General features: G+C 36.6%; 61 protein-coding genes (1 of these 61 only partly in view). 44 read left to right on the top strand and 17 right to left on the bottom strand.

The genetic code is table 11. The annotated features are described in order from the left end of the window. On the top strand, positions 1-371 hold the 3' end of the coding sequence (gene hflX, locus MHH98_RS01485; RefSeq protein WP_076034764.1) for a GTPase HflX. It extends 898 nt beyond the left edge of the window; only the last 371 of its 1,269 coding nucleotides appear in the window; its start codon lies beyond the left edge, outside the window; the stop codon is at positions 369-371. Between the two features lie 41 nt (positions 372-412). On the opposite strand, the gene MHH98_RS01490 is transcribed toward hflX, so the two are convergent. Beyond that, entirely contained in the window at positions 413-2,131 is a 1,719-nt protein-coding gene (locus tag MHH98_RS01490; RefSeq protein ID WP_038186211.1) for an ABC transporter ATP-binding protein, read from the bottom strand. 228 nt (positions 2,132-2,359) lie between these two features. Between MHH98_RS01490 and MHH98_RS01495 the strand changes: the two genes are divergently transcribed. The 7 genes from MHH98_RS01495 to MHH98_RS01525 all read left to right on the top strand — a co-directional run bounded on the left by MHH98_RS01495 (position 2,360) and on the right by MHH98_RS01525 (position 8,958). Beyond that, positions 2,360-3,847, top strand: a complete 1,488-nt coding sequence (locus MHH98_RS01495; protein WP_038186208.1) for a peptide MFS transporter — start codon at positions 2,360-2,362, stop codon at positions 3,845-3,847. Positions 3,848-4,220: 373 nt separating this feature from the next. Further along, positions 4,221-5,171, top strand: coding sequence for an ABC transporter permease (locus MHH98_RS01500; protein ID WP_038186205.1), 951 nt, complete (start codon positions 4,221-4,223; stop codon positions 5,169-5,171). Then, positions 5,164-6,114, top strand: coding sequence for an iron chelate uptake ABC transporter family permease subunit (locus tag MHH98_RS01505; protein WP_038186201.1), 951 nt, complete (start codon positions 5,164-5,166; stop codon positions 6,112-6,114). The genes MHH98_RS01500 and MHH98_RS01505 overlap by 8 nt, the downstream gene beginning before the upstream one ends. Further along, on the top strand, positions 6,111-6,872 hold the full coding sequence (locus tag MHH98_RS01510) for an iron ABC transporter ATP-binding protein (protein WP_038186197.1): 762 nt from the start codon (positions 6,111-6,113) through the stop codon (positions 6,870-6,872). The genes MHH98_RS01505 and MHH98_RS01510 overlap by 4 nt, the downstream gene beginning before the upstream one ends. A gap of 19 nt (positions 6,873-6,891) precedes the next feature. Then, positions 6,892-7,869, top strand: a complete 978-nt coding sequence (locus MHH98_RS01515; RefSeq protein WP_038186195.1) for a siderophore ABC transporter substrate-binding protein — start codon at positions 6,892-6,894, stop codon at positions 7,867-7,869. A 1-nt stretch (position 7,870) separates the two neighbouring features. Beyond that, the gene (locus tag MHH98_RS01520; RefSeq protein WP_076034765.1) at positions 7,871-8,179 is read left to right on the top strand and encodes an antibiotic biosynthesis monooxygenase family protein; all 309 of its coding nucleotides are present in this window, start codon (positions 7,871-7,873) and stop codon (positions 8,177-8,179) included. Positions 8,180-8,328: 149 nt separating this feature from the next. After that, on the top strand, positions 8,329-8,958 hold the full coding sequence (locus tag MHH98_RS01525; RefSeq protein ID WP_038186189.1) for a phosphatase PAP2 family protein: 630 nt from the start codon (positions 8,329-8,331) through the stop codon (positions 8,956-8,958). Positions 8,959-9,181: 223 nt separating this feature from the next. On the opposite strand, the gene MHH98_RS01530 is transcribed toward MHH98_RS01525, so the two are convergent. Beyond that, complete coding sequence (locus MHH98_RS01530) at positions 9,182-10,375, bottom strand: MFS transporter (RefSeq protein WP_340712183.1); 1,194 nt, start codon at positions 10,373-10,375, stop codon at positions 9,182-9,184. A gap of 267 nt (positions 10,376-10,642) precedes the next feature. Here MHH98_RS01530 and zupT point away from each other — a divergent pair, with 267 nt between their 5' ends. Beyond that, positions 10,643-11,452 (top strand): zinc transporter ZupT, encoded by an 810-nt coding sequence (gene zupT, locus MHH98_RS01535; protein ID WP_038186596.1) that lies wholly within the window; start codon positions 10,643-10,645, stop codon positions 11,450-11,452. A 45-nt stretch (positions 11,453-11,497) separates the two neighbouring features. On the opposite strand, the gene MHH98_RS01540 is transcribed toward zupT, so the two are convergent. From MHH98_RS01540 to thrC, 4 genes are all read right to left on the bottom strand, one after another. After that, on the bottom strand, positions 11,498-12,133 hold the full coding sequence (locus tag MHH98_RS01540) for an NAD(P)-dependent oxidoreductase (protein WP_038186176.1): 636 nt from the start codon (positions 12,131-12,133) through the stop codon (positions 11,498-11,500). A 69-nt stretch (positions 12,134-12,202) separates the two neighbouring features. After that, positions 12,203-12,616 (bottom strand): Rrf2 family transcriptional regulator, encoded by a 414-nt coding sequence (locus MHH98_RS01545; RefSeq protein ID WP_038186173.1) that lies wholly within the window; start codon positions 12,614-12,616, stop codon positions 12,203-12,205. Positions 12,617-12,768: 152 nt separating this feature from the next. After that, a complete protein-coding gene (gene thrB, locus MHH98_RS01550; RefSeq protein ID WP_038186171.1) occupies positions 12,769-13,668 on the bottom strand; it encodes a homoserine kinase in 900 nt (299 codons plus the stop codon). Further along, positions 13,665-14,717, bottom strand: coding sequence for a threonine synthase (thrC, locus tag MHH98_RS01555; RefSeq protein ID WP_340712184.1), 1,053 nt, complete (start codon positions 14,715-14,717; stop codon positions 13,665-13,667). Before thrC ends, thrB begins: the two co-directional genes overlap by 4 nt. Before the next feature lie 211 nt (positions 14,718-14,928). Between thrC and MHH98_RS01560 the strand changes: the two genes are divergently transcribed. The 12 genes from MHH98_RS01560 to menC all read left to right on the top strand — a co-directional run bounded on the left by MHH98_RS01560 (position 14,929) and on the right by menC (position 27,841). After that, positions 14,929-16,146, top strand: a complete 1,218-nt coding sequence (locus tag MHH98_RS01560; RefSeq protein ID WP_038186167.1) for an MFS transporter — start codon at positions 14,929-14,931, stop codon at positions 16,144-16,146. Between the two features lie 384 nt (positions 16,147-16,530). Continuing rightward, complete coding sequence (locus MHH98_RS01570) at positions 16,531-16,872, top strand: DUF6054 family protein (protein ID WP_038186157.1); 342 nt, start codon at positions 16,531-16,533, stop codon at positions 16,870-16,872. A 22-nt stretch (positions 16,873-16,894) separates the two neighbouring features. After that, positions 16,895-17,434: an adenylate kinase gene (locus tag MHH98_RS01575; protein WP_038186142.1), complete on the top strand. Its 540-nt coding sequence runs from the start codon at positions 16,895-16,897 to the stop codon at positions 17,432-17,434. 134 nt (positions 17,435-17,568) lie between these two features. Next, complete coding sequence (locus MHH98_RS01580; RefSeq protein ID WP_038186139.1) at positions 17,569-18,306, top strand: gluconate 2-dehydrogenase subunit 3 family protein; 738 nt, start codon at positions 17,569-17,571, stop codon at positions 18,304-18,306. A 27-nt stretch (positions 18,307-18,333) separates the two neighbouring features. After that, positions 18,334-20,046, top strand: a complete 1,713-nt coding sequence (locus MHH98_RS01585; protein ID WP_038186135.1) for a GMC family oxidoreductase — start codon at positions 18,334-18,336, stop codon at positions 20,044-20,046. Between the two features lie 17 nt (positions 20,047-20,063). Beyond that, on the top strand, positions 20,064-20,258 hold the full coding sequence (gene tatA, locus MHH98_RS01590; RefSeq protein ID WP_038186132.1) for a twin-arginine translocase TatA/TatE family subunit: 195 nt from the start codon (positions 20,064-20,066) through the stop codon (positions 20,256-20,258). 15 nt (positions 20,259-20,273) lie between these two features. After that, entirely contained in the window at positions 20,274-21,155 is an 882-nt protein-coding gene (gene tatC, locus MHH98_RS01595; RefSeq protein WP_076034768.1) for a twin-arginine translocase subunit TatC, read from the top strand. A gap of 213 nt (positions 21,156-21,368) precedes the next feature. Beyond that, positions 21,369-22,166: an MIP/aquaporin family protein gene (locus MHH98_RS01600; RefSeq protein ID WP_038186126.1), complete on the top strand. Its 798-nt coding sequence runs from the start codon at positions 21,369-21,371 to the stop codon at positions 22,164-22,166. Between the two features lie 30 nt (positions 22,167-22,196). Beyond that, positions 22,197-23,690 (top strand): glycerol kinase GlpK, encoded by a 1,494-nt coding sequence (glpK, locus tag MHH98_RS01605; protein ID WP_038186123.1) that lies wholly within the window; start codon positions 22,197-22,199, stop codon positions 23,688-23,690. A 360-nt stretch (positions 23,691-24,050) separates the two neighbouring features. Then, positions 24,051-25,346: an acetyl-CoA hydrolase/transferase family protein gene (locus MHH98_RS01610; RefSeq protein WP_340712185.1), complete on the top strand. Its 1,296-nt coding sequence runs from the start codon at positions 24,051-24,053 to the stop codon at positions 25,344-25,346. A gap of 174 nt (positions 25,347-25,520) precedes the next feature. Then, positions 25,521-26,666, top strand: coding sequence for a M20 peptidase aminoacylase family protein (locus MHH98_RS01615; RefSeq protein WP_038186116.1), 1,146 nt, complete (start codon positions 25,521-25,523; stop codon positions 26,664-26,666). A 68-nt stretch (positions 26,667-26,734) separates the two neighbouring features. Next, positions 26,735-27,841, top strand: coding sequence for an o-succinylbenzoate synthase (gene menC / locus MHH98_RS01620; protein ID WP_340712186.1), 1,107 nt, complete (start codon positions 26,735-26,737; stop codon positions 27,839-27,841). A gap of 41 nt (positions 27,842-27,882) precedes the next feature. On the opposite strand, the gene MHH98_RS01625 is transcribed toward menC, so the two are convergent. Next, entirely contained in the window at positions 27,883-28,689 is an 807-nt protein-coding gene (locus MHH98_RS01625) for a GNAT family N-acetyltransferase (protein WP_340712187.1), read from the bottom strand. 314 nt (positions 28,690-29,003) lie between these two features. Here MHH98_RS01625 and MHH98_RS01630 point away from each other — a divergent pair, with 314 nt between their 5' ends. After that, complete coding sequence (locus MHH98_RS01630) at positions 29,004-29,930, top strand: manganese-dependent inorganic pyrophosphatase (protein WP_340712188.1); 927 nt, start codon at positions 29,004-29,006, stop codon at positions 29,928-29,930. A gap of 93 nt (positions 29,931-30,023) precedes the next feature. Here the strand turns inward: MHH98_RS01630 and MHH98_RS01635 are convergent, their stop codons facing one another. Continuing rightward, positions 30,024-31,403, bottom strand: a complete 1,380-nt coding sequence (locus MHH98_RS01635) for an FAD-dependent oxidoreductase (protein WP_038186108.1) — start codon at positions 31,401-31,403, stop codon at positions 30,024-30,026. 117 nt (positions 31,404-31,520) lie between these two features. On the opposite strand from MHH98_RS01635, the gene MHH98_RS01640 reads away from it, so the two are divergent. Continuing rightward, the gene (locus MHH98_RS01640; RefSeq protein ID WP_038186105.1) at positions 31,521-32,228 is read left to right on the top strand and encodes a DsbA family oxidoreductase; all 708 of its coding nucleotides are present in this window, start codon (positions 31,521-31,523) and stop codon (positions 32,226-32,228) included. Between the two features lie 128 nt (positions 32,229-32,356). After that, positions 32,357-32,998, top strand: coding sequence for an FMN-dependent NADH-azoreductase (locus MHH98_RS01645; RefSeq protein ID WP_038186102.1), 642 nt, complete (start codon positions 32,357-32,359; stop codon positions 32,996-32,998). A 64-nt stretch (positions 32,999-33,062) separates the two neighbouring features. On the opposite strand, the gene MHH98_RS01650 is transcribed toward MHH98_RS01645, so the two are convergent. The 3 genes from MHH98_RS01650 to MHH98_RS01660 form a co-directional block, all read right to left on the bottom strand. Beyond that, positions 33,063-33,254: a DUF2500 domain-containing protein gene (locus MHH98_RS01650; RefSeq protein WP_412104691.1), complete on the bottom strand. Its 192-nt coding sequence runs from the start codon at positions 33,252-33,254 to the stop codon at positions 33,063-33,065. 62 nt (positions 33,255-33,316) lie between these two features. Then, on the bottom strand, positions 33,317-33,841 hold the full coding sequence (locus MHH98_RS01655) for a YceI family protein (RefSeq protein ID WP_038186090.1): 525 nt from the start codon (positions 33,839-33,841) through the stop codon (positions 33,317-33,319). Between the two features lie 123 nt (positions 33,842-33,964). After that, complete coding sequence (locus tag MHH98_RS01660) at positions 33,965-34,822, bottom strand: VOC family protein (protein ID WP_340712189.1); 858 nt, start codon at positions 34,820-34,822, stop codon at positions 33,965-33,967. Positions 34,823-34,966: 144 nt separating this feature from the next. Here MHH98_RS01660 and MHH98_RS01665 point away from each other — a divergent pair, with 144 nt between their 5' ends. From MHH98_RS01665 to crcB, 6 genes are all read left to right on the top strand, one after another. Continuing rightward, positions 34,967-35,272, top strand: coding sequence for a winged helix-turn-helix transcriptional regulator (locus MHH98_RS01665; protein WP_038186087.1), 306 nt, complete (start codon positions 34,967-34,969; stop codon positions 35,270-35,272). A gap of 77 nt (positions 35,273-35,349) precedes the next feature. Next, positions 35,350-36,282 (top strand): UDP-N-acetylmuramate dehydrogenase, encoded by a 933-nt coding sequence (gene murB / locus MHH98_RS01670; RefSeq protein WP_210402643.1) that lies wholly within the window; start codon positions 35,350-35,352, stop codon positions 36,280-36,282. Positions 36,283-36,363: 81 nt separating this feature from the next. After that, entirely contained in the window at positions 36,364-37,116 is a 753-nt protein-coding gene (locus MHH98_RS01675; protein WP_340712190.1) for an exodeoxyribonuclease III, read from the top strand. Positions 37,117-37,231: 115 nt separating this feature from the next. Next, entirely contained in the window at positions 37,232-39,607 is a 2,376-nt protein-coding gene (locus MHH98_RS01680) for a penicillin acylase family protein (RefSeq protein WP_340712191.1), read from the top strand. Between the two features lie 17 nt (positions 39,608-39,624). After that, entirely contained in the window at positions 39,625-39,996 is a 372-nt protein-coding gene (locus tag MHH98_RS01685; RefSeq protein WP_038186067.1) for a fluoride efflux transporter FluC, read from the top strand. After that, entirely contained in the window at positions 39,993-40,343 is a 351-nt protein-coding gene (crcB, locus tag MHH98_RS01690; RefSeq protein WP_038186064.1) for a fluoride efflux transporter CrcB, read from the top strand. The genes MHH98_RS01685 and crcB overlap by 4 nt, the downstream gene beginning before the upstream one ends. Before the next feature lie 39 nt (positions 40,344-40,382). Here crcB and MHH98_RS01695 read toward each other — a convergent pair whose 3' ends face one another. Next, positions 40,383-41,363, bottom strand: coding sequence for a P1 family peptidase (locus MHH98_RS01695; RefSeq protein ID WP_076034774.1), 981 nt, complete (start codon positions 41,361-41,363; stop codon positions 40,383-40,385). Between the two features lie 164 nt (positions 41,364-41,527). Between MHH98_RS01695 and MHH98_RS01700 the strand changes: the two genes are divergently transcribed. Genes MHH98_RS01700 through MHH98_RS01710 form a run of 3 tightly spaced genes read left to right on the top strand, consistent with a single transcriptional unit; the run spans position 41,528 to position 45,127 of the window. Then, positions 41,528-41,893 (top strand): ArsR/SmtB family transcription factor, encoded by a 366-nt coding sequence (locus tag MHH98_RS01700; protein ID WP_038186058.1) that lies wholly within the window; start codon positions 41,528-41,530, stop codon positions 41,891-41,893. After that, a complete protein-coding gene (locus MHH98_RS01705) occupies positions 41,853-43,988 on the top strand; it encodes a heavy metal translocating P-type ATPase (protein ID WP_076034775.1) in 2,136 nt (711 codons plus the stop codon). The genes MHH98_RS01700 and MHH98_RS01705 overlap by 41 nt, the downstream gene beginning before the upstream one ends. Before the next feature lie 29 nt (positions 43,989-44,017). Continuing rightward, positions 44,018-45,127 (top strand): GNAT family N-acetyltransferase, encoded by a 1,110-nt coding sequence (locus tag MHH98_RS01710; protein WP_038186040.1) that lies wholly within the window; start codon positions 44,018-44,020, stop codon positions 45,125-45,127. Between the two features lie 41 nt (positions 45,128-45,168). On the opposite strand, the gene MHH98_RS01715 is transcribed toward MHH98_RS01710, so the two are convergent. Next, the gene (locus tag MHH98_RS01715; RefSeq protein WP_143691046.1) at positions 45,169-45,324 is read right to left on the bottom strand and encodes a lmo0937 family membrane protein; all 156 of its coding nucleotides are present in this window, start codon (positions 45,322-45,324) and stop codon (positions 45,169-45,171) included. 96 nt (positions 45,325-45,420) lie between these two features. Here MHH98_RS01715 and MHH98_RS01720 point away from each other — a divergent pair, with 96 nt between their 5' ends. The 7 genes from MHH98_RS01720 to MHH98_RS01750 all read left to right on the top strand — a co-directional run bounded on the left by MHH98_RS01720 (position 45,421) and on the right by MHH98_RS01750 (position 50,425). Then, positions 45,421-45,729 carry a late competence development ComFB family protein gene (locus tag MHH98_RS01720; RefSeq protein WP_235175745.1) on the top strand — a complete coding sequence of 103 codons (309 nt, stop codon included), beginning with the start codon at positions 45,421-45,423 and terminating at the stop codon, positions 45,727-45,729. A 106-nt stretch (positions 45,730-45,835) separates the two neighbouring features. After that, positions 45,836-46,255, top strand: a complete 420-nt coding sequence (mntR, locus tag MHH98_RS01725; protein WP_038186037.1) for a transcriptional regulator MntR — start codon at positions 45,836-45,838, stop codon at positions 46,253-46,255. A gap of 26 nt (positions 46,256-46,281) precedes the next feature. Then, on the top strand, positions 46,282-47,142 hold the full coding sequence (locus MHH98_RS01730) for a CvfB family protein (protein WP_038186034.1): 861 nt from the start codon (positions 46,282-46,284) through the stop codon (positions 47,140-47,142). Positions 47,143-47,418: 276 nt separating this feature from the next. Continuing rightward, complete coding sequence (locus MHH98_RS01735) at positions 47,419-48,351, top strand: DUF1002 domain-containing protein (protein WP_038186031.1); 933 nt, start codon at positions 47,419-47,421, stop codon at positions 48,349-48,351. 187 nt (positions 48,352-48,538) lie between these two features. Next, a complete protein-coding gene (locus MHH98_RS01740; protein WP_340712192.1) occupies positions 48,539-49,513 on the top strand; it encodes a ring-cleaving dioxygenase in 975 nt (324 codons plus the stop codon). A gap of 36 nt (positions 49,514-49,549) precedes the next feature. Beyond that, a complete protein-coding gene (locus tag MHH98_RS01745; RefSeq protein ID WP_038186025.1) occupies positions 49,550-49,831 on the top strand; it encodes a GNAT family N-acetyltransferase in 282 nt (93 codons plus the stop codon). A gap of 135 nt (positions 49,832-49,966) precedes the next feature. Then, positions 49,967-50,425 carry a DUF4064 domain-containing protein gene (locus tag MHH98_RS01750; protein WP_051448739.1) on the top strand — a complete coding sequence of 153 codons (459 nt, stop codon included), beginning with the start codon at positions 49,967-49,969 and terminating at the stop codon, positions 50,423-50,425. 41 nt (positions 50,426-50,466) lie between these two features. Here MHH98_RS01750 and MHH98_RS01755 read toward each other — a convergent pair whose 3' ends face one another. Together MHH98_RS01755 and MHH98_RS01760 are read right to left on the bottom strand one after the other, a co-directional pair. Further along, complete coding sequence (locus MHH98_RS01755) at positions 50,467-51,072, bottom strand: TetR/AcrR family transcriptional regulator (protein WP_038186022.1); 606 nt, start codon at positions 51,070-51,072, stop codon at positions 50,467-50,469. Continuing rightward, complete coding sequence (locus tag MHH98_RS01760) at positions 51,047-51,793, bottom strand: SDR family NAD(P)-dependent oxidoreductase (RefSeq protein ID WP_340712193.1); 747 nt, start codon at positions 51,791-51,793, stop codon at positions 51,047-51,049. Before MHH98_RS01760 ends, MHH98_RS01755 begins: the two co-directional genes overlap by 26 nt. A gap of 359 nt (positions 51,794-52,152) precedes the next feature. Here MHH98_RS01760 and MHH98_RS01765 point away from each other — a divergent pair, with 359 nt between their 5' ends. Both MHH98_RS01765 and MHH98_RS01770 read left to right on the top strand, forming a co-directional pair. Further along, positions 52,153-52,602, top strand: coding sequence for a GNAT family N-acetyltransferase (locus MHH98_RS01765; protein WP_038186006.1), 450 nt, complete (start codon positions 52,153-52,155; stop codon positions 52,600-52,602). Between the two features lie 99 nt (positions 52,603-52,701). Beyond that, positions 52,702-53,025: a hypothetical protein gene (locus MHH98_RS01770; RefSeq protein WP_340712194.1), complete on the top strand. Its 324-nt coding sequence runs from the start codon at positions 52,702-52,704 to the stop codon at positions 53,023-53,025. A 134-nt stretch (positions 53,026-53,159) separates the two neighbouring features. Here MHH98_RS01770 and MHH98_RS01775 read toward each other — a convergent pair whose 3' ends face one another. Continuing rightward, positions 53,160-54,680: an acetyl-CoA hydrolase/transferase family protein gene (locus MHH98_RS01775; RefSeq protein WP_038186003.1), complete on the bottom strand. Its 1,521-nt coding sequence runs from the start codon at positions 54,678-54,680 to the stop codon at positions 53,160-53,162. A gap of 227 nt (positions 54,681-54,907) precedes the next feature. Beyond that, positions 54,908-55,558, bottom strand: coding sequence for a LytTR family DNA-binding domain-containing protein (locus MHH98_RS01780; RefSeq protein ID WP_038186000.1), 651 nt, complete (start codon positions 55,556-55,558; stop codon positions 54,908-54,910). 424 nt (positions 55,559-55,982) lie between these two features. Here MHH98_RS01780 and MHH98_RS01785 point away from each other — a divergent pair, with 424 nt between their 5' ends. Together MHH98_RS01785 and yidC are read left to right on the top strand one after the other, a co-directional pair. Beyond that, a complete protein-coding gene (locus tag MHH98_RS01785; RefSeq protein WP_038185997.1) occupies positions 55,983-56,768 on the top strand; it encodes an AraC family transcriptional regulator in 786 nt (261 codons plus the stop codon). 92 nt (positions 56,769-56,860) lie between these two features. After that, positions 56,861-57,625 (top strand): membrane protein insertase YidC, encoded by a 765-nt coding sequence (gene yidC, locus MHH98_RS01790; RefSeq protein ID WP_038185994.1) that lies wholly within the window; start codon positions 56,861-56,863, stop codon positions 57,623-57,625. Positions 57,626-57,671 lie beyond the last annotated feature (46 nt).

Genomic DNA, 57,671 nt, shown 5'->3' on the forward strand with positions numbered 1-57,671 from the left:
ATCAGTATATGATGGAAGTAACGAATGATACATTACATGCTGTAGGGGTTGAAGATGTTCCAACAGTATACGTGTACAATAAGGCTGATCTTGCTAATGTGGAGTATCCTCGTGTAAGTGGAGATACGGTTTGGATGGCTGCAAAAGATGGTGTGGGATTGGATGAACTTTTACAGGTTGTTCGTCGCCACATTTTCTCTGATTATGTAACATGTCGCATATGTATACCATATGATCGAGGGGATATTGTCTCGTATTTGAATGAGTATAGTAATATTCAAGAAACAGCATATGAAGAAGAAGGTACTGTATTGAAAGTTGAAATGAAAGAAGCAGACGCAAATCGCTTTGCTGAATTTATCTTGAAATAAGAAAGAGTAGAGAGTCGTTGTGAAACTGACTCTCTACTCTTTTAGTTTTGATTAAATTGAATGTTGTGTAACTTTGTGAAAAGTCCGTTTGCTGCGACAAGTTCATCGTACTTACCATCTTCAGCAATCCCGTCTTCAGTGACGACGACTACTCGATCGGCATCTCGTATTGTTGCAAGACGGTGAGCGATGACGAGAGTCGTACGATTTTTTGCAAGTTCATTTAAAGCACGTTGAATAATTTTCTCTGTTTCTGTATCTAGTGCAGATGTTGCTTCATCTAAAATGAGAATTGGAGGATTTTTTAGGAACATACGTGCAATTGCTAATCGTTGTTTTTGACCACCAGATAGCTTTAATCCTCTTTCACCAATTTGTGTATCATAACCATCTTGAAGACCTTCGATAAATTCCTCTAAATGAGCCTTTTTTGCAGCTTCTTGAATTTCTTCAAATGAAGCCTCAAGTTTACCATAAGCAATATTATCGCGGACCGTTCCGGTAAATAAGAAGACGTCCTGTTGTACGATACCGATCTGTGAGCGTAAAGAGTGTAACGTCATATCACGTACATCAATGCCATCAATTGAAATCGAACCTTCAGTAACATCATAAAATCTTGGTATTAATGAACAAATCGTTGTTTTACCAGCACCTGAAGGACCAACGAATGCAATTGTCTGTCCTTCTTGAATCGATAAATTTATATTGGACAAAATCTCTTTATAAGACTCGTATCTGAAATGTACATTTTTAAATTGAATATTTCCTGACAATGCATGATCATCAATTGCATTCTTCCGATTTTGGATGTCAGGTTCTTGATCAATAAGCTCACGAAACCTCTTGAAACCGGCCATTCCTTTTGGATACAACTCTAAGAGAGCGCTAATTTTATCGACTGGTTTAATCAGTACATTTGAATAGAGCACGAAACTAACGAGTTCACCGTAAGTTAGCGATCCGTTAAAGCTCAACCATGCTCCAACAACCAATATGATTAGTGTAACAAGGCGGGTCATCATATAAATGCTGGAATGTGTACCAGCCATAATTTTATATGCGGCAAGCTTAGCAAGACGAAAACGACCGTTATTTACTTTGAAGCGATCCATTTCAAATTGTTCGTTTGTAAATGCTTGTACAACACGTACACCTGACACGCTATCTTCTACGCGAGCATTGACGTCTGCAATACTTCCATACATCGATTTCCAAGCTACATTCATTTTGACATTGCAATATGTTACTAACCAAACTAAAAAGGGTACCATTATTATAGCGATAATGGCTAGTTGTGGATTAATACTGAACATAATAGCAAAAGCACCGAAGAACGTCATAATGGCAATAAAAAGATCTTCTGGGCCGTGATGAGCGAGCTCACCAATATCAAATAAATCATTCGTCACCCGACTCATAATATGGCCTGTTTTCGTGTTATCAAAAAAGCGGAATGATTGTTTTTGAACATGATTAAATAGTTCTTGTCGCATATCTGTTTCAATATTAATGCCAAGTTTATGACCTAAATAGCTGACGATATATTGCAACAAGGTGCTAAAAAGATAAATGATTAATAGTAGTACACTCACTGTTACAATTGTGCCCCATTCGCCACTTGGTAAAAGTTTATCAATAAACCATTGTACGGCAATTGGGAAGGCAAGTTCTAAAATTGCAACGATGACAGCACTTGTAAAATCGATAATAAATAATCGCTTATGCGGTTTGTAATAGGAAAAAAACTGTTTTAGCATGTATTTGCTCCTCTGTAAATTCAATTATTTGTATTATAACGAAAAAGTTAGATAAATGTAATAAGTTATCCAACTTGCAATTGTTTAACAATTCAAAAAAATGTTAAAATAATCAATATTTTGCAAACTTCTATTCTTTGACATGCGTACAACTGTCTATTTATAATAGACTTACTGTTTTTTCTGAAAATAGATAGCCTATTTACTTATTGGAAAGAGGGAAATTAAATGATAACGAAAGAAGATATCGTTAAGTCGGTACCCCAAAAAGGTTTTGTTGGTCATCCTAAAGGATTATTAACCTTATTCTTTACTGAATTCTGGGAACGTTTTTCATACTATGGCATGCGAGCCATTTTACTTTACTTTATGTACTATAGTTTAAATGATGGTGGTCTAGGTTTAGATCGAACGACAGCCAACTCAATTTTCGCTATATACGGCTCACTTGTATATATGTCAGGGATTATTGGTGGTTGGATTGCTGACCGTGTATTAGGTACCAGAAGAACCGTGTTTTACGGTGGTGTCTTAATAATGCTAGGTCATATTTGTTTGGCATTCCCAGGTGGATTGACAATGCTACTAATTTCAATGGTATTCATTGTAATGGGTACAGGTTTATTAAAACCAAACGTTTCAAGCATTGTTGGTGACATCTATGCTGAAACCGATAACCGTAGAGATGCTGGATTCAGTATTTTTTATATGGGTATTAACTTAGGTTCATTCATTGCTCCATTAATAGTCGGAACAATTGGACAAAAGTACAGCTTCCATTTAGGTTTTGGTGTTGCTGCAATAGGAATGTTTGTTGGGTTAGTAATGTATGTAATTACAGCTAAGAAATATCTAGGTTTAGCAGGTAAACAAATTAATAATCCATTAACAAAAGATGAATTCTCAAAATTAGCAATAAAAACAATTATTGGCGTTGCAATTATTGCAGTACTTGCAGTGATTGCGTATATAAACGATCAATTAACGATTAACAATGTTATATTATTCATCTCTATTTTGGGAATTTTAATTCCTACTGCATTCTTTGTGGTGATGTATAGAAGTCCAAAAACTAACGCTGAAGAAAAATCTCGTGTATTGGCTTATATACCAATGTTCATTGCTGCTGTAATGTTTTGGGCGATCCAAGAGCAAGGGTCAAATATTCTAGGAACGTATGCTGACTCACGTACTGATTTAAACCTTGGTCCAATTAAATTGGAATCTTCTTGGTTCCAGTCATTAAATCCTTTGTTTATTATTACAATGGCACCTTTATTCGCTTGGATTTGGATGAAACTGGGGACGCGCCAACCCTCTACACCAGTTAAATTTTCATTAGCATTATTTTTCTCTGGATTCTCATTCATAGTCATGGTAATTCCCGCGTTTCTTTCTGGAGGTACAGCTTTAGTAAGTCCTTGGTGGCTAGTACTGAGCTTCTTCCTAGTAGTAATAGGAGAATTATTAATATCGCCAGTAGGGCTATCTGTTACAACGAAATTAGCACCTAAGGCATTTAGTGCACAAACCATGAGTTTATGGTTCCTAACGAGCGCAGCAGCCCAAGCGGTGAATGCACAGTTAGTAAAAATATTCGATAAGATTAGTGAAGTTGCATACTTCGGTACAATAGGTACAGTTTCTGTACTTCTTGGTATCGTGATGTTAATAATTTCACCAATGATTTCGAAAGCGATGCAAGGTATTCGTTAATAAACAATTTTAAAAGCGCTGAGATCATCCAAATCTCAGTGCTTTTTTATTTATAAGAAAAATAAGAAACTAATGCATAAAATCCTAGGGTATTATGTATTTACAACGAAATTAGTCCGAATAGATAAGAAGAAATAGAGTCTAATAGAATGAGATGTTTTGTAAGCGTTTTACTTTGAAATCGCTCTATACCGGTGTTTTAGGGTAATAAGCAACATTCTGAATTCATAAAACTGTCATTGTAGTGTGATAATCATTTTCATTTAGGGTTGACGGAAAAAGTCGTCATGTTATAATGGAAATTGTGAGTCAATGATAATCATTTTCAATAAGAAGATCATTTACTCATAAAATGAATACATCGGGGATTACAATGAAGAAACGATACCTTTTTATAGCACTTATCTTGTTATCATTAATATCGCTTTTTGTGGGAGTGAGCCGAATCTCTCCGACAGATTTGCTAGATTTTGAATCTGAAGAAACTCAAATTTTCTTAATTAGTCGTTTACCTAGACTAGTAGCCATCATTTTAGCTGGTATGGGAATGAGTATAGCAGGTTTGATCATGCAAAGTTTAAGTAGAAATAAATTTGTTTCGCCAACAACTGCAGGTACATTAGATGCCACTAAGCTAGGCATACTAGTATCGATGTTACTGTTTGCGAATGCATCTTTGATTGAAAAAATGGCGGTTTCATTTGTATTTGCGCTAGCCGGCACGCTTTTATTTATGCAAATTTTAAATCGTATTAAATTCAAGGATGCCATTTTTATTCCACTTGTTGGTTTAATGTTCGGTAATATTTTATCGTCTATCACGACGTTTTTCGCTTATAAAGCGGATGTCATTCAAAATATATCTTCGTGGTTACAAGGTGATTTCTCTATGATTATGAAGGGTCGTTATGAACTTCTATACATAAGTGTACCTATTTTAATCATCGCTTATTTATATGCGAACCGATTTACGGTTGCAGGTATGGGTGAAGATTTCTCGAAAAATCTTGGCCTTGCTTATAAAAGAATCGTTAACTTTGGTTTAATCCTCGTGGCACTCGTTACAACAACCGTTGTGCTAACGGTTGGGATGATACCTTTCCTTGGTTTAATCATTCCGAACATTGTATCGATCTTCAAGGGAGATCATTTACAAAAAACACTTCCGCATACCGCATTATTAGGTGCAATTTTCTTATTAGCCTGCGATATTCTAGGCAGGATATTGATTTATCCATATGAGATTTCAATTAGCTTAATGGTTGGGGTAATTGGTAGTGGCGTCTTCCTATACTTGTTATTTAGGGGGAAGGCGTATGCGTAACAGTACAAAAATGATCCTATTAGCAGCATTTGCTGCAGTATTCTGTGGATTATATTTATTTCAAGGTTTAAATGGAAGTTATGACTATGCATTGCCTCGCCGAGGTATTAAAGTGCTAGCAATGGCCATAACGGGTATTGCAATTGCGTATTCAACAGTTGTTTTCCAAACAATTACGCATAACCGTATTTTAACGCCAAGTATTATGGGACTAGATTCACTTTATCTGCTATTGCAAACAGTGATTATCTTCTTCTTAGGTTCCGGGCATATAGTAGTTCTTAATACAAAAGTAAACTTCGTTATTTCATTAGTCGTCATGATTGGATTCGCACTTCTACTATACAAATTTCTTTTCCGTACAGGAAAACAACCAATTTATTTCCTACTTCTTGTAGGTATTATTCTTGGGACTTTGTTAGGTAGCATCACGACATTCATGCAAGTATTAATTGATCCGAACGAATTTATGCGCGTGCAGGATAAAATGTTTGCCAGCTTCAATAACGTAAGTGGAGACTTAGTTTGGTTTGCATTAATTATCGTACTAGTGACGATGATATACGGGTGGCGAATGGTTCGCGACTTGGATGTATTATCCCTAGGGAGAGACAATGCCATCAACTTAGGTGTTCCTTATGATAAAGTCGTCAAACGCATGCTCGTTATTTCAGCGATTTTAATTGCGTCATCTACGGCGCTAGTTGGACCGATAACTTTCTTCGGTTTAATCGTTGCAAACCTGTCTTATCAATTCTTTAAAACGTACAAGCATACAGTGTTAATCACTGGTGCCGGTCTAATGAGTTTAGTGGCGCTAATTGGTGGGCAATGGATCGTTGAGCGTGTGTTCACATTCTCAACAACATTAAGTGTTATCGTCAACTTTGTCGGTGGTATCTACTTCATCTATCTATTATTAAGGGAGAGTCGATCTGCATGATCCAAGTGAAAGAAATATCTAAACTTTTCGGCAAGAAAGTTGTAGTTGATAAGGTAAGTGTCGATATTCAACGGGGCAAAATCACGTCATTTATCGGACCAAATGGTGCAGGTAAATCTACACTTCTGTCGATGGTAAGTCGTTTACTTGATGCAGACACTGGAGATGTATTACTAGACAGCTCAGATGTAAAGAAATTAAAATCAAATGATTTTGCTAAACGGGTATCAATTTTAAAACAATCAAACTATATGAATGTGCGTTTGACGATTCGTGAGCTTGTATCTTTTGGTCGTTTCCCATATTCTCGAGGTCGCTTAAACGAGGAAGATGTAAAAATGATCGACCAAGCGATAGAGTATATGAATTTAGAAGAAATCCAATATGATTTTTTGGACGAATTATCTGGTGGCCAACGCCAACGTGCTTTTATCGCAATGGTTATCGCACAAGATACCGAATATATATTACTTGATGAACCACTTAACAACTTAGATATGAAGCACTCCGTGCAGATTATGAAAATCCTAAGAAAACTTGTGGATGATTTAGGGAAAACAGTAGTTATTGTTTTGCATGATATTAACTTTGCTTCTGTTTACTCAGATCGAATTGTTGCTTTAAAAGATGGCCGTATTGTAAAAGACGGTCCAACCAATGACATTATCAACTCAGAGTCATTAAAAGAAATTTACGATATGGATATACCTATTCAAGAAATGAATAGTTGCCGTATTTGTGTCTATTTTAATTCATAACAAAAGGAGACTTTACCCAATGAAAAACTGGAAATTACTTACGATAGTTTTTGCAATGCTTTTAGTATTAGCAGCTTGTGGCTCTAAAGACGATAAAAAAGAAGAAACTTCAGGTTCAAAAGCAGAAGAAATTACGATTACAAATGACTTCGGTATTTCAAAAGATGACGGAACTTCTGATAACGTTAAAGATGAAGTGAAAGTTAAGAAAAACGCTGAAAAAGTTGTTGTATTTGATATGGGATTCTTAGATACTCTTGACACTTTAGGTGTTAAAGTTGCTGCATTACCACAAGACTCAGTTCCAAAGTATCTTGAAAAATATAAAAGCGCTGATTATAAAAACGTTGGTTCTTTAAAAGAGCCTGATTTTGAAGCGATTGCAGCATTAAAACCAGATGTTATCTTCATCTCTGGTCGTCAAGCTAGTCTTTATGAACAACTAAAAGAAATCGCTCCAACTGTATATGTAGGATTAGACACTACAAAATACATGGAATCATTCAAAGCTAACACAGAATTAGCTGGTAAAATCTTCGATAAAGAAGATCAAGTAAAAGAAGAACTAACAAAAGTTGATGATAAAATTGCTACAATTAACGAAAAAGCATCTGCTTTAGATAAAAAAGCATTAATCATTCTAGGTTCAGAAGGTAAAATCAGTGCTTACGGTCCAGCATCTCGTTTTGGTGTAATTCATGATGTATTTGGTTTTAAAGCAGCTGATGAAGGTATTGAAGCTTCAACTCACGGACAAAACGTATCGTTTGAATACATTCTTGAAAAAAATCCGGATATTATCTTTGTAGTTGACCGCGATGCAGTAGTAACTGAAGGTGCATCTGCTAAAGACTCAATCGAAAATGCTTTAGTGAAGAAAACAAATGCTTATAAAGACGGCAAAATGTTCTACTTAAACCCAGAAGTTTGGTACCTATCAGGTGGCGGATTACAATCAGTATCATTAATGGTTGATGAAGTAGAAAAGGCACTATAATATGTTTTATCAAGCGAAACGAATAATTGTACAGGAAGGCTTTTCTGGACAAGTTGTGGAACGTTTTAGTGGCGATACACCATTAGCGAAGCAACCTGGTTTCATTGATATGAAAGTACTTGTGAAGAAAGTTAGACGTGGAGACGAGGAAGTAATGATTCTTGTTCAATGGCAAAGTGAAGAGGATTGGAAAAATTGGGAGAAGAGTCCGGAGCACATCGCTGGTCATAAAGCGAAGATCGGCAAGCCTAAACCAGAGTATATAATCGAATCAAGCCAAAACGTCTATGAAGTAAAAGTAACAAAATAAAGTAGGCTCCCCTAGCTTATTATTACTGAAAATGCTCTAGCTTGATGCTAGAGCATTTTTTTATTGTTTTCGTTCATTTTGCTATTACATCGAGTAGAAAAGAGCTATAGTAGAATTAATGTTAATCGCAAGCGTGAGGAGGTATTAGTATGAAAAAGTTGTTTTATCCACTTGCGATAGTTACCACGATCGTTTATATCGTTCTCTTTTTAAATATAAAAAGTAATTGGGTATTCAATTTAGATCAGTGGGCATCAGGTTTGTTGAAGGGTAATAATTTTTTAGGTCTTTTCCATTATTTTGGTGAACCAGCTTTCGTTGTGGTCATTGCCATTATATTATTATTAGTGTTATGGATAAGGGATCACAATTACCGAGGAATGTTTTTTGCCCTTGTAACAATAGCAGCTGGTAATGTGCTTAATCAGTTATTGAAAGTGTGGGTGCAGAGACCACGTCCTGACATACCTGAGCAGCTAAAAAGTTTTAGTTTTCCATCAGGACATTCCATGACTGGGATTTTATATTTATTTACATTAGCCTATATAGCAAATGAATATCAATATTCTAAAAAGATAAAGATATTCACTTGGGTAGGAGCCGTTATGATGACGGTACTTATTGGTTTGTCCCGTATTGCTGAAAGCCGTCACTTCGCTTCAGACGTGTTAGCGGGCTGGTCGATGGGTTACACATGGTTTATCCTTGCTGTAATATGGTATGAACGAAGAAAACGAGTATTTAAAGAGTTAGCACAGGAAAAAATAGAAGAACAATAAAATACTTAGTATTACGTTATTTGAAATTAATCGGAGTAAAACAACCAGTCGTCGAGTAGGTATCGACAACTGGTTGTTTTATTTCGAAATCGGTTAAAAAATAGATGAAAGACCCTTTTTAAGGTTGGATCTATTAATCTAATAGGATAGTATCCACTCATACTAACAATAGAATAATCATTCAAATGAAGTTAGTTTTGTTAGTTACCTAACCACATATCCCCTATAGAGCTTGCTCATGCAGAGTTTTACGCAAGTAAAAAGCTAATATGAAAGAGGCAAGTAGAAAACTTATAATCATACCAATTACCCCATGCCAGCCATATACTGTCCAGAATATTCCCCCTACCGTTCCGCCAACACTTGAACCTACATAGTAAAAGAATAAGTACAGTGAGGATGCCTGTGCTTTATCATGTGTAGCACGTCGACCAACCCAACTACTAGCGATAGAATGTCCACCAAAGAATCCGAATGTGAAAATAGCGATACCAGCTATCTTTAAAAGTAAGTGGTTTTCTAATGTGATAATACCACCAATAAACATAATGACTATTGCAATGACTAACATTTTATATTTTCCGAAACGATCAGAAAGGCTGCCAAACCATGTAGAGCTAAATGTACCTACAAGGTAGATGATGAATATCCAACCGACAATTGTTTGGCTTAAAGAAAATGGAGGTGCTACCAATTGAAAGCCGATATAATTATAAAGCGTGACAAAGCTCCCCATTAACAAAAAGCCTAGTCCGAATAAACTTAGTAAAGCAGGATCTTTCAAATGAAGGATCATTGAATGTAACAGTCCTTTTACATTAAGTTTCTTCGCTTCAAAGTGTTTAGAAGAAGGAAGCAAAAAGTAGAAGGCGAAACTCACAATAAAACTAATCACCCCAATTGCAATCATCCCAATCCGCCAACTGAATAAATCGGTCATCGTCCCAACGATGATTCGCCCACCCAATCCACCAATTGTATTACCACTAATATATAATCCCATTGCGATACCTAAACTTTTAGGTTCGACTTCTTCTCCTAAATAAGCCATAGCAATGGCGGGCAACCCAGCAAATACAATGCCTTGTACAATTCTTAATGTAAGTAAAATTGAATAATTAGGTGCTAAAGCAATAAATAAAGTTAAAATAGCACCTGCAAACATAGAGAATGCCATAATTTTCTTTCTGCCCCAAGCCTCTGATAATGAGCCAATGATTAGCATGCTGAACGCTAATGTTAAAGTCGTTACAGATAATGACAAACTCGCTACTGTAGGCGAAATGTGGAACACTTCTGTGAAAGTTGGGAGTAATGGTTGTGTCATGTATAAATTTGCAAATGTACTAAAGGCTCCTGCGAATAAAGCTAAATTCGCGTTTCGGAAGTTAACGCTACCGCGTTTTATATAGTCCATAAGAGGTCACTCCAAAATAGTGATATGATAAAAAATTTGTATCATGTAATAACTATTATAAGGATTTACAAATCACAATAACAAAGGATTGGATTCATTGATTGAACTCAAAAGTGTGATTCATTAAATTGTGCACGTATAAAAATGTTACCGTTATCTGAAATTTTCTTTGGCTCATTTTATTTTTATTACTTAAAGAAAGTTGCGTTGAGGAAACTTTTTGCATACAATGAAATTAACATTTTAATAGAGAAAGTAGTTGAGTATATGGATGGAAATGTCGTTTTTGCTTTAGCGTTAACGCTCTTCGCTGGTTTAGCAACAGGAGTAGGTAGTTTAATAGCATTTTTCACTTCGAGGACAAATACGAAGTTCCTATCGTTTTCTTTGGGTTTTTCTGCAGGTGTCATGATTTATGTTTCACTTATTGAGATATTTGTGAAAGCTAAAGATTCGCTCGTTGGTGAGTTAGGGGAGAAGCAAGGATACACATTCACGGTAATTGGTTTTTTTGCTGGAATGCTGTTAATAGCACTCATTGATAAAATGATCCCAAAACACGAAAATCCTCATGAAGTAAAAAAGGTTGAAGATATGCAGACGGGACCATCAAATGATGAATATGCCAAGTTAATGAAGATGGGTATATTCACCGCGCTTGCAATTGGTATTCATAACTTTCCAGAGGGAATTGCGACATTTGCATCTGCATTGCAAGATCCAAATCTCGGTATTGCGATTGCAATTGCGGTTGCTATTCATAATATTCCAGAGGGAATTGCTGTCTCTGTCCCGATTTTCTTTGCGACAGGAGATCGTAAAAAAGCATTTAAGCTTTCATTTTTATCCGGTTTAGCTGAGCCAGTTGGAGCATTTGTAGCATATTTGATTTTAATGCCATTTTTAAATGATATTGTGTTCGGAGTGCTTTTTGCTGGTGTTGCTGGTATTATGGTATTTATTTCGTTAGATGAATTATTGCCAGCTGCAAAGAAATATGACGAGGCTCATACATCGATATATGGTGTTATTGCCGGTATGGCTGTAATGGCTATTAGTTTAGTATTATTAGTTTAAAAAAACAGGTCCCATTATCATGGGGCCTGTTTTTTAGTATGTTATTTAGTTTTCAGATGCTACAGTGAATCTTTCATTCACATGTTTTGGGTTTTCTAGTTCGTCTAATACAGCGATAGCATAGTCAGCATAGCTAACGTAGCTTGCACCTTTAGTATTGACTAATAGATGGTCTATTCCTGCGATATATTGACCAGTGCGTGGACCTTCTGGATCGAAGAAAGCAGATGGACTTAAGAATGTCCAAGTGATAGATGATGCTTTCAAGTCCTCTAAGTTTTTGCCTTGGTTTTCAGCTGTTGGTAAGTAAATTGCAGGGAAATCTGGTGTAGACATCACTGTCACTGTTTTTTCTGGATCAACAAAAAGGCTACCTGCTCCACCAACTACAAATAGTTTTGTACTCGCTGCATCTTGTAGAATGTCGATAAGCTTGCGTCCAGCTTCTACGTGTAAATGTTCTTCTCCTGCTGGAGCCCCGAATGCATTAACGATAACGTCAAACTTTTGTACATCTTCTGTTGTTAATGAAAAGATATCTTTCTCTATAACAGCAACATTTTCAGCCACTATTTTTGCAGCACTGCGAACGATTGCAGTTACCTCGTGCCCACGTGATACTGCTTCTTTTAAAATAAAGTTACCTGCTTTACCTGTTGCACCAATAATACCAATTTTCATAATGATTGCCTCCTTAGAATTTGTTGTAACTAATATGGTTACAAGTTGTTTGTAAAAAAAGATCGCCTCTTAGTGAAAGAGTTGATCTAATACATCTTGTAGCGTTTCTTCTGTCAATTTATCTTCCATTGCTCGCTGAACAGATTGAAATACGTTATCTAAAGTGGATTGAATTTTTTTTCCGACAGCACATTCTGGGTTAGGGTTATCGTGTATTGCAAATAACTCCTCTGGTGCCTGTACGGCTCTATATATGTCTAGTAGCGTAATGTCTTTCGGTTCTTTGACTAATTGATATCCAGCAACTCCTGCATTGGAGACTATTAAGTTTGCCTTTTTTAACTGGCTACTAATCCGACGTATAACGACGGGATTAGTGTTTACACTGCTAGCAATCCATTCAGATGTAAGTTGGTTAGAATCATTTGTTGTAGCGATTAAAGAAAGAATGTGTATAGCAACAGAAACACGACTGTTCACCATATCGGTCACCGCCTAACATGTAATCATTATAGTTACAGGGGAGGGTAATGTCAATTCATTTGATTTAGGAAAGATCATAACTATAACACATCGGTGATTATTGCAAAGAAAAAGAGCCAAGAGACATATGCTCTTGGCATTTTCCATTCCTATTATTCTTTTGTAACTTGAACACCCTTTATATCGACTGGAACGGCTTTAATATCATAAGAAGGGAAGAGGGGCTTCATTTTTGCAACGAAAGCATCTACGCGATCTTTTGAGATTAACGAGATGACAGTTGGACCGGCACCGCTAATAGCTGTACCAAAGGCACCTGCATCCTGTGCTGTTTGACGAATTTCATGATAATTAGGGATTAAATTTGCGCGGAATGGTTCATGAAATAAATCATGCTCCATGAATTTGCCTGCACGTTCATAATCTTTTATAAGTAATGAAGCAGTTAACATATTGGCATTGGCGCTTGCATGAACAGCGTATGCTTTGTCATAGTTTGACGGTAATATTTTACGTGCTTCCTCTGTTTTTAATTCAACATTTGGAATGAAAACAGCAAATGCAGCGTCAACATCTCGTGCATTAATCAATTCTAATTGACCGTTTGGCAATGTTGAAGCAATCGTTAGACCACCATGTACAGATGCGGCTGCATTGTCAGGATGCCCTTCCATTTTAGAAGCAAGTTTACAACGTTCTTCGATAGAAAGTTGTAAATCACATACTTGATTTGTGAGTTCAATACCCGCCACAATAGCAGACGCGCTACTTCCGAGTCCACGAGCAAGTGGTAGCTCACTGTGCATCACAACTTTACAAGAAGGAAGTGTAGCTTTGTACCGTTCGGCTGTTTCTTTCGCAACTTTATAGACGAGATGGTCTTCAACTTTAACATTAACAGGAAGGTGTTCTGAGCGATGCTCAAACTCCCAATGATCTTGTAGAGTTACGTCTAATGTTAAATAGAGGCCTAATGCTAGTCCAATAGAGTCGAATCCTGGTCCAAGATTAGCGGTGCTTCCTGGAACAGATATGGACCAATTTGTTGTCATAGCAATCCCTCGATGTAAGTACGGATTTCCGCTTCGTCATTTGCTAAAGAAACCATGTCGACAGTAGAAGCCTTTACGGCTGTATCAGGGTCTTTTAATCCGTTTCCTGTTAATACAGCAACCACACGACTACCTTTAGGAATTGAACCGTTTTCTACGGATTGAAGTACACCAGCAATAGAAGCGGCTGATCCTGGCTCTGCAAAGACGCCTTCTTTAGAAGCGATTAGCCGGTATGCATTTAAAATTTCTTCATCTGTAACTGCAGCGATTTTACCTCCAGATTCATCACGAGCAGCTTCGGCTAGTTTCCAACTTGCTGGATTCCCTATACGAATAGCAGTAGCAACAGTTTCTGGGTGTGGTATTACTTCTCCACGGACGATTGCTGCAGCACCTTCTGCTTCGAACCCAAACATTTTTGGTAGACCTGTTTGCTTGGTGGCATTGTATTCTTTAAAGCCTTTCCAATAAGCGCTAATGTTGCCTGCGTTTCCAACAGGAATTGCAAGTATATCTGGTGCACTGCCAAGATCGTCGCAAATTTCAAAAGCAGCTGTTTTTTGACCTTCTAATCTGTATGGATTAACTGAATTTACTAATGTTACTGAAGTGTTTTCACTAATGTCACGAACAATTTGAAGTGCTTCATCAAAGTTACCATCAATTTCGATGATTTTTGCACCATACATGTAAGCTTGTGCTAGTTTACCAGCAGCTACTTTACCTTTTGGAATAACGATAATAGCTTGGATGCCAGCGCGTGCTGCATATGCAGCAGCTGCAGCTGATGTATTGCCTGTTGAAGCACAAATAACAAATTTACTTCCAGCCTCAACAGCTTTTGCTACAGCCATTACCATGCCACGGTCCTTGAATGAACCTGTTGGGTTTAAACCCTCATATTTAACATAAAGATCGATTTTTAGTTCTTTTGATAATGTATTTAAATGAATGAGTGGTGTATTACCCTCATGTAAAGTAAGAGCAGGTGTATTTTCTGAGACAGGTAGATATTCTTTATAGTGATCGATAAGACCTTTCCACATAGATAACATTCTCCTTTGTGTTCATCCTGAAAAAACATTTGTTTTTCTATAAGAGACATTTTAACTCATTTTGGGTATATGTTTCAATAGGTAATTGCTAAATTTTCGGAACAATTGAATTTCTTTTGCATCTTGTCACAAAATATAAAGATGTGTATAGTTAGGGTAGTCAAATGTGTATTCAAGTGTAAAGACATATGGAGGAACAATAATGACAACGAATCAACAGGCAGGTACTAAGGTGATATCTCGTAATAAGCTTTTAGGTATTGCGGGGGTTGGATGGATGTTTGATGCATTAGATGTTGGTATTTTATCTTTTGTAATAGCAGCTTTAGCAAAAGAATGGATGCTATCACCAAGTGAAATGGGTTGGATTGGTAGTGTTAACTCAATCGGAATGGCGGTTGGTGCCTTTGTATTCGGTATATTAGCCGATCGTATTGGCCGTAAATCTGTATTTATATGGACACTTGTAATTTTCTCTATTGCTAGTGGTTTATCTGCGTTGACGACGACTCTAGCAGCATTTATGATTTTGAGATTTTTCATTGGAATGGGTCTTGGTGGTGAATTGCCGGTAGCTTCAACTCTTGTTTCTGAAAGTGTTGCATCACATGAACGTGGACGTGTTGTAGTTTTGTTAGAAAGTTTCTGGGCTGGGGGTTGGTTATTAGCAGCACTTATTTCATATTTTGTTATACCAAACTACGGCTGGCGAATTGCTTTATTATTAACGGCTCTTCCAGCAGTTTATGCGATATACTTGCGGTTACACTTACCTGATTCGCCTCAGTTTACAGCCAAAAAAGATGTTGTACGTAATATCGGTCAAAATATTAAAGATGTTTGGTCGAAAGAATATGCTCGTCGTACATTAATGCTTTGGATTGTTTGGTTTACAGTTGTTTTTTCTTATTATGGCATGTTTTTGTGGTTGCCTAGTGTTATGGTTATGAAGGGTTTTAGTTTAATAGCAAGTTTTAAATATGTGCTGATAATGACGCTAGCACAATTACCAGGTTATTTTACAGCAGCTTGGCTAATTGAAAGAGCAGGCAGAAAATTTGTTTTAGCTACCTATTTGCTAGGAACTGCTGTCAGTGCACTTGTTTTTGGTAATGCGGAAACAATTGGTCTTTTACTTGTAGCTGGAATGTTCTTATCATTCTTTAATCTAGGAGCTTGGGGTGCTTTGTATGCTTATACGCCTGAGCAGTATCCAACAATTATTCGTGGTACAGGTGCTGGTATGGCTGCCTCTGTTGGACGATTAGGCGGAATATTTGGACCGTTACTTGTAGGTTCACTTGTAGCAAAAGGATATGAATTGAATTTGATCTTCGGTATCTTCTGTATCTCGATAATAGTAGGTGTAGTTGCAATTATTGCACTAGGTACAGAGACAAAACAAACAGAGTTAGAGTAGGAATATATAAGAGGGAATATCCTTTTATAGGCCTTTATGATACTAATAACGATCTTCTCTCAATAATTATTGAGAGAAGATCGTTTTATTTTGTAGGCAATAACAAGAAAGAAAATTATAGAGATTTCAAAAGAAGTTTATATCGCTGCGGATAGTACGAAATTTGAAAAAGATGTCATGAGTGGAATAGCTCCACTTGAGCAAATTGATTACATTATTACGGATTCAAAATTAGATAAGCGTGTTGTGAGTCAGTTCGATGATACAAATGTTCAAGTAATTCAGGCCAAAGATTAAACTTCTTGTTAAGTGAATTTTCTTTCAATTTGAAACTAATAGTAGATTCCTAACGTATTAGAGTTATACATAGAGGGAGTGAGAGCTATGGATGGAACAGAATTTTACGTATCAATTGAACCACAGGATGTATTAAAACGTATTAAAACAAATATTGTGGAGGGCAGTTTTTCTGGAAAGCTTATTGATCAATATGAACGTATTGTAGGGGATCAACAAGTAATAGTTTGTATACTTGAAAAGTATTATATGCGTACTAGTAATCGTGCAAGCTTAACAGTAACAGTTGACAATTTAGAGGGTAAAACGAAAATTCATGCAATCGCTTCTGGTGGTGGAGAAGGTGCCTTTTTCCGTTTTGATTGGGGAGTGGGTAATACCTTTGTTAATAGCGTAGTGAAGGCATTAGAAGAGTTCATTATTAAATAGTAAAAAGCTAGGGGGATGTTAGATGAAATACCCAGCGAAACATCAAAGGGTTTTGATTATTGGATCTAGTGGGGCAGGGAAATCAACATTGTCACGAACATTAAGTGAATTGTGGGAATTGCCTCTCGTTCATTTAGATGCTATTTATTGGAAAACTGGTTGGCAGAAATCTAATAAAGAAGACTTTATAGAAAGACTTCATTTAGAACTTGAAAAGCCTGCTTGGATTATTGATGGGAATTTCGATTCTACACTAGAAATGCGAGCCAAATATGCGGATCTTATTATTTTTCTCGATTTTTCTAATAAGCTTTGCACTTATCGAGTATTAAAGCGTACTATGCAATATCGCGGGAGGACAAGGCCTGATATGGGGGAGGGGTGCCCTGAAAAGGTTGATGCAGAGTTTTTACGATGGATTTGGCGGTTCCCTGTTGATGCTAGACCAGGGGTTATGAATACTATGATCCAAACTAATGTAAACAGTATTATATTTTCTTCTCCTTCCCAGCTAAAAAAATGGTTGAGAAATTGTAAAATAGGGCAAAGTAGTCTCAAATGAGGCTGCTTTTTTATTTTTATGAGTGCAAACACCGGAATCATTAATTTATTTACGACTTGTAATTTCGGAATAATCAGTTCACTTTATAAGGTAAATAGTCGCTATCACGACTTTTGTTAAGGAGGATTGTCTATATGAGTGAAGAGGGGAAAAACTTATCGAGACGTGATTTTTTGAAAACCACGGGTATTGCTACAGGCACATTAGTCGGTGGTGGGATAATTGGCGGTTTGATCGGCTACAACACCAATAAAAAATCTAAGCCATCTAAAAATGCCAATAATACAACGGGGCATGATGAGCATACTGGCGTTCCGGCTCGAATGTTCTTTATGAGTCAGACCGATTTTCAAGTCTTATCAAATGCCACTGAACGTATCTTTCCAAAAGATAATCTAGGGGCAGGTGCTATTGATTTAGGTGTACCGTACTTCATTGATCGCCAGTTAGCAGGGAATTATGGTAGTAATTCTAAAGAGTACATGCAAGGACCATTTGCTGAAGGGGCGCCTACACAAGGATATCAAAGTCGTCTTACTCGTGCTGAAATCTTCACTCAAGGAGTTATGGCTCTAGAGAATGAGAGTAAGAAACGTTTTAAGAAGGGCTTTTCAGATATTACCGAAAAACAAATGGATGAAATACTAACAGCTTTCCAAAAAGATGAGGTGAAGATGTCAGGGACGACATCAGGATTTTTTTTCGCACTTCTTCGCTCAGCAACACTAAACGGCGCTTATGCTGATCCAATGTACGGAGGCAATCGTAATATGGAAGGTTGGAAAATGAAAGGTTTCCCAGGGCATCAAATGGCATATATCGGTGAGATTGAAAAAGATGAATTTAAAAAATATGAACCTAAGTCTCTTTAGGATTATTCAGTATGGAGGTGAATAATAATGGTTAAGACTTTACCAAAAGTAGATGTAGTAACGGTAGGGGTTGGTTGGTCCGGAGGAATTATTGCTGCAGAGTGTGCAAAGGCAGGGTTAAAAGTAGTAGGGCTTGAACGCGGACAGAAACGAGGTACATCGGATTACCAGCAAATTCACGATGAGTATCGTTATGCTATACGTTATGATTTAATGCAAGATTTGTCGCGTGAAACGATAACATTCCGTAATAATCGGAAAATGAAGGCATTACCAATGCGCCAATTAGGTTCTTTCTTGTTAGGTGAAGGATTAGGGGGATCAGGAACACACTGGAATGGACAAACATTCCGCTTTTTACCCTATGATTTTCAAATAAAAACAATGACTGAAAAAAAATATGGCAAGAATAAGTTAGGTGCCGAATATTTAATTCAAGACTGGGGTTTAACTTACGAAGAGCTTGAGCCTTATTTCGATACATTTGAGAAAACAACGGGTATATCAGGCGATGGAAAAAACAAGCATGGCGGTAAGCGATCAAATCCATATCCTACACCTGCGATGAAAACAACACCCCTTTTAAAAAAGTTTGAAAAGGCGAGCGGGAAATTAGGTTATAGCCCATATATGATGCCGTCTGCCAATCTGTCGGAACCATATAAAAATCCCGATGGTGAACAAATAAATGCCTGTCAATATTGTGGTTTCTGTGAACGTTTTGGCTGTGAATACGGTGCGAAAACATCACCAGAAATTACTGTTGTACCAACAGCAACTAAAACAGGTAATTTTGAGCCACGATTCCATGCAAATGTTGTAGAAGTAGTAAAAAAGGGAAATAAAGTATCGGGAGTAAAGTATTTAGATACAATTTCAGGTGAAGAGTTTATTCAGCCAGCAGATGTTGTAGTACTAACAAGTTATGTCATGAATAATGCAAAATTACTTATGGTATCGAATATCGGTGAAATGTATGACCCGACAACAGGAAAAGGAACACTAGGTCGGAATTATTGCTACCAAATTTTACCTGGCGCTTCAGGCTTTTTTGATGAACAATATAATACTTTTATGGGTGCAGGTGCTTTAGGTATGTGTTTTGATGATTTGAATGGTGATAATTTTGATCACTCAGATTTAAAATTTATTCATGGTGCTAATGTCGCATTAACGCAAACGGGCACGAGACCTATTGGTACAAATCCTATTTTACCTGATACGCCAACTTGGGGAGCGGAGTTTAAAAAGCAATCTATTGAAAATTATACGCGCTCATTAGGGGTTGGTGGTCAAGGTGCATCAATACCTCACAAAGAGAACTATTTATCGTTAGATAATGTTTATAAGGATTCCTATGGTGTCCCATTGTTACAGATGACTTATAACTTTACAGATCAAGACAGAGCATTACACAAACATATTTCGAAAAAATGTGGAGATATTTTAAAAGAGATGGGCGCAAAAACAGTTGTAGTCAATTCAGAAATTGACCAATATAATATTGTCCCTTATCAATCTACACATAATACCGGTGGAACTGTTATGAGCTTAACGCCAGAAGAGGGTGTTGTGAACAACTACTTACAACATTGGGATGCAGATAATTTGTTCGTTGTAGGTGCTGGAAACTTCTCGAATAATAGTGGTTACAATCCTACTGGAACAGTTGGTGCTTTAGCTTATCGATGTGCTGAGGGTATTATCAAATACAGTAAAAAGGGCGGCTCGCTCGTTTAATAAAGGAGGAAGGCAATATGTTTAGTCCATCTGCAATCGGAATACCAGGTTTAATCATTATTTTAGTTATTGTTCTTATTGTCTTTGGTCCAAAAAAATTGCCGGAAATCGGATCGGCAGTAGGGAAAACTTTTGCAGAATTCAAGAAGTCTACAAAGGGATTAATGGATGACGACGATGAAACACCACCTGAAAAGAAAAAAGAAATTTAGGTAAATATTTAGCCTATGGATCCTTATGAAAATAACAGTAAAAAAATATTAAGCCCTTTAGACAAAGAACCTTATGAGACAGAGATAACAATAAAAAAGGCATTAGCAGACAAAGGACAAGAAACTGTTGTAGTTTCAACAGTACTCTCTACAGATTCATCGGCTACTGAATGGGCAGTCAAAGATGTGGTTGAATCATTATTTGATCATTTAGCAGATTTACGTAAGCAGCTGATTAAAGGTTTAGTGGTTTTTCTCTTTTTCTTTTTTGTTGTATTTGCATCAGTTAACTGGTGGTTTCCTTTTATTACGAAAGGAAATTCACTTGTTATTTTAGGGCCATTAGAGGTTGTGAAGTTTTATATGTCAATCTCTAGTACTATGGCTCTTGGGTTAGCCTTACCTTTTTTAATGCATTTTTTATGGAGTTTTATAAAACCAGGATTAAAGGAAAATGAAAGTCGTTTTCTTGGGATGTATTCTCCAGTCATGTTGTTACTATTTTTACTTGGTATTTCTTTTGGCTTTTTTGTAGTTAACCCACTTAGCTATAAATTTCTAATCAGTATCGGTCAGACGAATTTTGATGTTATGATATCGGCAAGTGAGTATATTCATTTCTTAATAATGACAACTGTACCCGTCGGCATTTTATTTGAGTTGCCGATTGTAGCTCTATTTTTATCTTCAATTGGTTTACTTACGGCAGATATAATGAAGGCGATTCGAAAATGGGCATATGTATTTATGGCGGTTTTTGCATCAATGACAACGCCACCTGATTTTGTTAGTCATTTATTAGTTTTAATACCGATGATTTTGCTTTACGAAATCAGTATTTTCTTAGTGAAAAAAATAGAGCGTAAACAAATGCTGAAGAATGCAATTAGTGAGTAAATAGCACAACTAGATGACCTTTCAGATAACTGAGTTATTTGAGGGGTCTTTTTATTTGCAAATTAATGTATTACTCTTTAAGCATATTTTTTTACATAGCAAACCTTGAAACATATTATTATTATAATTGAATAAGCATAACTTGAATTCTATGAGAATATATTTTATTGTTTACGCTTTCATTATATCGTTATGAAGAAGGAGGAGTACGGTATGTCAACTTTTATGGCCGAGATAGTAGGGACAATGATTTTGATATTGTTCGGAGGCGGCGTTGTTGCGGCTGTTTCTTTGAAAGGTTCTAAAGGAAAAGATGGTGGTTGGATTGTTATTACTGTTGCCTGGGGTCTTGCAGTAGCTATGGGAGCATTTGCAGTTGGAGGGATAAGTGGTGCACATTTAAATCCTGCATTGACAATTGCATTAGCCACGATCGGAAAGTTCGAGTGGGCAGATGTTCCAATGTTCATACTTGCGCAAATGATTGGAGCAATTATTGGAGCTATTTTAGTATACCTAACTTATTTGGCGCATTGGAAACCAACTGAAGATCCCGATGCTAAACTAAGTGTATTTTGTACAGCACCAGCATATAATCATCCGTTATCAAATTTAACAACGGAAATGATTGGAACATTTATCTTAGTTCTTGGTATTTTAGCTATAGGCACAAATAATATTACAGATGGCTTAAATCCTTTAATAGTAGGTGCTTTAATTATCGTAATTGGTATGGCACTTGGTGGCCCAACAGGGTATGCTATTAATCCAGCACGTGATTTAGGGCCTCGTATAGCACATTTCTTCCTACCGATTCCAGGGAAAAGAGATTCCAACTGGAGTTATTCATGGGTACCAGTAGTCGGTCCGATTATTGGTGGATTGTTTGGAGCATTATTTTATAAGCAAGTTTTTGAAGGAGAAAATAGTATCGCATTTTGGATAGTTGGAGTAATCGTGCTAGCAATTTTCGTAGGAGCACAATCTACAGTGAATAAAGTTGTAAGATAGAATAATAAATTAAAATCTGGAGGTCATCATATGACAAAAAAGTATATTCTGGCATTAGACCAAGGTACTACAAGCTCACGTGCAATTTTATTTGACGAAGAAGGCAATATTTTTAATAGTGCTCAACAGGAATTTCCACAATATTTCCCACAATCAGGATGGGTAGAGCATAATGCAGAGCAAATTTGGAGCTCAATTTCATCTGTCATAGCGGGTGTCCTTTCAGAGAAAAATGTCCATGCATATCAAGTTCAAGGAATTGGTATCACCAATCAACGTGAAACGACTGTTGTTTGGGATAAAAATACGGGAGTACCAGTGCATAATGCTATCGTATGGCAATCACGCCAAACAGCGGGCATTTGTGAAGAGCTGAAAGATAAAGGCTATAATGATTTATTTAGAGATAAAACGGGATTACTTATTGATGCATACTTCTCAGGCACAAAAGTGAAGTGGATTTTAGATAATGTTGAAGGGGCAAGAGAAAAAGCGGAGAATGGTGATTTATTATTTGGTACGATTGATACATGGCTGATTTGGAAACTAACAGATGGGAAAGTACATGTAACCGACTATTCGAATGCTTCTAGAACATTAATGTATAATATTTACGACTTAAAATGGGATGAAGAGCTATTAGAGATTTTGGGTGTCCCAGCATCAATGCTACCAGAAGTTCGTCCTTCATCTGAAGTGTATGGTTTAACGGATGGAAATCACTTCTTTGGTCAAGAAGTACCTATTGCTGGTATTGCGGGTGACCAACAAGCTGCTTTATTCGGTCAAGCTTGTTTTGAAAGTGGCATGGTGAAAAACACTTACGGCACAGGATGTTTTATGCTCATGAACACAGGTGAAAAGGCTGTTAAATCCGAGAACGGATTGTTAACAACGATTGCTTGGGGAATAGATGGTAAAGTGGAGTATGCATTAGAGGGTAGCATTTTCGTAGCGGGCTCGGCTATTCAATGGTTACGTGATGGTTTACGGATGTTCCATGATTCAAAAGAAAGTGAGCGCTATGCAGAAAAGGTTGACTCTACTGATGGTGTATACGTTGTTCCCGCATTTGTTGGGTTAGGTACACCATATTGGGATAGTGATGTACGTGGTGCTGTATTCGGTTTAACACGTGGTACAGAAAAAGAGCATTTCATACGAGCAACACTTGAATCATTAGCGTATCAAACAAAAGATGTGCTGGGTGCAATGGAAGCAGATTCAGGTATCTCGTTAAAGACATTACGTGTGGATGGCGGAGCTGTCATGAATAATTTGTTAATGCAATTCCAAGCAGATTTACTTGATGTTCCAGTAGAGCGTCCATCAATTAATGAAACTACAGCACTAGGTGCAGCATATTTAGCAGGATTGGCAGTTGGATTCTGGAAGGATCGTGACGAGATTTCGAAATACTGGAATTTAGATACGCAATTCAGTCCGAATATGGAAGAAGATAGACGTGAAAACTTATACAAGGGCTGGAAAAAGGCTATACATGCAGCCCAAGCGTTTAAATAATAGTTATACACATGTGGCAGTTCCCTTTTCAAAGGTGAGCTGCTTTTTTTATAACATTTTGTGTATAGTGGGGATAAAAGTGTGTATAGTGGATAAAAAAATTATTTATTTGAAGTAGATTTAATCTTCTTTGGATATCTAAGAGACTTTTCCACTATTTTTTCTAAGAATGTGGATATCTCGAAGGAAATTGTTAATAGTTTTAGTGGAGAATAGTATTTCAGAGAAAGGGTATCATATGGATGCCTTTTCTTTTTGTATAAAAAAGCCGTGAAAATAGTAGGATTATGTTACGCTAAAGGAAAGGTGATATTTTTAAGTGAAATGCATGCTTAAAGCAGAAACGGAGAAGTGTGTTGTATGGTAAATATTTTTCAAGGGTATTACAAACAGAAGTTAAAAAAACCTCAAGATGTCCTCTCATATATTGAGGAAGGGGCAGATATTATTATACCGATATCGAATGGAGAACCAGTAAAGTTATTGGATGTTTTGGAAGAGAACGCAGAATACTTAAAAGATGTGCGTATTCATCAAATGTTAACGATGCATCCACGTAAATATATAGGTGGAGCTTATAAAGGACACTTATCACATGTCTCATACTTTTTGAGTGGTGCTACACGTAAAGCTTATCATAATGGGCATTGTGAATTGATGCCAAACTATTTTCATGAAGTACCACGAATTATGAAGGATTATACTAAAGCATCTCTTGTAATGGCAGTTGCTTCACCGATGGATGAGCACGGATATTTTACGCTTGGAACACAAGCAGATTATGCTGCATGTTTTATAGGAAATGCACCCTTTTTCTTGGAAGTAAATGAGCATATGCCAAGAACATTTGGTCAAAATTTAATACATATTAGTCAAATCGAAGGGTTTATTGAGCATCATACACCGCTTGTAAAAAATCCAGACCCAGTAATCGAAGAAAAAGACATACGGATTGCAGAATATGTTGCAGAATATATTAAAAACGGTGATACATTACAAGCTGGGATAGGTTCGATTCCAAATGCGGTTATTAGTTTACTAAATAATCATCGCCATTTAGGTATTCATACGGAACTGATAACGGACGGGGTAGTTGGTTTAGTGGAGAAAGGTGTAGTCGATGGGTCTCAGAAGAAAACGAATAAGGGGAAAATCGTTGGTACTTTTGCGTTAGGGACGGATAAATTATATGAATTTTTGCATAATAACCCAATTGTTGAATTCCAAACAGTTGATGTAACGAACGATCCACGCTTAATTGCCAAAGAGGATAATATCGTTTCAATTAATGCCACAACGGAAGTGGACATATATGGTCAATGCGCCTCTGAAACAGTTGCAGGCAAGTATTATTCTTCCACTGGTGGACAATTTGATTTTGCACGTGGAGCAAATTTTGCGGAAAATGGCCGTGGATTTATATGCATGCATTCGACTACGAAAAACGATACCATATCGAGAATAAAAGTTTTATTAACAAACGGCTCAGTCGTAACAACTTCCAAAAATGAAGTAGATAAGGTAGTAACGGAGTATGGTGTAGCCGAGCTAAAAGGCAAATCGATATCAGCGAGGGCTAAGGCGTTAATCGAAATTGCGCATCCGAAATTTAAGGACGAGCTTATATTTGAAGCAAAAAAACTAAATTTAATGTAAGAAATTCTAAACCCGTTTTTTCACTAAACGGGTTTTTTTGATGAATATTAAACATTGTTCACGATATCAAAATGGCATGTTACATATATATACCTATAAGAGAGAAAAAATTATGTTAGGAAATCTAAGTATAAACATATATTTTCAAAAATAAATAGATAGGAGACGCTTATGATGAAGGAGCAGTTAACATTACTTGAACCACAATTGAAAAGTGTTTTTAAGTATCTGCATGAAAACCCTGAAATTAGCTGGAAAGAAAGGCGGACTACAGATTATATTAAAGGAATATTAGAACAAGAAGGGTACGAGGTTCATACGTTTGCAGATAGTACTGGTTTATATGTGGAAATCGGTGAGGGTAGACCTGTTGTAGGACTACGAACTGATATCGATGCCTTATGGCAAGAAGTTGATGGGGAATTTCAGGCGCATCATTCGTGTGGACATGATGCGCATATGACAATGGTGATTGGCGTTTTACTACTATTAAAGCGCTTGAAAAGAACGTGGCGAGGTACCATTCGGGTATTATTCCAACCTGCTGAAGAAAAAGGACAGGGAGCATTGTCCTTTGTTGACCGTGGATTGGTCGACGATATGGATTATTTATTTGGAGTACATGTCCGGCCGGTGCAGGAGCTACGTGATGGCACATTTTGCCCAGCGCTATATCATGGTGCATCCAGACTATTAAGTGGCCAAATTAACGGTGTGGAATCACATGCTGCAAGACCCCATTTAGGTAAAAATGCAATTGAAATTGGTGCAAGCTTAATCGAAGCACTAAAAACGATTCATATAGATACAATGATTCCATTTTCGGTAAAAGTGACGAAATTTCAAGCGGGTGGAGAATCAGGGAATATAATTCCGGCGAAAGCCTATTTCACGATTGATGTTCGTGCTCAAACAAATGAAGGAATCGAGCAGTTGCATTATGGAATAGAGCGTACAATACGTGCAATTGAATCGTTGTATGAAGTGTCAATTGATTTACAAGAACAAGTAAGGGTTGCAGCAGCTGAAGTAGATGACGAAGCAAAGGATATAATTGAGCAAGCAATTATTGAATCCGTAGGTGAAGAGTATTTGCGTCCCCCTGTTATTACACCAGGTGGAGAGGATTTTCATTTTTATACGGTTAAAAGGGCAAATGTAAAGGCAGCAATGTTAGGGCTTGGTTGTGGATTAACTCCAGGGCTACATCATCCAAAAATGACATTTAATAAGGCTCAATTGATTGTGGGAGTAGAAATTTTGGCACGAACAGTATTAGGTGCATTTGCACATGTGGAAAAGGAAGCCCTCTCTTGCTGAAAATCTTAGATTAGCGTATCTTTTATTAAAACGTTAATCTAAGATTCGATAGTGGAAGGTGCGGTAGCGTGAAGATAACAGAAATTAAAATTCGGCAACTAAGTATGCGAATGAAATCGCCATTTGTAACAAGCTTCGGTACAGTGCAAGATAAGCAGTTTTTAATATTAGAAGCTAAAGATGATAGTGGAATGTCCGGTTGGGGGGAAGGGGTTGCATTTGAAATCCCTTGGTATACAGAAGAGACAGTTAAGACGAGTTGGCATATGCTTGAAGATTTCCTTATTCCACTAGTGCTTAAGAAAGATATTCAGCATCCTGATGAAATAAGCGATATGTTCAAAGTAATCCGCCAAAATAAAATGGCAAAGGCGACTCTTGAATGTGCCATTTGGGATCTATATGCGAAGAATACAAAACAATCACTTTCGCATGCATTAGGTGGATCGAAAAAGAAAATTGAAGTGGGTATAAGTATTGGTATTCAGCCGACAATTGATCAACTGCTACAGTGCATTGAAAATAATATTTTAGCAGGCTATAAACGTATGAAGGTTAAGATTAAACCAGGTATGGACATTGATGTCATTCATGCAATTCGAGCAAAGTTTCCAGAGGTGCCGCTAATGGTAGATGCCAATTCAGCTTATACTTTAGATGATATAGAATTGCTTAAAAAACTAGATGAGTACAATTTAATGATGATTGAGCAGCCACTTGCATCGGATGACATTATCGACCATGCAAAGCTGCAAAAGCATTTAAAAACGCCAATTTGTTTAGATGAAAGTATTTGTTCTTATGAGGATGCACGTACAGCGATTGAGCTTGGAAGCTGTGGTATTATCAATATCAAGTTTGGTCGTGTAGGTGGTTTAACTGAGGCAAAACGAATTCATGATTTATGCCAGCAACATGATATTAAAGTTTGGTGTGGCGGCATGTTAGAATCTGGTATTGGGCGAGCACATAATGTCGCACTTACGACGCTAGAAAACTTTGTGTTACCAGGTGATACTGCAGGATCAAGTCATTATTGGGCTCAAGATATTATTTCTCCTGAAGTAGTTGTTGAAGATGGCTATATTTCAGTGCCGGAAATTTTTGGGATTGGATATGAACCAAATATAGAATTGATGGATCAACTTACAGTAAGTCAAAAAGTTTATCGATAATAAAAAAAGCTATGCAAAATTTGCATAGTTTTTTTTAGTGATTACATATTTAATAGTTTACTCATATAAAGTTCATCTTCAAATTCATCGTTTATTTTCAATGATTGTCGACGCTCCCCATCTATTGTAAAGCCGAATTTATTGTACATATTGATTGCGATAGCATTGGATTTACAAACACTTAGTTCTAGTCTTTGAATGGTATTTGATATTGCCCATTTTTCAGCCTCTTTTAAAAGTGCTGTACCAATCCCTTGGTTAGTAAATTTCTGCATGACACCGAGATAAATTGATGCACGATGTTTAGCACGTGGAGCTTTATTACCAGAAATAGAGATCAAGCCCCCAATTTGACCTTCAACAACTGCTACAATAATGGAGTTAGAACCGCTTTTACGCAAGTTAGTAATTTTCTTGCGTACACTTTGTACAGATGGATCACGTTCGTTTTTACCATAGAGCATAAAATCTGTCTCTGCATCTAACGTAGATAATAATTGGGCTAAGTTACGTGCATCATCCGTTTCAATGGAGCGAGTGATAAAAGTATTTTTGGCATTTTCTAAACTATCCAATTCATCATTATTGTTATTTGTAGGTTTTTCAAACGTCACATGATAACCAGGTTGTATTGTAGTTACGTAGTATCCTTGTTCTACCCAAGCTAGATAATGTTTTAGAGGAGGTTTAGTTTTTTTCCACCAACTCTTATTTAAATAGGAGGAGTTAGGTAATGAATGTCCCATAATTGTTTCGATTTCTGTGAAGGAAAGTTGAATTTTATCGTCTTTTGCGGAGCTGAAATATTCAGCTAGTGGTATGTATTTCTTTTCAATCTTATTTTCCATTATTACCCCTCTTTATTATATGTATATATTATATTAGAAATAGTAACATAGTATTAAGTCTAATTACATGATTTTTATGATTATTATTAATTTTAGTGGATAAAAAAGACTATGTTAATCTAAGGGTATTTTGGAACAGATAGTGTGGTTTTGTAAAATTAACTTTATAAAAATATAATACAGGAATAATATGTTTTTAATTAAGGCTATAATAAGGCTTGAACATTTAACATCAAAGTGCTGACATTCTTTTTCAGTGCTAATTGTGATAAGATATATTCGGAAATTATTGAAATCTAGGAGGCAAAATTTAAATGAGTAAAGTACTTGTATTCGGACACAAAAACCCAGATACTGATACAATCACATCTGCGTTAGTATATGCATATTTAAAAAAACAACTAGGCATTCATGCTGAAGCTGTTCGCCTTGGCGAACTGAACAACGAAACAGCTTACGCTTTAGAAAAATTCGGATTTGATGCACCACGCTTAGTGGAAAAAGTTGCAGGAGAAGCTGCTCAAGTAATATTAGTTGATCATAACGAACGTCAACAAAGTGCTGATGATATTGCTGAAGTTCAAGTAACGGAAGTTATTGATCATCACCGTATTGCTAACTTTGAAACAGCAGATCCATTGTACTACCGCGCTGAACCAGTTGGTTGTACAGCAACAATTCTAAATAAAATCTTCAAAGAAAATGAAGTTGAGATTCCAGCTAACTATGCAGGTCTTATGTTATCTGCTATCATCTCGGATACATTATTATTCAAATCACCAACATGTACAGAGCAAGATGTAAAAGCAGCGAATGAGTTAGCTGCAATTGCAGATGTTGACGCTGCTGAGTATGGGCTTGCAATGTTAAAAGCAGGTGCTGATTTAAGTGATAAATCATTAGAAGATTTACTTTCTCTTGATGCAAAAGAATTCAGCATGGGAGACCACAAAGTTGTCATCGCTCAAGTGAATGCTGTTGATGTAAATGACGTTTTGGATCGCCAAGCTGATTTAGAGATTTTATTGAACAACACTGTTGCAGAAAAAGGTCTAGACCTATTCTTTTTTGTTGTAACGGATATCATAAACAATGATTCAGTTGCTGTTGCAATAGGTGCACAAGCTGAAAAAGCTTATGCAGCATTTAATGTTGTGGCAGATAATAATCGTGCGCTATTAAAAGGTGTAGTTTCTCGTAAAAAACAAATTGTCCCAGCATTAACTGACGCATTAAAATAATCCTCATTAGAGGAGGAACTGCCTATTTCAATTGAAATAGGCAGTTTTTTTTATTGCTGATAAGAACCAAGAAGATTACACTTACGACCAACTTTATAATCCACTTAGGTCAAGTGGATATACTGCAGGTCCCTCAAGTACTGCACCATCCTTTGAAAAACGTGAGCCATGACAAGGACAGTCCCATGTTTCATCAGCTTCATTCCATCTAGTTTTACAACCTAAATGAGTACAGCGCGGCATAGCACGACGAGTGACATGACCGCCGACAAAATCCTTCGTTACTTTACCACCTAGTTTTAAAGCTTGTAAAACTGCATCTCCGAATTTAGTATGCTTCGGAGAATAAAGAGAGATTCCGACATTCTGTTTTCCAACAATTCCGTCTCGGAGCAATTGTGCTGCCACAATTGAATTAGCTAATCCCCATTTTCTGAAACCGGAGGCCATCCAAATATTTGGTAAACGGGAACTAATCTGCCCAACATAAGGAATTAAGTCTACCGTTTCAGGATCTTGCGCTGACCAGTGATAGTTGCAGTGGTTAGCTGCGAAATTATCTTTAGCCTCTAATTGCAACGCTTCATAATACATGGAGGTATTAGAAATAGTACCTGCCGGGTGGCTATCCCCAGCTAATAATATAAAAGGTTTGTCATCGATTAATGTTGTTCGAATAGAGCGACCAGGTTTATCGATAGATAAATACTGACCTTTATACAATTCGCTTGCCTCAAAAGCCACGATATAAGAACGAGTGACTTCCAGTTTGAAAATTTGCATACCAATTATACCTTCTAGTGGATAATGGGAGCATAAGATTAGTTCTTTATAACAAACTGTATGACCATTCTCTAGTTCTACACATGGTTTTAAGATATTGACCTTTTGCACGCGTGAATGCTCGTAAATCTCAGCTCCTGATTGGATTGCCTTTTCTGCGATAGTCCGTCCAAAGCGTACAGGATGGATTTGTGCTTGTTTGGGCATTTTTAAGGAGGCGGCAATGTCATATGGAATTTCGCAATCGGCATTCCATTCTCCAGGAATACCAAGAGTCTGGTAAGCCTTCCATTCATCTTCTAAGTCCTTTTTGCCGTCAGCTTTCTGTGTATATAAAAATGAATCCGCATGATGCACACAATCGGGTTCTGCTAAATTAAATGATAGATCCACTGCTTGCTGGTTGAGTTCATAATATTGTTGTGCTGCTTCGACACCAAATTTAGTAATAAGTTGGCTATATAATAGACCTTGTTGTGCAGTTACTTTCCCAGTAGAATGGCCGGTAGTACCTGAAAATAAAGTATTACCTTCTAATAAAGTAACTTTCCTACCAACTTTTGAGAGTAAGTAAGCAGCGAGTATGCCAGAAATACCCCCACCAATAATACAGATGTCAGTTTCGATTGATTGTTCGAGTGAAGGTCTTGCAAAAGGTGCTTGTTTATCTAGCCAAATTGAAGATGCCATAAGATGCCTCCAAGTACATTTTTTTTAGCATGTGGAGTATTTGAGAAATTATGTATAAGCAGATAAATTGCTGTTTCAAATGTTCACATATACAATATCTGCAAGAGGTGAGCATTGATGAAAATTGAAATTTGGTCAGACTATGTATGTCCATTTTGTTATATCGGTAAAAGACAATTAGAAAAAGCTTTGCAAAATACGGGATTCAGTGAACAAACACAAGTGATATTTAAGAGTTATCAGTTAGATCCAAACACTCCGGCTATTACGGATGAATCCATGTACGAAGCGCTAGCTAAAAAATTCGGCTCTACAATTGAAGCGGCAAAAGCCCAAACAGTTGGTGTTGCTGGCCGTGCAAAAGAAGTAGGATTAGATTTTGATTTTGAAAATATGAAACCTGCTAATACTTTTAAATCACATCGTTTAGCAAAATACGCTGAAGCAGAAGGTAAAGCTGCTGAAATGACTGAGCGTTTACTACGTGCGCACTTTATTGAAGCAAAACAACTTGGCTTAACTGAAGTATTAGTAGAGTTGGCAGTAGAAGTCGGTTTAAATCGTGAGAGAGTACTAGATGTACTAAATTCAGATAATTATTCTTCAGAGGTATTGGCTGATATTCAAGAGGCTTCACAAATAGGTGTTAGAGGTGTCCCATTCTTTGTATTAAATCGCAAATATGCAATTTCAGGTGCTCAACCACAGGAATTATTCGAAGAAACAATTCGTAAAGTGGCAGCAGAAGAGGGAATTCAACCCACACTTAAAATGATGGGTGTAGAAGGTACAGACATTTGTGAAGATGGCAAATGTGAACTTTAATCTTCAGTCAAAAGTATGAGAACAGATGCATTGACAGTGTATCTGTTTTTTTATAAAATAAAATTATCTTGAATTTGAGATATTTTATTCGAGAACTATTTTTAACTAAGAGAAAGAGAGAGATTAAATTGACAAACGTATTAGTTGTTAAAGCAAATAACCGTCCTTCTACTGAAGGCGTTTCTAGTAAAATGTATGAAGTATTCATGGAGGAAGTAAAAGGTGCACAAGATTTAAACGTGACTACATTTGATGTATTCGCTGAAGATCTACCATACTTCGGACAAGATTTATTCAATGCATTTGGTAAAGTACAAAGTGGTGAAGAACTTACAGATATAGAAGGTCGCCTTCTTACTGCAAAACAAAAAGCAATGGACGCTTTAACTGCTGCTGACGTAGTAGTATTCGCATTCCCATTATGGAACTTAACAATTCCAGCTAAATTACAAACTTTCGTTGATTACGTATACCAAGCAGGTTTTGCTTTCAAATATGATGCAGAAGGTAACATGATTAACTTAATGCCAGAGAAAAAAGCTATTCTTTTAAGCGCTCGTGGTGGTATCTATTCAACTCCAGAAACAGCACCAATGGAAATGGCTGTAAACTATATGCGTAATGTATTCGGTGGCGTATTCGGTATGTCAGTTGAAGAAGTAGTAATCGAAGGCCATAACGCAATGCCAGACAAAGCAGAAGCAATTATTGCTGAAGGTATGGAACGCGTTAAAGCAGCAGCAAAATCATTATCAGCTGTTCACGCTTAATATAAGATTATTAGTGAATGCCTAATTTTTAGTTAGGCTATTTATAAAGAAAGAGGGAGGCCCATTAAATGGTGCTTCCCTCTTTTCTATTGCGTTCAAAACTTTTATAACGAGTGCCTTGAAATGTTAGTAAACCAAAGTCTCCCTCTACGAGGATTCCGTATTCACGCCCGCTTACAGGCAATTCAATTCGGTCGCCACTTTGTACCTCAAAGGTCCTTTGCTTTAATGAAGAAACAAAAAAATAACCAGTCACAAAAGTGTGACTGGTTAGGCTTGCTAGGGTAATAGCAATTTTCTTAGAAGTTTTAAATTGAATTAAGCAGGGTTCGCTTCAAGTTCGATATTAATTTTGATATCATCGCCAACTAGTACGCCACCAGTTTCTAGTGCTGCGTTCCAAGTCAAACCGAAGTCTTTACGGTTAATTTTAGTTTCAGCTTCAAAACCTACAACTTCTTGACCCCATGGGTTAGTACCTTTACCACCGTATTCAGCTTCAAAAGTTACAGATTTCGTTACATCCTTAATTGTGAAATCTCCAGTAATTTCGTATTCTCCGTCACCTGTAGATTTAATGTTTGTAGCAACGAAAGTCATTTTAGGGAATTGTTCAGCATCAAAGAATTCAGCTGACTTTAAGTGATTATCGCGATCTTCATTGTTTGAATTTACACTCGCAACATCAATTTCGAATTTAATTGATGCACCAGTTAAATCTTCTGGATTAGCATCGATATCTGCAGTAAAAGAACCGAAGTTACCTTTAACCTTTGAAATCATCATGTGTTTGACTTGGAAACCTAAATTAGAGTGAGCTTGGTCTACGTTATATTTTGCCATTTTAAAATTCCTCCTAAAAAGTGTTTGTTATTTAGTATATTTATCATAATACAATATTATCTCGAAATCAAGAGTTTCGAATTAAAGATAATATGAGTGTTATGTTACAGATGAATTTTATGCTTATGCATAGAAAATCATGTCACTCTTATTTAAATCTTTTACAATTATTTTCCCCTCATCTTCAGAGAATGAAACATTGAAGGTTAGTAAATTTTCTTTCAGTTTGTTTAATTCATCTTTTGAAGACAGCTTAAGAGAGTATCCCATTAATCCAATAGCATTTTCTGGTGGGAGTGGAGCACCTACACCTTGCCAAATATTTGTTGCAATGTGGTGATGATAACCACCGGCAGACATAAAGAATGCTGAATCCATAAAGTTAGTCATTAAATCTAATCCTAGAGCCTTTAAATAGAAGTGGCTTGTTGCATCGTCTAAGTTCGTAACGTTTAAATGCATGTGGCCTAAAATTGTACCATATGGAAACCCTTTCCATGAAAGCTCCGGTTTGTATAAAGCCATGATGCCTTTGAAATCGATCGGTTCAGTAGCTGTGTTCACTTGACCGTTTGGTTCAATCAGCCACTCACTTCTTGGTAGATCGCGGTATATTTCAATTCCGTTGCCTTCTGGATCACTTAGATAAAACGCTTCAGAATAAAGGTGGTCACCTGCTCCAGAAATAGGAGCGCCAATTTCTAATAAATTTCCGATAACATGCGCTAAATCTTCGCGACTTGGTACTAATATAGCGAAGTGGAAAAGACCTGTAGTACGTGTTGGTCTTGGCACAGCATCCTCTGTAGTAGTTAATATTAGAATGGGTTCAGTACTACCTGCACCAAAGATAACTTCTGAATTGGATTCCTTAATTACGTGGAACCCTAACATTTGATAAAATTCTTTTTGCTTTTCTAGAGATTGTACACGTAACTGTACATATCCTAATGTCATTTTGGGATCTAATTTGAAAGTCAAAGTAGTTCCTCCCCTCAAATATTTTACACTTACTTTTCGTAACTAACTATAAAATAATAAATTACTTACGTCAAGTAAATAAGTTACCGAAAGTTTACTTTTTAAAATAATCCCGCTACAATAGCATATATAGAGGTGAAACAAATGAAGGAATCAGCATTATGCCCTCGTTTAGCAAAATCTATGGATTTGATAGGTAAACGCTGGATGGGCTTAATTTTATATCAATTATTAGATGGACCACAGCGCTTTAATGAAATTGAATCGTCGATGCCAATTAGCGGGCGACTGCTATCTGAGCGTCTAAAAGAACTTGAAAAAGAAGGTCTTGTTGAGCGCCATGTGTATACTGAAGTGCCCGTTCGCGTAGAATATACTTTGACAGAAAAAGGCCAAGGTTTAAAAGCTGCGATTGATGAGATTGAAAATTGGTCTAAAAAATGGCTTTAAGTGAAAATCACTTGAAAAAATGCCATTGTCTATTCATACTATGAAGGAATAGAAGTTTAGAGAGGAAAGGTCTTTCAATAATGAAACAACAATGGGCAGCAAAATTATCTACTATAGTAAATCCAGAAAATGTTAAAATAGATGAACCACTAGATCAATACACGATGACAAAGCTAGGCGGTAGCGCGGATGTATTTGTCATGCCTTCTACTGAAGAAGAGGCAGTAGCAATTGTAAAGTATGCGAATAACAATGATATCCCGATTTTGCTATTAGGGAATGGCTCGAATATGGTTGTACGTGATGGAGGAGTTAGAGGAATTGTCCTGAACTTTTCGAAATTGGATACAATCCACATCGATGGCACAACTGTTTATGCACAAGCAGGCGCGCTGCTTAAAGACGTATCAATAGCAGCGGCAGAGGCAACTTTAACAGGACTAGAATTCTCATGTGGTATTCCAGGATCTATTGGTGGCGCGATGGCTATGAATGCTGGTGCATACGGCGGAGAAATAAACGATGTTATTCTACAATCAACTGTATTAACATCAACAGGCGAAAAGTTAGTTCTAAATAAAGAACAACTTGACCTAAGCTACCGTAAAAGTATTATCTCCAAAAAAGGATATTATGTATTATCTTCTGAATTTGAATTACAACGAGGAGATCAACAAGAAATCGATGCAAAAATTGCTGAGTTAACATTTTTGCGTGAATCGAAACAACCGCTTGAATATCCTTCAGCAGGGAGTGTTTTCAAACGTCCTCCAGGTTACTTTGCAGGTAAATTGATTCAAGACAGTGAGCTCCAGGGTAAAGGTGTAGGCGGTGCGGAGGTTTCTACGAAGCATGCTGGCTTTATCGTAAATAAAGGTGGCGCAACAGCTACCGATTACATCAACACTATTAAAATGGTGCAAGCAACTGTTAAAGAGAAATTTGATGTTGATTTAGAATTAGAAGTGAAAATCGTTGGAGAAGAACCTTCTAAAAACGGATCATTGTAAACTTTATTAAACTAAAAACTACAGAGAACGCCTTTCGTATTACATGCGGAAGGCGTATTTATATTTAAAGGGGAGCTCACTATGAAATTTGTATCTTGGAATGTTAATGGAATTCGAGCATGCTTGAAAAAGGGCTTTTTAGATTATTTTAATGAAGTTGATGCGGATTTTTTCAGTATTCAAGAATCAAAATGCCAAGCTGGACAACTTGAATTAGATTTACCAGGTTATAAACAATATTGGAATTATGCAGAGCGCAAAGGTTATTCAGGTACAGCTATTTTTACAAAACATACGCCACTGTCTGTTAAATATGGTGTAGGTGACGAATCAATGCAAGAAGAGGGACGTATCATTACATTAGAGTATGAAGATTTCTATTTAGTAAATGTGTATACACCAAATTCTAAACGTGACTTAGCTCGTCTTGACTACAGAATTGAATGGGAGGATGAGTTGAGAACATACCTGCTATCCTTAGACGAAGTAAAGCCCGTTATTTATTGCGGTGATTTGAATGTTGCACATGAAGAAATAGATATAAAAAATGCAAAGGCCAATATCGGCAATTCTGGCTTTACAGAAGAAGAACGTGGAAGAATGACAACGTTGTTAGGTTCAGGATTTACAGATACTTTCCGATATTTATACCCAACACAAACAGATACTTATACATGGTGGTCTTATATGAATAAAGTAAGAGAACGTAATATTGGTTGGCGGATCGATTACTTTATCGTCTCAGATCGTTTGCAAGAGAAAATTGAGGATGCAGAAGTACATGCTAGTATTCTAGGAAGTGACCATTGTCCAATCGTATTAACATTAAAATAATTTGTTTTAATAGAGAAACCACGCTTTTTGTCGAAAAAGCGCGGTTTTTTATTTTATTTAAAAGGGGAAAATACTTCGGGAGCCGAATATAGTAAGAGTAAGGGGAGGCGAAATTATGGTCAAAGGGAAAAAGCGTGTTCGATTATGGAAATGGCTAAGCTGGACTATAGGGGTTTTAATACTTATTGCATGTGGAGCACTTATTTTTGTTAATGGTTACATAGGAAAATCTAAACCAAAAGTAGATGGCGAAATGCAAGTAGCAGTATTGGATGAAAATGTGAAAGTAGTAAGAGATGACAAAGGAGTACCACATCTCACAGCTAAAACAGATGCAGATTTATATCGAGCACAAGGATTTGTGCAAGCTCAGGATCGACTATTCCAGATGGACTTAGCGAGAAGACAAGCAAGCGGTAGACTAGCAGAGGTTGTCGGTGAGTCTGCAGTAGATACGGATAAATTCTTTCGTACTTTTAGTTTGAGATCTGCTGCAGAAAAATCTGAAGCGGGATATTCACAAGAGGCTAAGCAAGTTTTAGCTTGGTATGCAGAAGGTGTAAATTCATTTATAGATCAAGCAAATAAAGAGGGTACTTTATCTTATGAGTTTCGTTTGCTTGGGTATGAACCAGAACCATGGACAGCAGTTGATTCATTAACAATTGGTAAATATATGGCCTATGATTTAGGTGGGAATTGGGATATGTTAGCGTTTAGACACTGGGCATTAAACAATTTATCAGATGAAGAGGCTAAAGAATTATTCATTAAATATCCAGAAAATGCGAAATCGATTATTGCAGCAAATAAAAACACACCTGTAAAGGTTGCAGGACAATTCGATGCATCGCTACTACCCCATGAATTTAACGGTAGTAATAACTGGGTTGTATCCGGTAGTAAAACAGAATCAGGAAAGCCATTATTGGCGGATGACCCTCATTTAGGTTTAAGTACACCATCTATTTGGTATCAAATGCATTTGGAGTCTCCAACTCAAAATGTAAGTGGAGTTATTTTTGCGGGGATACCTGGTATTATTTTAGGACATAACGAGAAGGTAGCGTGGGGTGTTACCAATGTTGGTCCAGATGCACAGGATTTATATATCGAAACACCAAATCCAAGTAATACGACTGAATTTAAATATGAGGGTAAATGGGAAAAGGCTACAGTACGTGATGAGCCCATCAAAATTAAAGGTGGCAAAACGGTAGACTTTGAAGTGATAGAAACAAGACATGGCCCAATTATTTCAGATTTAGCATTTAAAAAGGAAAAACCAACTGCGGTTTTCTCTATGCAATGGACGGCTCTAGAGCCAACGCTGGAATTACAAGCGATACTGAATATGAATCGCGCAGAAAATTGGGAGCAATTTGAAAAAGCTTTAGAAGATTTTCAAGCACCAGCACAAAACTTTGTTTTTGCTTCAGAGGACGGCACGATTGCTTATAAAGCAAATGGACGTATTCCAATTCGTAAAAAAGGTGATGGACAATTACCGGTACCAGGGGATTCAAAAGAATATGACTGGAAAGGTTACATTGATTATGACAAATTACCAAAAGTCGTAAACCCTAAGGAAGGTTTTATTGCGACAGCAAACAATGAAATAGTAGGGGAAGAATATCCATATCATATTACGAGCTTCTGGGCACAGCCATATCGTTTTGAACGAATTTACGAAGTGCTAGAAAACAATAATAAGCTAACTGTAAAAGATATGGAAAACCTGCAAATGGATCAGAAAAATTTATATGCGGGTGAATTTTTGGGAGATATGCTTAGCTCAGTAAAAAAATCAGATAGTAAAAATGAATATAAGGATATTTTGAAAATGATGGAGGATTGGAATCAAGTTGATTCAAAAGAATCGGGTGCTCCTCTAGTTTTTAATTTATGGATGATTAATGTTCAGAAGGAATTGTTTGAAGACAATTTGCCAGAAGACGTTTATGAAATGATGTCAGGAAAATACAATGTTACAGATGAAATCTTACGCCAAGCATTTGCAGGAAAGCAAGGTGCATGGGTGACAAAAGCCGATGGAATTGACCAACTTATGTATAATTCTTTTAAAACAACTATTAAAGATATTGAAGATGAGTATGGTAAGAGTTTTAAAAAATGGCAATGGGGAGATTATCATCAGTTAACATTTAACCACCCACTATCGGCAGCTTCTCCAATTCTAGCAAAATTACTTAATCCAAAGCCAGTACCAATCGGAGGCTCTAAATTTACAGTACAAGCAGCTGCAAATAAAGAAAATGGCAATGTAAATCACGGTGCATCTTGGCGCTTTATTGCAGATTTAAGTGATTTATCGAAGGGATACCATATTGTTGGGCCAGGGCAAAGTGGTCATATGAAGTCTGAGTGGTATAACGATCAAGTTGACGATTGGGCGAATGGCCAGTATCATGAAACCATTATTACAGGTGATGTGCCTAACGGTAAGAAATTATTATTAAAGGCTCAGTAACATAGAAGGTGTTTAAAATGGTAGAAATAATATCGGTCGCGCTGGGCGGTATGATAGGAGCAATACTTCGCTATGGTGTGACTATAACGGTACCCTCGGAGTGGATATTGTGGCTTGTAAATGGTACGGGAAGTGCCGTATTAGGGGTTCTAAACGGGCTATTTATTCGATATAAACCATCCAATTCATTGCGACTTCTTTTAACAACAGGTATGTTAGGAGCATTTACGACATTCTCCACTTTTTCTGCAAGTTGGTTTGCTCTCATGCAGACTAACACATTATTAGCTATCTTATATGCAATTATGATGACAGCTGTTTGCGTTGCTTTAGCCTCTTTTGGTTACTTATGTACAGTTCCAAAAGTAAAAGCAGGTGAACGATTATGATTTGGCTATTAATTGCTGCAGGTGGTGGTCTCGGTGCCATCACTCGTTATGGTGTGATAGAGTGGATGAAACGTAAGGATCAACCCTTTTTTATAGGTACCTTTCTTGTAAATAGTGTTGGTTCACTATTAATGGGAATGGCTTTACATATAGGGGCTGAGCAAGAGACGTTTTCTTCATTCTTCATAATTGGGTTTTTAGGAGCATTCACTACATTTTCTACATTTGCTTTTGACGTTGTAAAATTAATTGAAGAACGTGATTATCGTGCAGTGCTATTATACCCAGTACTCACATTATTTGTCGGAATTGTTTTCGTAACGCTTGGTTGGCAAATATTCGCTTAATACCAAAAGGAAGCTCGGCAAAAATGCCAAGCTTCCTTTTTATAATTGTCCTTTACTAATCATGCGATTCTTCCTTCCGGTTGTCGTTTCAGCATGTAGTAAAGATTGGTATATTGATTCTTCAGTTGCCTCAATTACTGCTTGGAAAAGGTTATTCATTACGTCTGTATCATCACGTAATATTGAATATTCTTCAGTAAATGAATTTGATGTGTGTGGTATTGTATATGCATTTGAAAAGCAGATAATAATATCACCACTACCATTATGGATATGTGTACCTGTTCTACCTAAGCCAATGGAAGCACGTTTAGCCAAGCGCTTTAGTTGACGTGCATCAACTGGAGCATTGGTAGCGACAACGATAATGACTGAACCATCTGGTTTATCGATTTGTTCTTGTTGCCATTTCGCGAATTTGCATTCATGGGCATTACCAAAGTTTGTTAAGGATAATACTCCAACTGTATAAGGTTGATCTTCGTTATCTACAATTCTAGAAGAGGAACCAATTCCTCCTTTGACACCGTAACAAATCATACCTTTACCAGCACCCACTGCTCCCTGTTGAACAGGACCACTCTCAGCATATTGGATTGCATTTTGTGCATGCTCAGGTCTAACTGCCATTAAACGCATGCTATTTAAATGACTATCGTTACACTCTCCAACAACAATATTAAGTGAACTAGTAGAATCTCCAATTGACGGATTTTCTTGCAACATATGCTGCAAAGTGCCTTCTAAAACTGCACCAACACTAAATGTGTTAGTTAGCATGATAGGTGATTCTAGTACTCCCAACTCTTCTATTTGTATAAGACCGGCTGTTTTACCAAAGCCGTTTAATACAAAGCTTGCAGCAGGTACTTTTTGTTCAAATGAATTTTGGTTATGAGGTAAGATGGCTGTTACACCAGTGCAAATTGTATCTTCTTCATTAATCTTCTTATGTAGTGTTACATGACCAACATGTACATCTGGAACATCCGTTATAGCATTCCATCGCCCTTTATTCATAACTAATCCCTCCTAACAACCTTTTTATTAATTATATTGAATATTCTGTATATAAACAATGGAGAAAAGTGTCTTGAACAATCAAACAGACATTTGAATAATATATGTAAAAAATGTATACTGTTATCAACAATCAAATGGATATTTGAATGAGGAGGGAAAAAATGCAAAAAGATATGTGTGAAGTAACTAAAGTACATGAAGAAGCGGTAGAGCGAGTACAAAGTCAAATTCCTGAATTGCAGAAATTAGCCCAATTCTTTAAAGCATTTTCAGATGAAACACGATTAAAGATTCTATACGCATTAACAATTGAAAAATCGTTGTGTGTCTGTGATGTAGCAGCCATTATTGGTTCATCCACAGCCACAGCTTCACATCATTTACGCTATTTACGTGATAATGCATTAGCAAAATCGCATCGCAAGGGGAAACTAATTTATTATGAACTTGCGGATGACCATGTTGAACAGCTTGTGAAAATTGCTTATGAACATTCGAAAGAAGGGGATTGCATTGAAGAAAAGTGAGCAACAGGAATATCGATTGCAGAATTTATCTTGTGCAAGTTGTGCAAAAAAGTTTGAAAAAAACATTCAAAATATCTCTACAGTAGAAGAAGTACAATTGAATTTTGGAGCAGCTAAGCTCACTGTAATAGGAGAAGCATCAATAGAGCAACTTGAAGAAGCGGGGGCCTTTGATGGCATAAAAGTTAAACGCGCAGATGACAGAAGGGTTGAGAAGAACACTCCCTTTTTTAAAAAGAAAGAAAATATCTTAGCTGGTATTTCGTTAGTATTCGTGTTAGCAGGGTATTTAACAGCAACGTTTAAAGGCGATGATTATTTACCAGCAATTGCGCTATTTTTATTAGCAATAGTGATTGGTGGATATGATATTTTTAAAACAGGATTTAAAAATTTAATCCGGTTAGAATTTGATATGAAAACGTTAATGACGATTGCCATTATTGGAGCTGCAATAATAGGTGAATGGCAAGAAGGGGCAGTTGTTGTCTTTTTATTTGCTGTTAGCGAGGCGTTAGAAGCGTATTCAATGAATAAAGCTAGACAGTCAATTAGTAGTTTGATGGATATTGCACCAGCAACTGCAATGATACGCAGAGGAAATCAATTAGTAGAACTTGCTACAGAGGACATTCTAATTGGTGATATTTTAATTGTTAAACCCGGTCAAAAGATTGCCATGGACGGTAAAGTACAAAGTGGTATTTCAAGTGTTAACCAAGCTCCAATTACGGGTGAATCCATTCCAGTGAAGAAAGAAACAGGTGACGAAGTATTTGCTGGAACATTGAACGAAGAAGGCGCGTTAGAAATCGTTGTTACGAAGCATGTAAAAGATACAACGATTGCGAAAATTATTCATTTAGTAGAAGAAGCCCAGGCAGAAAAAGCTCCTGCCCAAAAGTTTGTAGATCAGTTTGCAAAATATTACACACCACTGATTATTTTAATCGCTTTATTAGTGGCTTTTATAACACCACTATTTTTGGGAGATTGGAATCACTGGATATATCAAGGATTAGCGGTTTTAGTAGTGGGTTGCCCATGTGCACTTGTTATTTCAACCCCAGTGGCTATCGTCACAGCAATTGGAAACGCAGCAAGACAAGGAGTGCTCATAAAAGGTGGAGTTTATCTAGAGCAACTTGGGCGTATAAAAGCCATTGCGTTTGATAAAACAGGTACATTAACGAATGGTGTTCCTGAAGTAACAAATGTATTAGTAGCGGAACATATAACTGAAGAAACTTTGATTCGTTTAGTAGCTGCAGTGGAACAGTCATCTCAGCATCCATTAGCTCGAGCGATTTTACAACATGCTAAAGAACATAAGATACAACCAGCAGTTGCTGAGCAATTCCAATCTGTGACAGGTAAGGGAGCGTATGCAGAAATAGAAGGTGTACGTATTTCTGTTGGGAGTTTAACATGGATTCAAGAAACCGTAAATGTTCCTAAAGCTATGAAATCTGCGATTATCAACCTTCAAAAAGAGGGGAAATCTGTCATTGCTGCAATGTCTGGGGAAACTTTCCTTGGCTCTATAGCAATTGCAGATAAAGTTCGTAGTAATAGTGTAAGTGTCATTCAAAAACTTCGCGCCAATGGTATTGCACATACTGTTATGTTAACTGGTGATGCAGAGCCCACAGCTCGAGCTATAGCACAGGAGCTGCAGTTAACAGATATTCGTGCTGGACTATTACCTGAAGATAAACTACAGGCAATGAAGGAATTACAGTCACAGTATGGTTCTGTTGCTATGGTAGGTGATGGTATAAATGATGCTCCTGCTTTAGCGAATGCAACAGTTGGTATTGCGATGGGTGGTGCTGGTACAGATACGGCATTAGAGACAGCGGATGTCGCATTAATGGCTGATGACCTCGAAAAGTTGCCATATACGATAAGACTTAGTCGAAAAACGTTGCGAATTGTTAAAGAAAATATTATGTTTGCATTAGGGCTAAAATTGATAGCATTACTTCTAATAATTCCAGGATGGTTGACACTCTGGATTGCTATCTTTGCAGATATGGGTGCAACCCTACTAGTAGTATTAAATTCGTTACGTTTAATGCGCATGCAGAAATAACGGTATCGTGTAATCGGAGGTCGAGTGTTGTGAAACTAATAGAGTGGACAATGGAGGAACAGGAGCAGTTAATTCATTTTATGACGATGAATACGTGGCCATATCACGTCAATTCTCATCCTGGTCGTGAACTAATTGAAAAGGCGATTGATGAGGGTGGTTACGAATCAGAAGAGGTAAAGACGTTCTGGTTGGAAAGCGATGAAGGTGAAAAGGTAGGTATGGTGAAAATCTATGATCTACAAGATGAAATACCTCTTTTTGACTTACGTATTGCGGAGAATTGGCGAGGATTAGGGCATGGTACTGTTGCATTAAAGCTTATATCAGATTATGTATTTCGTATGCCAGAAAAGAAAATTCGCCTTGAAGGGCATACACGACAAGATAACTTTCCTATGCGTAAAACGTTTGAGCGAGCTGGTTTCTTAAAAGAAGCACATTTAAGACAAGCATGGTTCGTGCCAAAAGAGTATGCATATTACGATGCTGTCACATATGGCATCACTCGTGAAGACTTTTTAGAAGGCAAAACAACGCCTGTTAGTTGGGACGACGAAAAAATGAAAGAGGAAGTTCGTTTCGAAAAAAACTGGGATTTCCCTAACTCATTTAATTCAGAAAGATTGATTATACGTATGCCACTTATGGAAGATGCCGAAGTAGTTTGGGATTCGATTATTCAATCAGCAAGTTCATTAAAACAGTACATGCAATGGGCGCAAACTTTGCCTAAGTCTGAAGAAACAAGAGAGAATATTCGGCTAGCTATTGCAGATTTTTTAGCTAGAAAAGAATTGAGATTGCATATATTCTTGAAAGAAACAGGAGAATTTATAGGAAGTTCTGGTTTGCACAAAATTGATTGGGATATTCCGAAATTTGAAATTGGCTATTGGTTAGATGTACGTCATGAAGGTAAAGGTTATATGACAGAAGCAGTCGAGCGAATTACACAATTTGCTTTTGAAGAGTTACACGCAGCACGTATAGAAATTCGTTGTGATACTGAAAATATTCGTAGTCGAGCTGTTGCTGAACGAGCACATTATGAGTTAGAAGGCATTTTTAAAAATGATTCGCTTTCTGCTAACGGTAAAGCATTGCGAGATACTTGTATATACGCGAAAACACAATAAAAAACCGAATGCCAATGCGTTTACGCATTGGCATTCGAATGTTATAATGATTTCCTTCCTGCCAGTAACTGAACGAAGAACAGAATACCTGCAAGAACTAAGATAATGTGGATGAGACCGCCACCAATTTTAAAAAGTAAACCCAATAACCAAAATACGATTAAAATACTTATAATCCACCATAGCAGTTTCCCCATTAGGAACACCCCTTTTGTTGTTATGCATAAACAATTCCCCTTTTAAAAAAACCTAAACATAAGGGAATTGTCGGAAGTAATTGAAGGAGAGATAATATGACGGAACAAATGAAACCCTCGCCAGTTACAGAAGAAGTACAATTGTTGAACGTAACAGAAGAAATCGTGCGAGGATTGGTGTCTTTCACCATTCATGGTCCTGACTATCCAACATTTTGTCGCTGCCAAAAATGCGAATTAGATATTTGTGCTATTACGTTAAATCATTTAGATAATCATTTTGTGACAACAAAAGAAGAGCGTGAGAAAGTATATGCTATCTTAAAAACACCAGATAGTATCGAGCAAATTAATAAACAAATCATTCATGCTATTCACATTGTCAGCCATAAATCTGGACATTAAAAGAACAATCCTCTGTAATAGGTACGAGCTTTTACTGTTATAGGTTACGTTTTATTAGTCCTTGTAGTAAACTATAGAGTAGGATATGGAAAGAGAGGGACATGAGATGCCGACACCGAGTATGGAAGACCACATCGAACAAATATATTTATTAATTGATCAAAAAGGCTATGCACGCGTATCGGATATCGCTGAAGCATTGTCAGTTCTTCCTTCCTCTGTTACCAAAATGGTTCAGAAGCTTGATAAAGATGGATACTTAGTGTACGAACGTTATAGAGGCCTCATGTTGACCCCTAAAGGCTCTAAGCTAGGCAAGCGTTTAGTAGAACGACATGATCTACTAGAGAATTTTTTAAGGCTAATTGGTGTAGATGAAGAACGAATTTACAATGATGTTGAAGGAATAGAGCATCATTTGAGTTGGAATTCCATAGACCGCATTGCAGATTTAATACAAGTTATGGAAGAAAATCCTACATTTATTCAACAGCTTGAGGATTTAAAAACTCAGCAAAGTGAATGATATGTCATATGAAGGGAGCTAGATGTATGGCAGAATTACAATCAGGCGATATCGTTAAATTATTTGTGAAAGAAAAACAAGAATCAAAGTATATTCTTACTAATGATTATGTTGATATTCCACTCAATATTTCGGAAGTAACGGAGCCTTTAGAATTAAATAGTAAAATTGAGGTGTTTTTATTTGCTGACCGTAGAGGAAATCTATCCGCTACAACGGCTATCCCTCATATTAATAAAGATGAATACGGCTGGGCACGCGTATTACATGTAAAAGATCGTGATGGTGCTTATGTTGATATTGGTACTTCAAGAGAAGTATTAGTACCAGCGGAAGATTTACCGAAGCTTAAGCCACTATGGCCTGAACCAGGTAACCATTTATTCATCACGTTACGCACAGACCGTGATGGAGGTTTATTCGGACGCCTTGCTACAGAAGAAAAGGTATTGGAAATGTACGAAGATGCAGAACCAGAACTTTTCAACCAAAATATTATCGCTCGTCCGTATCGTTTATTGCCAGTTGGAACTTTTCTTATTGGCGTAGACAAACCTTATCGTATTTTCGTACACGAATCAGAGCGTAATGCAGAGCCTCGCCTTGGTGCAGATATCTCAGTACGTGTAATTGAAGTGAAAGAAGATGGTACGATTAACGCTTCAATGTTACCACGTAAGTACGAACGCCTATCGGATGACGCTGAAAAAATCTTCGCTTACTTACAAGAAATTGGCGGTAAAATGCCATTTGGAGATAAATCGTCACCGGAGGAAATTAAAGAGATGTTCCATATGAGTAAAGCATCATTTAAACGTGCTTTAGGAACATTAATGAAAGCCGGTCGAATTACACAAGTAGATGGCTGGACAGAAATTAAAGAATAAAATTGATGGAGCAAAAGTAGAAAGTTTCCATACTTTCAGAAACTTTTTGCTCCTTTTTTTCGTATTAATAAATAGAGGTGAGAAAATAAATAAAATTATAGTATACAGCAATTGCCATCTAAATAATGTAATGATGTAGTTACATGCTCAGATTACCTAGAAAGAATCTGTTCGAAAAGAAGGCTCATTACTAATAATTGTTCTTGCACGCATCATTAGAAAAAATCGACTCTAATAACGTATATGAATGACATGTAAATGAAGGAGGAAATAAAGATGAAAAAGAAATTTTTAGCCGTCTTAACGGCCATGTTTTTAACAACCTCAGTTGTAGCACCATCTAATAGCTTTGCAAGCACAACTGATACTTCATCAACAAAAGGTATTAACGAAAAATTAGGAGTGCCAATCGTTGTTTACGGTGGTAACTTATCAGATACAGAAAAGGAAAGTGTAAAGAAAAGTCTAGATGTAGCAAGTGAAGCGGAAGTAGAAGAGATTACAGTAAGAGGTGCGGATTTAGTGAAGTACATCTCAGATGGTGATGCACGTTCTCGCATGTATTCATCAGCGAAGATTACGCGTAAAGATGCTGGATCAGGATTAGTCATTAATATTGTAACACCACAAAATATTACGCAAGTAACATCAGATATGTATTCAAATGCTATGTTAACAGCTGGTATTGAGGACGCTGTAGTAGAAGTAGCCGCTCCTAAAGCAGTTACAGGACACTCTGCACTTGTAGGTATTTATAAAGCATATGAAGTGACAACTGGCGAAAAGTTAGACACTGAACGTACAGATGTGGCGAATGAAGAGCTTTCTGTCGCAACGGACTTAGCAGAAAAATCAGGTGTTGATGATGAAAAAGTAAGCCAACTATTAACTGAAATTAAAAAGCAAATTGCAGAACAAAAACCAGCAACAAAAGAAGACGTTGAAAAAATAGTAAACGAACAACTTAGTAAATTAGAAATTAATTTAAGCGATCAAGATCGCCAACTACTAATTGATCTGATGAATAAAATCAGTAACTTAGATATCGATTTTAGTAAATGGGGAAGTCAACTAGAAGACTTAAGTAGTACATTAAAAGATAAACTAGGTAGCATTTCAGAAGACATTAATAGTGATACAGGCTTCTGGGCAAGTGTAAAAAACTTTTTCCAAAAAATAATGGACGGCATTAGTGGTATTTTTAACTAAGTGCTGATAATGCCATTTTAAAAGACTACTCCGTACCAAAGGTATGGAGTAGTCTTTTTGTGTGGTGGAAAATTAACTGAGCATTGTAATTGCAATAGAAATATTAGAGTGATAATATGTGTTTAATAAATATCTCGAATTCGAGATATATTTAAAGGGATTTTTTATATAATAGGAGGCATTTGATATGTCATTACATTTAGCAGGAATTCACCATGTTTCAGCAATTACAGCTAGCGCAGAAAAAAACCATCATTTTTTTACAAAAATTTTAGGGATGCGTCTTGTGAAAAAGACCGTTAACCAAGACGATACATCTTCATATCATTTATTTTACGCAGATGCAGTCGGTACACCTGGATCAGATATGACGTATTTCGATATTCCAGTAGCAGGTCGTACTTATCCTGGTGTTTCAAGTATTAACAACACAGCTTTTCGATTAAAATCTAAAGAAGCATTACAATATTGGTTGAATCGCTTTAAAGAATTAGATGTAGAGCATGATGAGGTACTGGAGCGCTTCGGTCGCCAAACGCTAACATTTCGTGATTTTGAAGGCTCACGATTAATGCTTGTAGTAGATAATGGGAAAGGTGTACCTTATGGAAAAGCATGGACAGAAACGGATATACCAGCAGAGTATGCGATAGTTGGGTTAGGACCTGTAACATTAACTGTCCATATGGCAACGCCAACTGAAACCGTATTATCGAAAGTTTTGGGGTTTGAAAAAGTGGGAACATATGCATCAGCAATACCTAATATGCCAGATATTATTGTCTATACGACAGGTGAGGGTGGTGCAGGTGCTGAAGTGCATATTGAAGAACGACCAGACCTACCACGTGAACGTCCAGGTAGAGGAAGCGTACATCATGTCGCTTTCCGAGTAAATACTTTTGAAGAATATGATTTATGGGAAGATAAATTGAGAGAGCATGGTTTCCATACTTCAGGCAAAGTAGACCGCTTTTATTTCCGGTCAATTTATTTCCGTGAACCAAACGGTATATTATTTGAATTAGCAACAGATGAGCCGGGCTTTACATCAGATGAACCTCTTGAAACTTTAGGAGAACAATTAGCATTGCCACCATTCTTAGAGCCTCAACGTGAAAAAATTGAAGCGAAATTGCGACCGCTAACACTGTCAGAATAAATTGTGCTACACTAAATTAAAAAAGGGGTGTGTAATATGGAATTTCAATTAAATAATCGTGGCAACGAAGAATTCGCTTTTGAGTACAAAGAAAATGATGAACTATTAGCGGAAATTTGTTGGACGAAATTAGGGGATATTATGGTTGTTGACCATACATTTGTGTCTGAAAAATTACGTGGACAAGGTGTTGCTAAAAAACTATTAGATCGTGCAGCTGATTATGCTAGAGAAAAAGATTTCAAGATTGAAGCTGTTTGCACGTATGTAGTAGCCGCTTTTGAAAAATCAAACGCATATGATGACATTAAAGTATAATTACTTTCATACAATTAAATATTAGGTTTAACGAAACAGCTCACTGAATATTTAGTGGGCTGTTTTTAATAAAAGTGAAACCAATTTAAAGGAAAACCGTATAGTAAGTAGAAATGATAATTAAGAGGTGATTAGATGAAGAGAACTGGAGAATTGGCTTTAGGTATTATTGGTTCTGTTTTAAATGTAATTGTAATTATTGCTCTTGCTATAATGATGTTCGGTATCTCAACATTTGCGAATGATTCAACATTCACAGATGAAGTATTGTCAGATGTGCAGAATGATCCGAATTTAACTTCAGGAGAGATTGAAGCGGTAACTACTTTCATCGAGAATATGCCAACTTACATAAATGCATTTGGATGGCTTGGCGTTGCTCTATTAGTAGTATCGCTTGTGTTGGGCATTTTAGGTGTTGTGTATATTAGAAAAAGTGATAAACAAAATGTAGCAGGCACTTTCTTTATATTAGCAGGTGTATGTGCAGGAATTGTATCGCTAACAGCAATTCTATTTTATATTGCAGCAATTATGAGCTTTGTAAGAAAACCAAAAGTTGAAGAAATTGATACTTTTTATGTAAATGAATAGGACAAAAGAGCCCTCAGTAAAAAACTGAGAGCTCTTTTTATTTATTGTTGAAACAGTTTCCCTTCTACTATGCTCAAAAGTATATGGTGAATATCTTCAGGTATTTCTTGTAGGTTAAGATTGGGTTCGTAAATACTTTTATGCGTTAGCATTGCAAGAAATGAACCAATCAAGCCTACTTGAAAGAGAATAAGGTCGAGCTTTGGTAACTTTCCTTCATCCATACGTTTTAACAACTCTTTATCGGCATTTGTTAGTTGATGAATGTGCCGAATATAGTTTTCGGATAGTTCAGGATGTCTTGGAGACTCTGAGAAAATAATTGAATACTGAGGACGATTATGGAAAACTGTCGCTATTATTTGATCAGTCCAAGCACTTATTAAATCTATATTAGAAAGGATAGCATAATAACTTTCCTCTTTGTCATATGAACGTGCAGGTTCTACTGTTGCAAGTAATAGTGCCATCTTACCTTTAAAATGTTTATACAATGCAGCTTCTGAAACACCGACTGTTTTAGCAATTTGGGACGTAGAAGTAGCATCAAAGCCTTGTTTATAAAAAAGGTTTCTCGCTTCTACTATAATTTTCTGCTTTGTTAAAGCACCTTTTGTTTGTTTATTTGAATGATGCGTATCCGTCATCAAGCATTACCACACTTCCGTTAATAACATCTGCTTCTTCCAATGATAGCAGATAAACGGCATTGGCAATAGCTTCAGGTTTGATTAAATCACCGCGCATTTGATTACCTTTTAATTTATCAGTTAGACCAGCATCCTTGTAACCTTGTACGATTGGAGTATCAACAGTTCCTGGAGCAACACCTACAACACGAATACCATATGGTGCTAATTCAAGTGCACCTGTTTGACACATCATACGTACGGCACCTTTGGATGCTTGGTAAGCAAATGTATATTGATTTGATAGATATCCAAATACCGAAGCTGTGTTGATAATTACACCTTTAATATTAAGGTCACGCATTTTACGACCAGCTGCTAGCATGCCGTAGAATACACCATGCTGATTAACACCAATAACGCGTTCATAATCTTCTACTGTATAATCTAAGAATGGAATAATTTTACCAATTCCTGCATTGTTAAATACCACATCTAAAGAGCCATACAGCTCTACAGTTTTTTCTACCATTGCCTCTACTTGGTCGAATTTAGAAACGTCAACTTTTACAAAAGTAGCTTCGCCATTTTCAGCTTTAATCATATCAACAGTTTCTTGTCCACCTTTTTCGTTGAAATCGGCTACAACTACTTTGTTCCCTTTACTTGCAAATTTAATTGCTGTTGAGCGACCAATTCCACTACCTGCCCCTGTAATGACTACTACGCGTTCTGCCATGATAAAATCTCTCCCTTAAGAAAAAGTTAGTAAGTGTTCACTTACTTATTTAAATATACAGTGTTCGAATTTTTTTCGCAAATGAAATGTACGACTTATCTATTAATGGCCATTAATCAAGAAGAGAGTACTATAAATACGTTTATTATTGTAGGCATAAGGTGGAAAATAATATTAATTATCTCTGGGTGTAATATTCTTAGAGAACTCTAAATTATTTTTGGAAATGGTGGGAAAAAGCTATGTGAACTATTCTTGAACCTATTTCAAAATTGTCCGATTTTTTTATTTACTTAGCAGTATTCGGGTCGAAAAGGTATAGAAAATGTGAAATAATGAATACTAAGGAGTGATATATAATGGCATGGAAAGAACAGACATTTGAAGAGTTAACAACAACGGATCTATACCGCATACTACAATTGCGCATAAACGTATTTGTAGTTGAACAAAAGGCATATTATGCAGATCTGGATGACCATGATCAAAATTGTGTACATGTAACATATGAAAAAGATGGAAAACTAATTGCTTATGCACGAGTTGTACCACCAGGCGAAAAATTCGAAATGGCTTCATTAGGACGAGTGATCGTTTTACCAGAAGCCAGAGGTACAGGGCTAGCACAAGAACTCATAAAAAGAGTAATGGCAATTCTAGAACGTAATTGGCCTGAAGCTGACCTATTTATAGAAGCTCAAGCCTATTTACAAAAGTTCTATGGTGCGTTTGGATTTGAGGCTGTTTCAGAGGAATACATTATGGAATGTTTGCCTCATATTGATATGGTTTGTAAACGAAAAAAATAGTGTTTTTTTAAAGTGAATTGAAATGTCATGTTTAGTTATTTGGATAATAGGTAAATAACATAGTATGATGAAACAAAATATTGGAAGGAATGATGTTCAATGGCAAAAGGTAAATCTCTAGTTATAGCTGGTATAGCAGCAGGTGCATATGCATATTTCCGAAAAAAAGAAAACCGTGATAAAGCGGTAGTTGCATTTAATAATACGAAGGTAAAAGTTAATTCATTTATTGAAGCACAGAAACACAATTATTCTGAGCTAACTGAAGCAGGACACCCAAACCCTTATGACGAGGGTGATTCTAGAATGGTAGATGAAGGTGCGCTAACAAGCGTTCAATATTACAATGCAGAGGTGCAGGATGATGGACAAGATGATTCTTTCGGTGATCCAGAACAACCTGCAGATGATAAAAAAAAATAATTTAAAAGCCAACCGTAATTGATTTACGGTTGGCTTTATTTTTTAGGATCAATGTATACAAAAAAAGAGGAGCCCAAATCTTCGAAATCTTAAAGATTTGAACAACCTCTTATAGTAAGCCATTTAGAACTGAATTATTTTACTTCTTCAAGTTCTGGAGTTAACATTTGACCGTATTTAGCAAGGTTTGTATGGAATTCAAAAGCCTTTTCTAATACATGAGGAGTTTGTCCTCCACGTGCATTTGCTTCTTCTACATATGCATTTAATGCAGATTTGAATTTAGGGTGAGCACAGTTTTCAATAATTAGTGCTGCACGTTCACGAGGAGCAAGTCCGCGTAAATCAGCATAACCTTGTTCAGTTACAATTACATCTACGTCATGTTCTGTATGGTCAACGTGAGATACGAATGGTACTACTGAAGAAATTTTGCCGCCTTTAGCGTATGATTTAGTAACGAAGATAGATACACGGGAATTACGTGTAAAGTCTCCTGATCCACCGATACCATTCATCATTTTAGTTCCGCTTACGTGAGTTGAGTTTACGTTTCCGTAGATATCAAGCTCAAGAGCAGTGTTAATCGCGATTAACCCCATACGACGGATTAGTTCTGGATGGTTAGAAATCTCTTGTGGACGTAATAATACTTTTTCTTTGTATTTTTCTAAATTGTGATAAACAGATTCCATTTTCTCTTGAGAAAGTGTTGTAGAGCAACCACTAGCAAATTTTACTTTACCAGCATCGATTAAGTCGAATACAGCATCTTGTAAAACTTCAGAGTAAACCTCTAAATCTTTGAATTCAGAATCTAACATACCGTGGAGTACAGCGTTTGCAACTGAACCAACACCAGATTGCATTGGAGCAAGTTCTTCAGTTAGACGGCCTTCTTTGATTTCATTACGTAAGAAACCAAGTAAGTGTGAAGCAATTTGGTCTGTTTCAGCATCTGGTGGTACGATTGCAGATTCAGAGTCTTCTTGATTTGTAATTACAATACCAGCAACTTTATCTAAATCCAAAGGAATACCGATTGTACCAATACGGTCAGAAGCATTTAACAATGGAATTGGACCACGTTCACCTTGGTTATCTGGAATATAGATATCGTGCATACCTTCAAGAGCTGGATAAGAAGCAAGGTTTAACTCGATAATTACTTTATCTGCAGTTTTAACGAAAATTGGTGAGTTACCAACAGAAGTAGTTGGGATTAACATACCATCTTCAGTAATTGCTACTGCTTCAATGATAGCTACGTCTACGCCTTTCATAGCGCCTTGACGTAAGTACTCAGCAGTAATAGATAAATGTTGATCGATATAGTACATGTCACCATTGTTAATGTGACCACGCATAGCGCTATCAGATTGGAAAGGTACGCGTTTACCAATAATACCAGCATCAGACATGATAGTATCGATATCAGATCCTAGAGATGCACCTGTATATACATCAACTTTGAACTTTTCGTTTTTAGAACGCTCTACTAAAGCCATTGGTACTGCTTTTGCATCCCCTGAACGTGTGAAGCCACTTAAACCTAGTGCCATACCATCTTGAATGAAAGATGCAGCCTCCTCAGCTGTAATTACTTTTTTCGCAAGTTCTGCATGACGAAGTCTTTCTTCGATTTTTACTGTCATTACTATCATCCTCTCTGCTTAATGAATGCTTTTTAATCATTATCACATGAAATTTCTATTTCTATAAAATAGCCAGGAATGAAGATTATACCTATTTTTTATATTATCATCGAATTGTCACATTTGCTCGAAAAAAGCATGAAAAGGCTTAAAAATAGCGTGAACGAGAAAAAAAACGCAAAAACGAGAAAAAGCCGTCTTAAAAGACAGCTTTTTCTTATATTTACTTAGAATCCCAGTGAACGTCGGAAATAGCTTGCGTAACGTTGACTAACAGGAATTCTTGTCCCATCTTTCATAATTAATAAGAAGGTTGAATGAGAATCTGGTTGGATTTCTTCAATAAAATCGATATTAACAATGTATGAACGATGGCAACGGATGAAAGAGTCCGGCGATAAGAAAAGCTCTAGATCACTTAAATTCAAACGGTGGTAGCCTTCTTTGTGCATTGTTTTCACAAAAGTCTTGCGTAGTTGAGTTTCTAAATAGATAACCTCTTTATGTTTGACAGGGTACCAACAATCATCGATTTTAATCGTAATGTAGTTTGTAAGGAAAGGAGATGGCTTTTGTGGAAAAATAGCTGTAATAGCCCCTTTGGTTTCCCCTTCTTCCATTAACGGAATACTCATTCCATAGTAAGGAACGCCGAACACTTCAGGTTCGATAAATGAATTAATTTTTTGTCCGTAACGAAGAGCTTGGTGTGTTGCTGAACCTTCAGGGATTAAATCACCCGGTTTGATTTTTAAATCAACTTTTTTGCTTGGCTGATAATATAAGTATTCTTCAGTATCTGAAATAACGATAGAAGTGTTATCAGGGAAAAACTCCTTAATAATCTGTATCAATTCCTCGATAGATCGTGGATCCATAAATCCTTACCTCGTTTCTTTCCATTCTTAAGTACTTTCCTAACATTTTACTATAGTTTAAAGTGGAATTTAAGTAAATAGAATCGTTTTAATATTGAAAAATAATTTAATGAATTAAGGGTGAAACAAAAGGTACATGCTTTGCATGGTTGATACTATAGTTTTGTCATAAGAGTTTGTAAAGAATTGTAGTTTACTTTCCAACATGAACAAAAAAGATGCCCTTTAATTATTATTTATGGATAAATTATGTATAATATATATAAATCACCTGTAAAATTAGTGAGAATAACGACCTATAATATCTTTTTTTACAAATTTTGCTTAGAAAGGCATAAAACTATTTTCATATTACCATTTTCGTTATATAGTTATTTAAAGTCTATTATAAAACATGCGCATATTGTAGAAAGATGGGGAGTATATGCTACAACACCAATATTCTATTTCAGAAGCTATTTCAAAGAGGTATTTCCAAGAGATTGAAACGATGAACCGTTATGAGGGTATTGAAAGATTTTTTGAAATTGAATCCCAATTGTTGAGAGAGATTTATCAATTAGAGGCTGAAGCTTCTAAGGAATCTTTGCGTCGTCTAATCGATATACTATCAGAGCGGTCTGGGAAGCATTTTTTCAGAGCAATCAGGCATTATTTTGTTGTACTTTCATCAGTTGTTACCAGAAGGCTTATTGAAAACCAGGCACCATCTAAAAAGGCATTTGCCTTTAACGCCGCTTGCGTTGAGATGATTGATCAACGTATGAATGATGCAGAATTTTTGCAGTTTGCGGATGATTTAATAGAGTTCTATATTTATGTGATTTCTGAAAGAAAACAACCTTCTTACAAGCATCAAACCGTCAATAAAGTCATTATGTTTATCGATGATGAGGTGGAGACAGACTTATCAGTAGAAGATATTGCTTTGTACTTTACAATTAGTACAAGCCATCTGTCGCGTATCTTTAAGGAGCATGTGGGAATTACATTGGTAGAGTATTTGAACGTAAGACGTGTAGAGGAATCGCAGTATTATTTAAGGCATACAAATAAAAGTATTTCAGATATTTCAGAGCAATTTCACTTCTGTAACCAGAGCTACTATACACGTATTTTCAAGAAGTATGTGGGGCTGACTCCTAAGCACTTTAGAGATCAACCAAATCATGAATACTTTCGTTTCCAACTGCCAGACCGAAATATTTGAAAATAATGATAGTTTACTTCTTCTTTGATTTGAAAAGTACTATATATTTAAGGTATACTTCACTATAGTTTGAGAAATTGTAGGTGAGAAAATTGAAGAAGAAACTTGGGTTACTCTCAATGCTTGGTTTAGTGCCATTTGTGCTAGCTGGTTGTGATTCAGTGAAAAACCAAGAAGGCTTTTTTTATAGTTTGTTCGTAAAACCAATGGAATTTGTTTTAGATTTCTTTGGAAATACGTTATTTACAGATAGTTACGGATTGGCAATCATCTTAATTACGGTTCTTATTCGACTTATCTTAATGCCGTTTATGCTTAAAAACTATAAGCATCAACAAGGTATGAAGACGAAAATGGATAAGTTAAAACCTGAAATGGATGATATCCAAAAGAAATTAAAAGCAGCAAAAACAAAAGAAGAACAAATGGCATTGCAACAAGAAATGATGGGTCTATATCGTAAACATGGAGTCAATCCATTGAATATGGGTTGTTTACCAGTAGTGATACAAATGCCAATTATCATGGGTCTTTATTATGCAATCCTTTATTCAACTGAGGTTCAAGCCCATAAATTCTTATGGTTTAGCTTAGGTTCACCGGATATTATTATGACATTAGTTGCTGGTGTGATTTATTTCGTTCAAGCACAAGTATCATTATGGACTGTTCCTGAACAGCAAAAGTCGCAAATGAAATTGATGATGTATATTTCACCAATTATGATTATGTTCATCTCATTCTCTAGTATGGCAGCATTACCACTTTATTGGTCTGTCAGCGGTGCGATTTTAATATTCCAAACATATCTTGGTCGTAAGTTCTATTCGCAACATCCGGAAAAAACAGCAGAATAGTAATACAGTGATCGGGGCAGATAGTGTCCCGATTTTTTTGGAGGAA

It is taken from the genome of Viridibacillus sp. FSL H8-0110 (assembly GCF_038003565.1).
In the GTDB taxonomy this organism is placed as follows: Bacteria; Bacillota; Bacilli; order Bacillales_A; family Planococcaceae; genus Viridibacillus; species Viridibacillus arenosi.

Excerpts from the sequence above, each read along its gene's own strand:
- zupT (WP_038186596.1), top strand. The coding sequence starts at position 10,643 with ATGGATGGAAATGTCGTTTTTGCTTTAGCGTTAACGCTCTTCGCTGGT.
- MHH98_RS01705 (WP_076034775.1), top strand. The coding sequence starts at position 41,853 with ATGAACATTCGAAAGAAGGGGATTGCATTGAAGAAAAGTGAGCAACAG.
- MHH98_RS01495 (WP_038186208.1), top strand. The coding sequence starts at position 2,360 with ATGATAACGAAAGAAGATATCGTTAAGTCGGTACCCCAAAAAGGTTTT.
- thrC (WP_340712184.1), bottom strand. The coding sequence starts at position 14,717 with ATGTGGAAAGGTCTTATCGATCACTATAAAGAATATCTACCTGTCTCA.
- tatC (WP_076034768.1), top strand. The coding sequence starts at position 20,274 with ATGGATCCTTATGAAAATAACAGTAAAAAAATATTAAGCCCTTTAGAC.
- MHH98_RS01765 (WP_038186006.1), top strand. The coding sequence starts at position 52,153 with ATGGCATGGAAAGAACAGACATTTGAAGAGTTAACAACAACGGATCTA.
- MHH98_RS01570 (WP_038186157.1), top strand. The coding sequence starts at position 16,531 with ATGGATGGAACAGAATTTTACGTATCAATTGAACCACAGGATGTATTA.
- MHH98_RS01770 (WP_340712194.1), top strand. The coding sequence starts at position 52,702 with ATGGCAAAAGGTAAATCTCTAGTTATAGCTGGTATAGCAGCAGGTGCA.
- MHH98_RS01515 (WP_038186195.1), top strand. The coding sequence starts at position 6,892 with ATGAAAAACTGGAAATTACTTACGATAGTTTTTGCAATGCTTTTAGTA.
- MHH98_RS01610 (WP_340712185.1), top strand. The coding sequence starts at position 24,051 with ATGGTAAATATTTTTCAAGGGTATTACAAACAGAAGTTAAAAAAACCT.
- MHH98_RS01490 (WP_038186211.1), bottom strand. The coding sequence starts at position 2,131 with ATGCTAAAACAGTTTTTTTCCTATTACAAACCGCATAAGCGATTATTT.
- MHH98_RS01655 (WP_038186090.1), bottom strand. The coding sequence starts at position 33,841 with ATGGCAAAATATAACGTAGACCAAGCTCACTCTAATTTAGGTTTCCAA.
- MHH98_RS01575 (WP_038186142.1), top strand. The coding sequence starts at position 16,895 with ATGAAATACCCAGCGAAACATCAAAGGGTTTTGATTATTGGATCTAGT.
- MHH98_RS01695 (WP_076034774.1), bottom strand. The coding sequence starts at position 41,363 with ATGAATAAAGGGCGATGGAATGCTATAACGGATGTTCCAGATGTACAT.
- MHH98_RS01510 (WP_038186197.1), top strand. The coding sequence starts at position 6,111 with ATGATCCAAGTGAAAGAAATATCTAAACTTTTCGGCAAGAAAGTTGTA.
- MHH98_RS01675 (WP_340712190.1), top strand. The coding sequence starts at position 36,364 with ATGAAATTTGTATCTTGGAATGTTAATGGAATTCGAGCATGCTTGAAA.
- MHH98_RS01520 (WP_076034765.1), top strand. The coding sequence starts at position 7,871 with ATGTTTTATCAAGCGAAACGAATAATTGTACAGGAAGGCTTTTCTGGA.
- MHH98_RS01665 (WP_038186087.1), top strand. The coding sequence starts at position 34,967 with ATGAAGGAATCAGCATTATGCCCTCGTTTAGCAAAATCTATGGATTTG.
- MHH98_RS01640 (WP_038186105.1), top strand. The coding sequence starts at position 31,521 with ATGAAAATTGAAATTTGGTCAGACTATGTATGTCCATTTTGTTATATC.
- MHH98_RS01585 (WP_038186135.1), top strand. The coding sequence starts at position 18,334 with ATGGTTAAGACTTTACCAAAAGTAGATGTAGTAACGGTAGGGGTTGGT.
- MHH98_RS01740 (WP_340712192.1), top strand. The coding sequence starts at position 48,539 with ATGTCATTACATTTAGCAGGAATTCACCATGTTTCAGCAATTACAGCT.
- MHH98_RS01500 (WP_038186205.1), top strand. The coding sequence starts at position 4,221 with ATGAAGAAACGATACCTTTTTATAGCACTTATCTTGTTATCATTAATA.
- thrB (WP_038186171.1), bottom strand. The coding sequence starts at position 13,668 with ATGACAACAAATTGGTCCATATCTGTTCCAGGAAGCACCGCTAATCTT.
- MHH98_RS01525 (WP_038186189.1), top strand. The coding sequence starts at position 8,329 with ATGAAAAAGTTGTTTTATCCACTTGCGATAGTTACCACGATCGTTTAT.
- tatA (WP_038186132.1), top strand. The coding sequence starts at position 20,064 with ATGTTTAGTCCATCTGCAATCGGAATACCAGGTTTAATCATTATTTTA.
- MHH98_RS01505 (WP_038186201.1), top strand. The coding sequence starts at position 5,164 with ATGCGTAACAGTACAAAAATGATCCTATTAGCAGCATTTGCTGCAGTA.
- MHH98_RS01560 (WP_038186167.1), top strand. The coding sequence starts at position 14,929 with ATGACAACGAATCAACAGGCAGGTACTAAGGTGATATCTCGTAATAAG.
- MHH98_RS01775 (WP_038186003.1), bottom strand. The coding sequence starts at position 54,680 with ATGACAGTAAAAATCGAAGAAAGACTTCGTCATGCAGAACTTGCGAAA.
- mntR (WP_038186037.1), top strand. The coding sequence starts at position 45,836 with ATGCCGACACCGAGTATGGAAGACCACATCGAACAAATATATTTATTA.
- MHH98_RS01580 (WP_038186139.1), top strand. The coding sequence starts at position 17,569 with ATGAGTGAAGAGGGGAAAAACTTATCGAGACGTGATTTTTTGAAAACC.
- MHH98_RS01625 (WP_340712187.1), bottom strand. The coding sequence starts at position 28,689 with ATGGAAAATAAGATTGAAAAGAAATACATACCACTAGCTGAATATTTC.
- MHH98_RS01680 (WP_340712191.1), top strand. The coding sequence starts at position 37,232 with ATGGTCAAAGGGAAAAAGCGTGTTCGATTATGGAAATGGCTAAGCTGG.
- MHH98_RS01785 (WP_038185997.1), top strand. The coding sequence starts at position 55,983 with ATGCTACAACACCAATATTCTATTTCAGAAGCTATTTCAAAGAGGTAT.
- crcB (WP_038186064.1), top strand. The coding sequence starts at position 39,993 with ATGATTTGGCTATTAATTGCTGCAGGTGGTGGTCTCGGTGCCATCACT.
- MHH98_RS01720 (WP_235175745.1), top strand. The coding sequence starts at position 45,421 with ATGACGGAACAAATGAAACCCTCGCCAGTTACAGAAGAAGTACAATTG.
- glpK (WP_038186123.1), top strand. The coding sequence starts at position 22,197 with ATGACAAAAAAGTATATTCTGGCATTAGACCAAGGTACTACAAGCTCA.
- MHH98_RS01760 (WP_340712193.1), bottom strand. The coding sequence starts at position 51,793 with ATGGCAGAACGCGTAGTAGTCATTACAGGGGCAGGTAGTGGAATTGGT.
- MHH98_RS01715 (WP_143691046.1), bottom strand. The coding sequence starts at position 45,324 with ATGGGGAAACTGCTATGGTGGATTATAAGTATTTTAATCGTATTTTGG.
- MHH98_RS01735 (WP_038186031.1), top strand. The coding sequence starts at position 47,419 with ATGAAAAAGAAATTTTTAGCCGTCTTAACGGCCATGTTTTTAACAACC.
- MHH98_RS01530 (WP_340712183.1), bottom strand. The coding sequence starts at position 10,375 with ATGGACTATATAAAACGCGGTAGCGTTAACTTCCGAAACGCGAATTTA.
- MHH98_RS01750 (WP_051448739.1), top strand. The coding sequence starts at position 49,967 with ATGAAGAGAACTGGAGAATTGGCTTTAGGTATTATTGGTTCTGTTTTA.
- MHH98_RS01685 (WP_038186067.1), top strand. The coding sequence starts at position 39,625 with ATGGTAGAAATAATATCGGTCGCGCTGGGCGGTATGATAGGAGCAATA.
- MHH98_RS01615 (WP_038186116.1), top strand. The coding sequence starts at position 25,521 with ATGAAGGAGCAGTTAACATTACTTGAACCACAATTGAAAAGTGTTTTT.
- MHH98_RS01600 (WP_038186126.1), top strand. The coding sequence starts at position 21,369 with ATGTCAACTTTTATGGCCGAGATAGTAGGGACAATGATTTTGATATTG.
- MHH98_RS01545 (WP_038186173.1), bottom strand. The coding sequence starts at position 12,616 with ATGGTGAACAGTCGTGTTTCTGTTGCTATACACATTCTTTCTTTAATC.
- MHH98_RS01730 (WP_038186034.1), top strand. The coding sequence starts at position 46,282 with ATGGCAGAATTACAATCAGGCGATATCGTTAAATTATTTGTGAAAGAA.
- MHH98_RS01755 (WP_038186022.1), bottom strand. The coding sequence starts at position 51,072 with ATGACGGATACGCATCATTCAAATAAACAAACAAAAGGTGCTTTAACA.
- MHH98_RS01630 (WP_340712188.1), top strand. The coding sequence starts at position 29,004 with ATGAGTAAAGTACTTGTATTCGGACACAAAAACCCAGATACTGATACA.
- MHH98_RS01540 (WP_038186176.1), bottom strand. The coding sequence starts at position 12,133 with ATGAAAATTGGTATTATTGGTGCAACAGGTAAAGCAGGTAACTTTATT.
- MHH98_RS01635 (WP_038186108.1), bottom strand. The coding sequence starts at position 31,403 with ATGGCATCTTCAATTTGGCTAGATAAACAAGCACCTTTTGCAAGACCT.
- MHH98_RS01700 (WP_038186058.1), top strand. The coding sequence starts at position 41,528 with ATGCAAAAAGATATGTGTGAAGTAACTAAAGTACATGAAGAAGCGGTA.
- MHH98_RS01780 (WP_038186000.1), bottom strand. The coding sequence starts at position 55,558 with ATGGATCCACGATCTATCGAGGAATTGATACAGATTATTAAGGAGTTT.
- MHH98_RS01745 (WP_038186025.1), top strand. The coding sequence starts at position 49,550 with ATGGAATTTCAATTAAATAATCGTGGCAACGAAGAATTCGCTTTTGAG.